General features: G+C 44.7%; 53 protein-coding genes, 2 riboswitches and 1 other annotated feature (2 of these 56 cut by a window edge). Of the genes, 26 read left to right on the top strand and 27 right to left on the bottom strand.

The window, feature by feature from the left end; all coding sequences use genetic code 11:
• On the top strand, positions 1 to 3 hold the end of the coding sequence (locus AACR75_RS15585) for a TIGR02647 family protein (protein WP_010318620.1). 231 nt of this gene lie to the left of the window's left edge; only the last 3 of its 234 coding nucleotides appear in the window; its start codon lies beyond the left edge, outside the window; its stop codon occupies positions 1 to 3.
• A gap of 64 nt (positions 4 to 67) precedes the next feature.
• On the opposite strand, the gene AACR75_RS15580 is transcribed toward AACR75_RS15585, so the two are convergent.
• Positions 68 to 511: a PACE efflux transporter gene (locus AACR75_RS15580; protein WP_013857051.1), complete on the bottom strand. Its 444-nt coding sequence runs from the start codon at positions 509 to 511 to the stop codon at positions 68 to 70.
• A 96-nt stretch (positions 512 to 607) separates the two neighbouring features.
• Between AACR75_RS15580 and AACR75_RS15575 the strand changes: the two genes are divergently transcribed.
• From AACR75_RS15575 to AACR75_RS15565, 3 genes are read left to right on the top strand one after another with little or no spacing between them, the layout of a single operon-like run.
• On the top strand, positions 608 to 1,498 hold the full coding sequence (locus AACR75_RS15575) for a LysR family transcriptional regulator (RefSeq protein WP_047690916.1): 891 nt from the start codon (positions 608 to 610) through the stop codon (positions 1,496 to 1,498).
• Between the two features lie 32 nt (positions 1,499 to 1,530).
• Positions 1,531 to 2,361, top strand: coding sequence for an NAD(P)H-binding protein (locus AACR75_RS15570; protein ID WP_047690913.1), 831 nt, complete (start codon positions 1,531 to 1,533; stop codon positions 2,359 to 2,361).
• Positions 2,354 to 2,986 (top strand): YdcF family protein, encoded by a 633-nt coding sequence (locus tag AACR75_RS15565; RefSeq protein WP_047690911.1) that lies wholly within the window; start codon positions 2,354 to 2,356, stop codon positions 2,984 to 2,986. Before AACR75_RS15570 ends, AACR75_RS15565 begins: the two co-directional genes overlap by 8 nt.
• Before the next feature lie 101 nt (positions 2,987 to 3,087).
• Here the strand turns inward: AACR75_RS15565 and AACR75_RS15560 are convergent, their stop codons facing one another.
• Positions 3,088 to 3,666 (bottom strand): thymidine kinase, encoded by a 579-nt coding sequence (locus tag AACR75_RS15560; protein WP_026027614.1) that lies wholly within the window; start codon positions 3,664 to 3,666, stop codon positions 3,088 to 3,090.
• A gap of 120 nt (positions 3,667 to 3,786) precedes the next feature.
• Positions 3,787 to 5,562: an aspartate--tRNA ligase gene (gene aspS, locus AACR75_RS15555; protein WP_047690909.1), complete on the bottom strand. Its 1,776-nt coding sequence runs from the start codon at positions 5,560 to 5,562 to the stop codon at positions 3,787 to 3,789.
• 276 nt (positions 5,563 to 5,838) lie between these two features.
• Between aspS and AACR75_RS15550 the strand changes: the two genes are divergently transcribed.
• The 6 genes from AACR75_RS15550 to AACR75_RS15525 all read left to right on the top strand — a co-directional run bounded on the left by AACR75_RS15550 (position 5,839) and on the right by AACR75_RS15525 (position 12,007).
• Positions 5,839 to 6,705 (top strand): DUF72 domain-containing protein, encoded by an 867-nt coding sequence (locus AACR75_RS15550; protein ID WP_017047720.1) that lies wholly within the window; start codon positions 5,839 to 5,841, stop codon positions 6,703 to 6,705.
• A gap of 100 nt (positions 6,706 to 6,805) precedes the next feature.
• Positions 6,806 to 7,549, top strand: coding sequence for a carboxy-S-adenosyl-L-methionine synthase CmoA (gene cmoA, locus AACR75_RS15545; RefSeq protein WP_047690907.1), 744 nt, complete (start codon positions 6,806 to 6,808; stop codon positions 7,547 to 7,549).
• Positions 7,550 to 7,643: 94 nt separating this feature from the next.
• Positions 7,644 to 8,615: a tRNA 5-methoxyuridine(34)/uridine 5-oxyacetic acid(34) synthase CmoB gene (cmoB, locus tag AACR75_RS15540; protein WP_047690904.1), complete on the top strand. Its 972-nt coding sequence runs from the start codon at positions 7,644 to 7,646 to the stop codon at positions 8,613 to 8,615.
• Positions 8,616 to 8,754: 139 nt separating this feature from the next.
• Entirely contained in the window at positions 8,755 to 9,507 is a 753-nt protein-coding gene (locus tag AACR75_RS15535; RefSeq protein WP_026028024.1) for an ATP-dependent zinc protease family protein, read from the top strand.
• A 14-nt stretch (positions 9,508 to 9,521) separates the two neighbouring features.
• Entirely contained in the window at positions 9,522 to 11,027 is a 1,506-nt protein-coding gene (locus AACR75_RS15530) for an inactive transglutaminase family protein (protein WP_017044665.1), read from the top strand.
• A gap of 2 nt (positions 11,028 to 11,029) precedes the next feature.
• Positions 11,030 to 12,007: an alpha-L-glutamate ligase-like protein gene (locus AACR75_RS15525; protein ID WP_019280854.1), complete on the top strand. Its 978-nt coding sequence runs from the start codon at positions 11,030 to 11,032 to the stop codon at positions 12,005 to 12,007.
• Between the two features lie 79 nt (positions 12,008 to 12,086).
• Here the strand turns inward: AACR75_RS15525 and mukB are convergent, their stop codons facing one another.
• From mukB to cmoM, 4 genes are read right to left on the bottom strand one after another with little or no spacing between them, the layout of a single operon-like run.
• Positions 12,087 to 16,544: a chromosome partition protein MukB gene (mukB, locus tag AACR75_RS15520; RefSeq protein WP_047690902.1), complete on the bottom strand. Its 4,458-nt coding sequence runs from the start codon at positions 16,542 to 16,544 to the stop codon at positions 12,087 to 12,089.
• A complete protein-coding gene (mukE, locus tag AACR75_RS15515; protein ID WP_017044662.1) occupies positions 16,541 to 17,272 on the bottom strand; it encodes a chromosome partition protein MukE in 732 nt (243 codons plus the stop codon). Before mukE ends, mukB begins: the two co-directional genes overlap by 4 nt.
• A complete protein-coding gene (mukF, locus tag AACR75_RS15510; RefSeq protein WP_013857067.1) occupies positions 17,253 to 18,590 on the bottom strand; it encodes a chromosome partition protein MukF in 1,338 nt (445 codons plus the stop codon). Before mukF ends, mukE begins: the two co-directional genes overlap by 20 nt.
• 2 nt (positions 18,591 to 18,592) lie before the next feature.
• A complete protein-coding gene (gene cmoM, locus AACR75_RS15505; protein ID WP_017044660.1) occupies positions 18,593 to 19,384 on the bottom strand; it encodes a tRNA uridine 5-oxyacetic acid(34) methyltransferase CmoM in 792 nt (263 codons plus the stop codon).
• An 88-nt stretch (positions 19,385 to 19,472) separates the two neighbouring features.
• Between cmoM and elyC the strand changes: the two genes are divergently transcribed.
• Positions 19,473 to 20,297, top strand: coding sequence for an envelope biogenesis factor ElyC (gene elyC, locus AACR75_RS15500; RefSeq protein WP_013857069.1), 825 nt, complete (start codon positions 19,473 to 19,475; stop codon positions 20,295 to 20,297).
• A 125-nt stretch (positions 20,298 to 20,422) separates the two neighbouring features.
• Here elyC and torR read toward each other — a convergent pair whose 3' ends face one another.
• The gene (gene torR / locus AACR75_RS15495) at positions 20,423 to 21,136 is read right to left on the bottom strand and encodes a two-component system response regulator TorR (protein ID WP_013857070.1); all 714 of its coding nucleotides are present in this window, start codon (positions 21,134 to 21,136) and stop codon (positions 20,423 to 20,425) included.
• 288 nt (positions 21,137 to 21,424) lie between these two features.
• On the opposite strand from torR, the gene torD reads away from it, so the two are divergent.
• The 5 genes from torD (at position 21,425) to AACR75_RS15470 (ending at position 25,454) form a co-directional block, all read left to right on the top strand.
• Entirely contained in the window at positions 21,425 to 22,069 is a 645-nt protein-coding gene (gene torD / locus AACR75_RS15490) for a molecular chaperone TorD (protein WP_017044658.1), read from the top strand.
• A 272-nt stretch (positions 22,070 to 22,341) separates the two neighbouring features.
• Positions 22,342 to 23,349: an HTH-type transcriptional repressor PurR gene (gene purR / locus AACR75_RS15485; RefSeq protein ID WP_047690899.1), complete on the top strand. Its 1,008-nt coding sequence runs from the start codon at positions 22,342 to 22,344 to the stop codon at positions 23,347 to 23,349.
• A gap of 161 nt (positions 23,350 to 23,510) precedes the next feature.
• Positions 23,511 to 23,596: riboswitch (cyclic di-GMP riboswitch) on the top strand.
• 114 nt (positions 23,597 to 23,710) lie between these two features.
• Positions 23,711 to 24,298: a TfoX/Sxy family DNA transformation protein gene (locus AACR75_RS15480; protein ID WP_013857073.1), complete on the top strand. Its 588-nt coding sequence runs from the start codon at positions 23,711 to 23,713 to the stop codon at positions 24,296 to 24,298.
• A gap of 149 nt (positions 24,299 to 24,447) precedes the next feature.
• Positions 24,448 to 25,128, top strand: a complete 681-nt coding sequence (locus AACR75_RS15475) for a TVP38/TMEM64 family protein (RefSeq protein ID WP_047690896.1) — start codon at positions 24,448 to 24,450, stop codon at positions 25,126 to 25,128.
• An 8-nt stretch (positions 25,129 to 25,136) separates the two neighbouring features.
• The gene (locus AACR75_RS15470; RefSeq protein WP_052190351.1) at positions 25,137 to 25,454 is read left to right on the top strand and encodes a hypothetical protein; all 318 of its coding nucleotides are present in this window, start codon (positions 25,137 to 25,139) and stop codon (positions 25,452 to 25,454) included.
• Here the strand turns inward: AACR75_RS15470 and AACR75_RS15465 are convergent.
• The 4 genes from AACR75_RS15465 to topA all read right to left on the bottom strand — a co-directional run bounded on the left by AACR75_RS15465 (position 25,451) and on the right by topA (position 32,346).
• On the bottom strand, positions 25,451 to 26,251 hold the full coding sequence (locus AACR75_RS15465) for an alpha/beta fold hydrolase (protein WP_017049877.1): 801 nt from the start codon (positions 26,249 to 26,251) through the stop codon (positions 25,451 to 25,453). The two genes, AACR75_RS15470 and AACR75_RS15465, sit on opposite strands and share 4 nt — an antisense overlap.
• A 133-nt stretch (positions 26,252 to 26,384) precedes the next feature.
• On the bottom strand, positions 26,385 to 27,839 hold the full coding sequence (glgA, locus tag AACR75_RS15460) for a glycogen synthase GlgA (RefSeq protein WP_013857077.1): 1,455 nt from the start codon (positions 27,837 to 27,839) through the stop codon (positions 26,385 to 26,387).
• 1 nt (position 27,840) lies between these two features.
• On the bottom strand, positions 27,841 to 29,058 hold the full coding sequence (gene glgC, locus AACR75_RS15455; RefSeq protein ID WP_013857078.1) for a glucose-1-phosphate adenylyltransferase: 1,218 nt from the start codon (positions 29,056 to 29,058) through the stop codon (positions 27,841 to 27,843).
• 657 nt (positions 29,059 to 29,715) lie between these two features.
• Positions 29,716 to 32,346 carry a type I DNA topoisomerase gene (topA, locus tag AACR75_RS15450; protein WP_047690891.1) on the bottom strand — a complete coding sequence of 877 codons (2,631 nt, stop codon included), beginning with the start codon at positions 32,344 to 32,346 and terminating at the stop codon, positions 29,716 to 29,718.
• Positions 32,347 to 32,866: 520 nt separating this feature from the next.
• On the opposite strand from topA, the gene AACR75_RS15445 reads away from it, so the two are divergent.
• Positions 32,867 to 33,118: a YciN family protein gene (locus tag AACR75_RS15445; RefSeq protein ID WP_013857082.1), complete on the top strand. Its 252-nt coding sequence runs from the start codon at positions 32,867 to 32,869 to the stop codon at positions 33,116 to 33,118.
• 60 nt (positions 33,119 to 33,178) lie between these two features.
• On the opposite strand, the gene aroA is transcribed toward AACR75_RS15445, so the two are convergent.
• The gene (aroA, locus tag AACR75_RS15440) at positions 33,179 to 34,459 is read right to left on the bottom strand and encodes a 3-phosphoshikimate 1-carboxyvinyltransferase (RefSeq protein ID WP_047690889.1); all 1,281 of its coding nucleotides are present in this window, start codon (positions 34,457 to 34,459) and stop codon (positions 33,179 to 33,181) included.
• Positions 34,460 to 34,664: 205 nt separating this feature from the next.
• Here aroA and aat point away from each other — a divergent pair, with 205 nt between their 5' ends.
• The 3 genes from aat (at position 34,665) to infA (ending at position 36,382) form a co-directional block, all read left to right on the top strand.
• Positions 34,665 to 35,381, top strand: a complete 717-nt coding sequence (gene aat, locus AACR75_RS15435; protein ID WP_047690886.1) for a leucyl/phenylalanyl-tRNA--protein transferase — start codon at positions 34,665 to 34,667, stop codon at positions 35,379 to 35,381.
• A 2-nt stretch (positions 35,382 to 35,383) separates the two neighbouring features.
• Positions 35,384 to 36,082 (top strand): arginyltransferase, encoded by a 699-nt coding sequence (locus AACR75_RS15430; RefSeq protein WP_013857085.1) that lies wholly within the window; start codon positions 35,384 to 35,386, stop codon positions 36,080 to 36,082.
• 81 nt (positions 36,083 to 36,163) lie between these two features.
• Positions 36,164 to 36,382, top strand: a complete 219-nt coding sequence (gene infA, locus AACR75_RS15425; RefSeq protein ID WP_006075347.1) for a translation initiation factor IF-1 — start codon at positions 36,164 to 36,166, stop codon at positions 36,380 to 36,382.
• A gap of 141 nt (positions 36,383 to 36,523) precedes the next feature.
• Here infA and clpA read toward each other — a convergent pair whose 3' ends face one another.
• Together clpA and clpS are read right to left on the bottom strand one after the other, a co-directional pair.
• The gene (gene clpA, locus AACR75_RS15420; protein WP_047690881.1) at positions 36,524 to 38,794 is read right to left on the bottom strand and encodes an ATP-dependent Clp protease ATP-binding subunit ClpA; all 2,271 of its coding nucleotides are present in this window, start codon (positions 38,792 to 38,794) and stop codon (positions 36,524 to 36,526) included.
• 42 nt (positions 38,795 to 38,836) lie between these two features.
• Positions 38,837 to 39,157: an ATP-dependent Clp protease adapter ClpS gene (clpS, locus tag AACR75_RS15415; RefSeq protein WP_010319243.1), complete on the bottom strand. Its 321-nt coding sequence runs from the start codon at positions 39,155 to 39,157 to the stop codon at positions 38,837 to 38,839.
• Positions 39,158 to 39,630: 473 nt separating this feature from the next.
• Here clpS and cspD point away from each other — a divergent pair, with 473 nt between their 5' ends.
• Positions 39,631 to 39,852 (top strand): cold shock domain-containing protein CspD, encoded by a 222-nt coding sequence (cspD, locus tag AACR75_RS15410; protein WP_013857087.1) that lies wholly within the window; start codon positions 39,631 to 39,633, stop codon positions 39,850 to 39,852.
• Positions 39,853 to 39,930: 78 nt separating this feature from the next.
• Here cspD and AACR75_RS15405 read toward each other — a convergent pair whose 3' ends face one another.
• The gene (locus AACR75_RS15405) at positions 39,931 to 42,156 is read right to left on the bottom strand and encodes an NADP-dependent isocitrate dehydrogenase (protein WP_047690878.1); all 2,226 of its coding nucleotides are present in this window, start codon (positions 42,154 to 42,156) and stop codon (positions 39,931 to 39,933) included.
• 361 nt (positions 42,157 to 42,517) lie between these two features.
• Between AACR75_RS15405 and AACR75_RS15400 the strand changes: the two genes are divergently transcribed.
• Positions 42,518 to 43,201, top strand: coding sequence for a pseudouridine synthase (locus AACR75_RS15400; RefSeq protein ID WP_206208096.1), 684 nt, complete (start codon positions 42,518 to 42,520; stop codon positions 43,199 to 43,201).
• Between the two features lie 50 nt (positions 43,202 to 43,251).
• Here the strand turns inward: AACR75_RS15400 and hisIE are convergent, their stop codons facing one another.
• The 9 genes from hisIE to AACR75_RS15355 all read right to left on the bottom strand — a co-directional run bounded on the left by hisIE (position 43,252) and on the right by AACR75_RS15355 (position 52,446).
• Positions 43,252 to 43,887: a bifunctional phosphoribosyl-AMP cyclohydrolase/phosphoribosyl-ATP diphosphatase HisIE gene (gene hisIE, locus AACR75_RS15395; protein WP_017043909.1), complete on the bottom strand. Its 636-nt coding sequence runs from the start codon at positions 43,885 to 43,887 to the stop codon at positions 43,252 to 43,254.
• A complete protein-coding gene (gene hisF / locus AACR75_RS15390) occupies positions 43,884 to 44,657 on the bottom strand; it encodes an imidazole glycerol phosphate synthase subunit HisF (protein ID WP_047690876.1) in 774 nt (257 codons plus the stop codon). The genes hisIE and hisF overlap by 4 nt, the downstream gene beginning before the upstream one ends.
• Positions 44,639 to 45,376 (bottom strand): 1-(5-phosphoribosyl)-5-[(5-phosphoribosylamino)methylideneamino]imidazole-4-carboxamide isomerase, encoded by a 738-nt coding sequence (gene hisA, locus AACR75_RS15385; protein WP_047690874.1) that lies wholly within the window; start codon positions 45,374 to 45,376, stop codon positions 44,639 to 44,641. The genes hisF and hisA overlap by 19 nt, the downstream gene beginning before the upstream one ends.
• 13 nt (positions 45,377 to 45,389) lie before the next feature.
• On the bottom strand, positions 45,390 to 46,067 hold the full coding sequence (gene hisH / locus AACR75_RS15380) for an imidazole glycerol phosphate synthase subunit HisH (RefSeq protein ID WP_017049883.1): 678 nt from the start codon (positions 46,065 to 46,067) through the stop codon (positions 45,390 to 45,392).
• Positions 46,067 to 47,140, bottom strand: a complete 1,074-nt coding sequence (hisB, locus tag AACR75_RS15375; RefSeq protein WP_047690872.1) for a bifunctional histidinol-phosphatase/imidazoleglycerol-phosphate dehydratase HisB — start codon at positions 47,138 to 47,140, stop codon at positions 46,067 to 46,069. The genes hisH and hisB overlap by 1 nt, the downstream gene beginning before the upstream one ends.
• 80 nt (positions 47,141 to 47,220) lie before the next feature.
• Positions 47,221 to 48,261: a histidinol-phosphate transaminase gene (gene hisC / locus AACR75_RS15370; protein ID WP_047690870.1), complete on the bottom strand. Its 1,041-nt coding sequence runs from the start codon at positions 48,259 to 48,261 to the stop codon at positions 47,221 to 47,223.
• A complete protein-coding gene (gene hisD, locus AACR75_RS15365; protein WP_047690868.1) occupies positions 48,261 to 49,559 on the bottom strand; it encodes a histidinol dehydrogenase in 1,299 nt (432 codons plus the stop codon). Before hisD ends, hisC begins: the two co-directional genes overlap by 1 nt.
• 5 nt (positions 49,560 to 49,564) lie before the next feature.
• Positions 49,565 to 50,461, bottom strand: coding sequence for an ATP phosphoribosyltransferase (hisG, locus tag AACR75_RS15360; RefSeq protein WP_026027608.1), 897 nt, complete (start codon positions 50,459 to 50,461; stop codon positions 49,565 to 49,567).
• Positions 50,462 to 50,514: 53 nt separating this feature from the next.
• Positions 50,515 to 50,651, bottom strand: a sequence feature (His leader region).
• 193 nt (positions 50,652 to 50,844) lie between these two features.
• Positions 50,845 to 52,446: a Na+/H+ antiporter NhaC family protein gene (locus AACR75_RS15355; RefSeq protein WP_047690865.1), complete on the bottom strand. Its 1,602-nt coding sequence runs from the start codon at positions 52,444 to 52,446 to the stop codon at positions 50,845 to 50,847.
• A gap of 116 nt (positions 52,447 to 52,562) precedes the next feature.
• Positions 52,563 to 52,746, bottom strand: a riboswitch (Lysine riboswitch).
• A gap of 418 nt (positions 52,747 to 53,164) precedes the next feature.
• On the opposite strand from AACR75_RS15355, the gene AACR75_RS15350 reads away from it, so the two are divergent.
• The gene (locus AACR75_RS15350) at positions 53,165 to 53,578 is read left to right on the top strand and encodes an H-NS histone family protein (RefSeq protein WP_017043902.1); all 414 of its coding nucleotides are present in this window, start codon (positions 53,165 to 53,167) and stop codon (positions 53,576 to 53,578) included.
• Positions 53,579 to 53,634: 56 nt separating this feature from the next.
• Here the strand turns inward: AACR75_RS15350 and AACR75_RS15345 are convergent, their stop codons facing one another.
• Together AACR75_RS15345 and AACR75_RS15340 are read right to left on the bottom strand one after the other, a co-directional pair.
• Entirely contained in the window at positions 53,635 to 54,939 is a 1,305-nt protein-coding gene (locus AACR75_RS15345; RefSeq protein ID WP_013857102.1) for an inosine/guanosine kinase, read from the bottom strand.
• Positions 54,940 to 55,041: 102 nt separating this feature from the next.
• Positions 55,042 to 55,311, bottom strand: a complete 270-nt coding sequence (locus tag AACR75_RS15340; RefSeq protein WP_013857103.1) for a hypothetical protein — start codon at positions 55,309 to 55,311, stop codon at positions 55,042 to 55,044.
• 199 nt (positions 55,312 to 55,510) lie between these two features.
• Here AACR75_RS15340 and mnmA point away from each other — a divergent pair, with 199 nt between their 5' ends.
• The 3 genes in view from mnmA to purB are tightly spaced (at most 54 nt apart) and all read left to right on the top strand, a layout consistent with a single transcriptional unit that may run on beyond the window.
• Positions 55,511 to 56,632, top strand: coding sequence for a tRNA 2-thiouridine(34) synthase MnmA (gene mnmA / locus AACR75_RS15335; RefSeq protein WP_017043901.1), 1,122 nt, complete (start codon positions 55,511 to 55,513; stop codon positions 56,630 to 56,632).
• 20 nt (positions 56,633 to 56,652) lie between these two features.
• The gene (gene hflD / locus AACR75_RS15330; RefSeq protein ID WP_013857105.1) at positions 56,653 to 57,270 is read left to right on the top strand and encodes a high frequency lysogenization protein HflD; all 618 of its coding nucleotides are present in this window, start codon (positions 56,653 to 56,655) and stop codon (positions 57,268 to 57,270) included.
• 54 nt (positions 57,271 to 57,324) lie between these two features.
• Positions 57,325 to 57,671, top strand: the 5' portion of a protein-coding gene (gene purB / locus AACR75_RS15325) for an adenylosuccinate lyase (RefSeq protein ID WP_019281972.1). The gene runs 1,024 nt beyond the window's last position; only the first 347 of its 1,371 coding nucleotides appear in the window; it begins with the start codon at positions 57,325 to 57,327; the stop codon falls past the right edge of the window.

Raw genomic sequence — 57,671 nt, 5'->3', positions numbered from 1 at the left:
TAATCTAGCCTGCAAAGGCAGCCGAGACTCTGCTGGCTGCCTTGCCCCTTTAAAAAACCGCCCTTCTTTATTTGGCCATTCGCTCAATCCAACGTTGATAGGGCTGAATTCGATCATATCCCCAGTTAAACAGTGTGGTGTAGATAAAGAAAAAGGTCAGAAACCCAGCTTCCAAAATCAATGCATCCCACATCGATACGTCTAAAACCCAAGCGATCACCGGAATAGAAATAAAGACGAGCCCACCTTCAAAACCGGTCGTGTGTAACAAACGTAAGCTAACCGTACGCGCTAATCGGTTGGTACCAAACACTCGGTCGAACAAAACGTTGTATAGATAGTTCCACGCTACGGCAAATAGGCTCAAACCAATACCTATCATGGCTAAATCCCCCGTTCCCTGCCCTGTCACCAATGCGGAGATTGGAATAATTAACGCTAATGCGGTCACTTCAAACGTTATTGCATGGAAAAGGCGCTCTTTCATCGACAGCTCTCTCATTGACATCATTTTTCTCCTCTTTATTCTTCGTCTGAGGTGTTGAATGGACTCATTTTCATCTATATTAAAGATACTAAAAAGTTAGATAGTATCGGTAAATGAGATATGTTGAGTATTGATCAGTTGCAAGCCTTCACCGCAACCGTTGAGAGTGGCTCTTTCTCCGGCGCGGCAAGACAGTTGGGCAAAGTTCAATCGGCCGTTAGCCAACACATCATCAATTTAGAAATTGATTGCGGTGTAGAACTGTTTGATCGCTCCGGCCGTTATCCACGATTAACCGCGCAAGGCGAACGACTTCTACCGTATGCGCAAGCGACGTTGCAGCAACATCAACGCTTAGCGCAACAAGCACAACTGCTTGCTTCATCACCCAATCAACAGCTTTCGCTCGCGATGGATGAAGGGATCCCGTTACAAGGGTTAACCCATTTATTCAAACAGTTAGCCACACAGTTTCCACACATTGAAATTGAATGTTTAAGTGCATCAAGTACCGATGTGATTGAGATGGTGGAACAAGGTCGCGCTAGCTGTGGGATCATCTTCAGTGAATTGGCCTTACCGAATAACCTTGATTTTGAAAATGTCGGTTCAATCCGTTTTGATGTTTATGTGGCCGCAGAGCATGAATTGGCTCAGCATCAAGCGCCCCATATCGATATGCTAAGATTGCATCGCCAACTCGTTATCCGCTCACGCAGCCATAAAACCAGCAGTTTCCATCAAGCCTTTAGCCCCGAGATATGGTACGCCGATAACTACTATCTATTATTAGAGATGGCGTTAAGCGGTTTAGGATGGTGTTTGCTGCCAAGTTATTTAGCCGAAAGTGAACAAGCGATGGGGAAATTAGTGCCTGTCCCTGTTGAGTTTGAACAGCTGGCTTGGTATACCAACATTGATGTCATTCAGCACCAGCGCATGAGCGCCGATCCTATCCATAAAATGGTCAGGCAGTTGTTGCGCCAGCTTAGTCCACTCACCGATGCCTGATCGGCATACAATCAATACAGGATGTACATTTTATGAGCACCATTACCCTCATTGGCGCAGGTTGGCTAGGCCTTCCTCTAGCGCAAGCTCTTACCGAAAACCACCAAGTCTACGCCAGCCGCACCCAAACGGCAGGAATGCTTGAGTTAACGCAACATGGCATCACAGGCTTTGTATGCGATCTTTCTCTGCGCGACCAAAGCTTATCGCAGCATTTTATTGCTCAAAAAAGTGAGATTGTGATAGGCAGCTTTCCACCCGGTTTTCGCAAAGGAAGAGGGCAAGAGTATGCGCAGCAGTGGCAGCATTTAGTCGCACAAGCAAAGCTGGCTAATGTGCGTAAAATCGTCATGGTCAGCTCAACCAGCGTCTATCCTGACATTGCACAGCCAATGAGTGAACAGCATGCCTCCTTGTCACTGGCGCAAAATGACTCAAACTTCAGTGAAGGAGCACGAATTATGTTGCAAGCCGAGCAACACGTTATCGATTCAGGGCTAGATTATGTCATTGTACGCTGTAGTGGCTTGATCGGACCAAACCGTCATCCCTCACGATTTGCAGCGCGTTTGGCGCAAGTCAGCCGGCTTGCACCAGCTAATATGTTGCATCAAAAAGACGCCATTGGTGCACTGATTTTTGCCAGCGAAAAACTCTCCAAACAGGTCGTTAACGCCACCACACCACAAACCGTGAGTAAAGCTGAGTTTTATCAAGCCGCGTTGGCGGCCGCCGAGCTAGACTCACCATTGCCGCCAATTGTCGATATTGCAGACAAGCGTATCTTAAGCGACAAGCTGAGCCAATTGGGCTATCAATTTCATTATTCACACACGTTAGAGGCACTGGCACTGAATGAGTAAACATCTCTACCAACACATTGAAACCTTGTGGCAGTACATGCAGATGAAGCATGAGCTCGTCGCGGCCGACATCATTATGGTGTTTTGCAGCAATGATTTGCGCGTGGCTGAGTATGCTGCACATTTGTACCAACAAAATCTGGCTCCCTACCTTCTTTTCTCTGGCGGACAAGGGCGTTTTACTGAGGGTAAATTTGCTAAAAGCGAAGCAGAAACCTTTGCTGACATAGCCAAAGATTGTGGCGTACCAACCCACGCGATTTTACTGGAAAAAGAGGCGACTCACTCTGGAGAAAATGTACGATTTAGTCATCATCTATTGGCAGAAAAATCGATCACTGCGCAACGTATTATTGTGGTTCAAAAACCCTTCATGGAACGTCGTGCCTACGCCACATTTGTTCAGCAGTGGCCCGCCCCATTTGAGTCATTGATGGTGACCTCTAGCGGAGAGGCATTTTTCGATTATCTTGATGAGGATTTCACCGTTGATGTTGTACTGAGTGCGCTATTAGACGATTTTGTGCGAGTCCGCGACTACCCAGCACAAGGATTTCAGATTGAGCAACCGATCCCAGACGATGTGACACTTGCTTACCAAGTTCTGAGTCAATTTGAGTGGTAACACAAGTTGTGGGGCATACAAAGTTGTGGAGCATACAAAATAGATAGGGAGGCTTAAACCTCCCTATCGAATAATTTGTTCAAGGCGCAGAAGTAATGAATTTACTTACCCAAGGCTTCTTTATAGTGCTGACGACATACCGACACGTATTTATCGTTACCACCAATAGAGACTTGATCACCTTCGGCAATCGCCACTCCATGTTCATCGGTGCGAATGACCATGTTCGCTTTACGGCCACAATGACAAATTGTTTTCAATTCCACCAGCTTATCGGCCCAAGAAAGTAGATATTTACTCCCTTCAAATAGCTCACCTAAGAAATCGGTACGCAAGCCATAGCACAGTACCGGAATGCCGATTTTATCGACCACTTCAGTCAATTGATAGACTTGCTCTTTGGTTAAGAATTGGCACTCATCAACCAAAATACAGTGACGCTTTTGTTGCTCGTGCAGTGCGTTGATCTCATCATACAAATTCGTTTCAGCGGTAAAAAGCTGGGCGTCTGATTCCAATCCTATTCTTGAACTTACTTTACCAACACCATAACGGTCGTCGATGGCGGCGGTATAGATCACGGGCGTCATACCACGCTCTTGATAGTTGAAAGAAGATTGTAGAAGAGTGGTTGATTTACCTGCATTCATCGCAGAGTAATAGAAATACATTTGAGCCAAAAGAGAGATTCCTGTCACTAAGTCAATTGGCGAGAGAACAAGGTTCACTCAAATAAAAAAGGATAACCCTACGCGGGGGCAAAAAAGAGGGTGACTTTCGCCACCCTGTTACCGTTGCGTTTATTGCGCTTTTTCTTTTGCGACCGTCACCGCAATCGCCAACTCTTCGAGCGACGCTGGGTTAGCCAGACTCGGTGCATCCGTTAGCAAACAAGCGGCTGCGGTTGTTTTAGGGAAGGCAATCACGTCGCGAATATTTTCCGTACCACACAACAGCATCACCAAACGGTCAAGACCGAATGCAAGACCTGCGTGTGGTGGTGTACCAAATTTCAGCGCATCCAATAGGAAGCCAAATTTCAGTTGTTGCTCTTGCGCATCGATACCTAAAATATCAAACACCACAGATTGCATTTCAGCATTGTGAATACGCACCGAGCCACCGCCCACTTCATAGCCGTTTAATACCATGTCGTAAGCATTTGAATTTGCAACCGCGGGGTTGGCTTGCAGCTCTTGCGCGGTTAAGTTAAGTGGCGCGGTAAATGGGTGATGCATAGCATGCAAGTTACCTTCGTCATCTTCCTCAAACATCGGGAAATCAACAACCCATAGTGGAGCCCATGAATTTTCATTGGTGATCGCCAGATCTTTACCCAATTTCAAACGCAGCGCACCCAAGGCTTCAGTCACCACTTTTATTTTATCGGCACCAAACAAAATGATGTCGCCAGACTCAGCGTGAGTGCGTTGTAAAATACCTTCCACAATGTCAGCCGAAAGGAATTTCGCGACCGGAGATTGAACGCCCTCTAAGCCAGCAGCGCGGTCATTGACTTTCATCCACGCCAAACCTTTCGCGCCATAAATACCAACAAACTCAGCGTAGCTATCAATTTGCTTACGAGTTAATGCCGCGCCACCCGGTACACGAATAACCGCCACGCGTCCTTTAGCATCATTAGCTGGGCCAGAGAAAACATTGAAATCCACATCTTTTACAAGGTCTGCAACATCAACCAATTCCAGTGGGTTACGCAGATCCGGCTTGTCGCTACCATAGCGACGCATCGCTTCGCTGTATGGCATCACAGGGAAATCGCCTAGATCAACGTTTAGTAGTTCTAGCCACATGTTGCGAACCATTTTTTCGGTCACTTCACGCACTTGGTCGGCCGTCATAAATGACGTTTCAATATCGATTTGAGTAAATTCTGGTTGACGGTCAGCACGTAAATCTTCATCACGAAAACATTTTACGATTTGATAGTAACGGTCAAAACCTGACATCATCAGCAACTGTTTAAACAGTTGTGGCGATTGAGGAAGTGCATAGAAACTGCCTTTGTGCACACGACTTGGCACTAAGTAATCACGCGCCCCTTCCGGCGTTGCTTTCGTCAAAACTGGCGTTTCAATATCGAGGAAACCGTGTTCGTCAAGGAAGCGGCGTACAAAGCTAGACGCTTTAGCGCGCAGCTTAATACGATCACTCATTTCTGGACGGCGTAGATCTAAGTAACGATATTTTAGACGTTGCTCTTCTGAGTTCTTTTGGTTGAAATCCAGTGGCAAAACATCACTGCGGTTGATAATCGAAATCCCACTCGCGAGAATTTCCACTTCGCCAGTCGCCATCTCTTTATTGATTTGACTTTCTGGACGCGCGCGTACTTCACCAGTTAGCTTAATGCAGAATTCATTACGCAGTTGATTAGCTACTGCAAATACATCCGCCATATCTGGATCAACCACCACCTGAACGATGCCTTCACGATCTCGCATATCAATAAAGATAAGACCGCCTAAATCACGACGGCGATTAACCCAGCCGCACAACTCCACAGTTTGTCCTGCAAGGGACTTGTTCAGGTGACCACAATAATGGCTACGCATAATGAATTTCCCAATCTCTAATTAGTTATCAATTCTAAGCCGCTCAGCGTCATTATCTGAGCAGCGCAAAGTTCCATTTATACGCTGAAAGATGTGCAAAATCGACCTTCCAGAATACAATTTGTTGTGTTTTATCAAGGGTTGCTGCTTTTTAAATCAATAATCAACCAAAATAGCAACACCGCTGAGAAATTGCGGCTGATTATAGCGTTAAAATACCAAAATCATCAAAACTCTCGTAGAGTATTTATTTTTAGTAATGGATGAAAGGTCAGTATGATGAATTTACCACTGCGACTCGGCCTTACCATGTGGTCACACGCGGGCTGGCAAAGTACGTTTTACGGCGCGGGAACGCCTGCTGCGCAGCGTCTTGAAAAGTATGCGAGGGTTTTTCATACCGTAGAAGGCAACACTACTTTCTATGCGTCACCTTCCATGAACACAGTGCAGAACTGGCGCGCCGCCACTCATGATGATTTTCGGTTTACGTTCAAACTGCCCAAAGCTATTACCCACGAACATAAGCTCACTGGCTGCCAAGATCAGTTAAAAGATTTTATGATGCTCATGGAGCCTCTGCACTCTCGTGTTGGATTATGGACCATCCAACTGCCAGCTACTTTTGGCCCACAGCACTTAGAGCAGTTGAAAAAATTCTGCGCCTATTTTCCCGCAGGTTTTCCACTGAGTGTTGAAGTGCGGCACCTTGAGTTTTTTGCTAAGGGAGAAGCTGAAAAAGCGCTTAATCAATGGTTAGTTGAATCGTCGGTTGACCGAATCATTATGGACAGTCGTCCTATCTTTTCGGCCAAACCGACAACTGACGTCATCATTGATGCTCAGAAAAAGAAACCTAAAGTCCCTGTTCACGCCATTGCCACGGCACAAACGCCGATGATCCGTTTTATCGGCCACCCAGAATTAGAGGCCAATTACCCCTTTTTTGAAGCGTGGATGACCAAACTGCCACATTGGATCGAACAAGGAAAACAACCTTATCTTATGGTCCACACGCCAGACAATATTGAAGCCCCATTATTAGCCGCCGAACTATACCAACAGCTGCAACAACGACTCACATTACCTACATTGACAACATTTCCAGCCCAAGATGACCAGCACCAAATCACCCTATTTTGATGATCGCGTGCGAGGTTAATGACACGCGCACACTTTTCTCTTAGAATGTGCGCCTTTTTTAAGGTAGCGCGACGGTCAGCATTGCTTTTTACGCATCGCCATGAGGTACATTATGAGCCATCATAAAGACATCATTTTTTCTGCTCCAATCGATAAAATTGGTGATTTTACGTTTGATGAACGAGTTGCTGAAGTCTTCCCTGATATGATTCAGCGCTCTGTGCCGGGGTACAGCAATATTATCTCTGCAATCGGCATGTTAGCTGAGCGCTTTGTTAAGCCACACTCTACCATTTACGATCTGGGTTGCTCTTTAGGGGCGGCTACGCTTTCGATGCGTCGTCATATTCACCAAGAAGGTTGTAAAATTGTAGCGGTTGATAATTCGCCTGCTATGGTTGAGCGTTGTAAATTGCACATTAACGCCTATCGTTCGGATACGCCTGTCGAGGTGATTAAAGCCGACATCCGTGAGATTGAAATTCATGATGCCTCAGTGGTGGTGCTCAATTTTACGCTGCAATTTCTATCGCCAGAAGATAGGCTCGCGCTGCTTGAAAAAATCTACGCGGGCCTTCGCCCGGGTGGCATACTGATTTTATCTGAAAAGTACATTTTTGAAGATGAAACGGCGCATGAGCTGCTAATTGATCTCCACCATGACTTCAAGCGAGCCAATGGTTACAGCGAATTAGAGATCAGTCAAAAACGCAGTGCGATTGAAAATGTGATGTGCCCAGATTCCATCACAACACATAAAGCTCGCTTTAAACAAATTGGCTTTTCAAGCTATGAAGTGTGGTTCCAGTGTTTCAACTTTGGTTCAATGTTCGCCATTAAATAATAGAATGCAGTTTTGGCTTTTTTCCCTAGAAGGGCCAAAACCTGATGTGCCATTTGTCTAGGGTCTTTTTACCTAATCTAGGAATACGCTTTGCATGTTTAACTTTGCCAATTTTTATCAACTGATCGCTCAAGATACCCGTCTCCAACCTTGGCTAAACGTTTTGCCACAACAGTTGACGGACTGGCAAAATGCAGAGCATGGCGACTTTGACCGCTGGGTTCGTGCGCTAAATAAAATCCCCTCGGGTACACCTGATCTGATTGAGCTCAAACAGTCAGTCACTCTCTCAAATAGCACACCGCTGGCGTTAGGCGAACAGAAGAAATTGGAAAGTTTGCTTAAAACTTTTCATCCTTGGCGCAAAGGGCCCTATCACTTACACGGTATCCATATCGACACTGAATGGCGATCCGATTGGAAATGGGACCGCGTATTGCCCCACATTTCACCGCTGAAAGACCGTTCCGTGCTGGATGTTGGCTGTGGTAATGGTTATCACATGTGGCGTATGCTTGGCGAAGGTGCTCGCCTGTGTGTGGGTATCGACCCTTCGCACCTGTTTTTAGTGCAGTTTGAAGCGGTGCGTAAACTATTGGGTGATGACCAACGTGCTCATCTTCTGCCACTAGGTATTGAACAATTACCTGAATTGAACGCCTTTGACACCGTATTTAGCATGGGTGTCCTATACCATCGCCGCTCACCGCTAGATCATCTGATCCAATTGAAAAATCAGTTGGTCACAGGGGGCGAATTGATTCTTGAGACGCTGGTTATTGAAGGCGACGAAAATGCGGTGTTGGTCCCTGTCGACCGCTACGCACAAATGCGTAACGTCTACTTTTTCCCTTCCGCCAAAGCGCTCAAAGTGTGGCTTGAGAAATGTGGTTTTGGTGACGTGCGTATCGTTGATGAGAGCGTCACCTCCGTTGATGAACAACGGACAACTCAATGGATGACGCACAACTCATTACCCGACTATCTTGACCCAAACGACCCAAGCAAAACCGTAGAAGGGTATCCCGCACCACGACGCGCTATTTTGGTAGCAAAAAAACTATAATTGACACAGTTTTAACGCTTGGCTATGCGTATAATACTACCCTTGTCAAAGGATGCCGTACGCATCCTTTTTTATCAGCTAAATTTTGTTAGCTAAACTTCTGTTTATCCGTATTCATTACAAACACATAAGGTCGCAAATGTTTAAGTCTGTAGCCCCCGTCATTGCCATTGCCTTACTGTCAGGTTGCACTCTAACCAATGGTGAACAATACCACCAAGCTACCCTCGCAGCGATTCAAGCTTCCGAATCGAACCTCAGCAACACAATGACCAACCTTGAGCTTCAGCTAAGTAACCAGAATGATTACATTGAAAGCCTTGAAAACCAAATATCAAAACTCGATCGAAAACTAACAAAACTTAAGCAGATCACGACCAATACCCAACAAAAACGTGTAGAAGCAACCAGTAATGATGATGTGATAATTCCAGTCGCTACACCCTCTATTCAAAAATCACGCTATGACGTCATTTTAGGTGAAGTCGAAAAAGTCACGATTGATTCGATCAAACAAACCTTTGATGCTCGAGTTGATACAGGGGCCGCCACCTCTTCACTCAATGCGATTGATATTGAAGAGTTTGAACGTAATGGGAAAAACTGGGTGCGCTTTCATCTTTCCGATGGTGATAGAGCAACAGACGAGAGTAACTGGATTGAATCACCCATTATTCGCTACGTTAAAATTCGCCAATCGACCAACGATGAGATGGAACGCAGAGCCGTTGTTGAGCTGTGGGTAAAATTAGGAAGTATTCACGAAAAAGCACAGTTCACCTTGGCTGATCGCTCTCAAATGAGCCATCCTATTCTTCTAGGCCGCGAGTTTATTCGTGATATCGCGTTAGTCGATGTCAGTCGCAAGTATATCCAAACCGAAACTAAATAGTAGCAAGGACATTTATGACGTCACGAGTTCCATTTTATCTATCCGTTTTATTGCTGATAGTGGCAGGAATCACACTGAGTGTAGTTCGCCACCAAACTTACGGGGTGCCATGGACACCCGGGGAAACTCGCCAAATTTGGGATATTGAAGCACGTGTTGAATTCAATGCGTTAGGCAAAGAAGCCAAAGTCTCTTTAGCTGCGCCTCATACTCAAGATGGATATACTTTGATCAATGAATCGTCATCATCACCAGGTTATGGCGTAGCTTACGTTACCACTGATACGGGCAAACGTGTTGAGTGGTCAATCCGCAAAGCAACTGGCCCACAAACGATTTACTACAAAAGCCAATTTTTAGTCGATCCTCAAGCGAAAGCGGCCCCTATCCCCCCCATCGGTGATGTGGTCAAGCCAACCTTTGACGGCCCAGAAGAAGCAGCGGCTATCGCATTAATTGAACGAGCGAATCAACGCTCGGCGGATAACATCACTTTTACCCGCGAACTGATTAAAAACCTCAATGACGCCGATAGCCAAAACGCCTCTTTGCTGCTTAATAAAATGAGCAAAGTGGACGCCACACAAAAACTGCTGTCATACTCTCAAATTCCCAATAAAGTCGTTGGTGTTATTCAGCTCGAAGATGGTCGCCGCCGTCAAACGATTCAACACATGAACGAAATATGGAATGGCGATCAGTGGGTACTTTTTAACCCTGAAACGGGTACGCAGCCCAACCACCCTAACCTACTAGTTTGGGATGAATCCAACGTTTCACTGCTGGATGTCACGGGTGGGCAAAACAGCCAAGTTCACTTCACTATGCTGTCTCAAGATGTTTCACCTCAAACGGCAACCAATAATAAAATTGAGGCCGACAAACTCTTAAACTTCTCTATTCACAGTTTGCCGCTTGAAGAGCAAGCGATGTTCAAGACCATCATGTTGATTCCTATCGGTGCATTAATTGTGGTGTTCTTGCGGGTGATTATTGGGCTAAAGACTTCGGGAACCTTCATGCCGGTACTGATCGCCGTGGCGTTTGTTCAAACTCAATTACTGACAGGTATCGTGGGCTTTCTGCTTATCGTCGGAACAGGTTTGATCATTCGTAGCTATTTATCGAAATTGAACCTGCTACTGGTAGCACGGATATCGGCGGTCATCATTGCGGTAATACTCATCATTTCTGTCTTTACCGTCGTTGCCTTTAAGATCGGGCTGACCGAAGGGTTATCCATTACCTTCTTCCCGATGATCATTCTCTCTTGGACCATCGAACGTATGTCGATTCTGTGGGAAGAAGAAGGAGCAAAAGAGGTGATTTTACAAGGTGGCGGCTCGCTCTTTACTTCCATCTTAATCTACTTAGCAATGACTAACTCTTATGTCCAACACCTAACCTTTAATTTTATTGGCTTACAGCTGATCGTATTAGCTGCCATTCTGCTATTGGGAACCTATACTGGATACCGTTTAACTGAACTTCGCCGTTTTAAACCGTTAGCCGAGGAGTAAAGATGTTTTCATTATCCGAATACACTTCTCCATTTAAGCTACGCCGTAAAGGCATTATGGGCATGAACAAGCGCAACCATAGCTACATTGGTCGCTATAACGATCGCTCAAAATACCCATTGGTTGATGATAAGTTACAAACCAAATTGATTGCGCAGCGTGCGGGTTGTACTGTGCCAAAACTGATTGGTGTGATCAGTAATCAAGCGGATGTGAAGTCGATCCATGCCATGGTTAAAGAGTGGCCGGGCTTTGTGATAAAACCTGCACGCGGAAGCGGTGGTAAAGGAATTTTAGTGATTATGTCGCACAAGGATGGCGTGTACACTAAACCTTCTGGTGCGACCATCAACCAGCAAGATGTTGAGCGCCACATCAGTAATGCCTTGGCCGGACTATTTTCACTAGGCGGTAAAAATGATGTTGCTGTGGTTGAAAACCTAATTAAGTTTGACGATTGTTTCGAAGGCTTTAGCTATGAAGGTGTGCCTGATGTACGCATTATTGTCTTCAAAGGTTACCCCGTCATGGCGATGATGCGCCTTTCGACTTCGGCTTCTGATGGTAAAGCCAACTTACACCAAGGCGCTGTTGGCGTAGGTCTTGATATTGCGACAGGAAAAGCAGTACGAGCCGTGCAGTTTAATTTACCCATCACTGAGCACCCAGATACCGGCAAAGAGCTCTCAACGCTGCAAGTACCACATTGGAAAAAGCTACTCACCTTAGCCTCTAGCGCTTGGGAAATGACCGGCCTTGGTTATATGGGAACCGACATGGTGTTGGATAAAGAAGAAGGACCAATGGTACTTGAACTGAACGCTCGCCCAGGGCTTGCTATCCAGATAGCGAATGGCGCAGGGCTGTTGCCACGCTTGCAGCATATTGAAAGTTTAGGTACGCAACTTATCTATCCCAGCCCCGAAGAACGCGTGGCTTATGCCGCAAAGCAATTCGGTTCAGGTGAGGTAAGCGAGTAACTCTCACCAAATTTAATCACTAAAAAGCCCAATCTCTATCAGGAGTATTGGGCTTTTTTATTAGCGATGGAGGCGATGCTTACAGCATTTCGGCCATCTGCTGTGCTTCTGATTTTGGTTTTTCAGTTTGACCAAAACCCCGTAGACCGACCACATGAACGTGTTCGTGATCTTTAAACACTTTGCGCACTAATTTATAAGTCGTGCCTTTCTCAGGGCTAATGTTCTCTGGCGCAGCAATTAAAAGTTGCATATCCAGACGCTCGCACAGTTCAAACAAGGTTGAAATGGATTTAGCATCCAAACGCGCCGCTTCATCTAAAAACAGTAAACGACATGGAACGATGTCTTTACTGCGTAGACGACGAGATTCCTCTTCCCAACTTTGAATCACCATCAATAAAATAGACTGCCCAGTACCAATCGCTTCACCAGTCGATAACGCGCCCGATTCCGCTTGCAACCAGCCATCGGATCCGCGATTTACTTCAACACTCAACTCTAAGTAGTTACGGTAATCCAATAGCTCTTCACCCAATACTTGCGGTGAACGTTGCCCCATATCGATATGCGGGTTAACACGCTGGAACAATTTCGCCATCGCTTCAGAGAAGGTATAACGAGTACTCTCAAACAGATCTTTATGCTGACTCTGTTTTTCAGATAATCCCGCGAGTAGGATTTCATGGCTCTCGCGTACTTTCACGTTAAGGCGAACGCCTTTCACTTGACCAAAGTTAATGTTAGACAAACCTTGGTTGAGCATCCGAATACGATTTTGCTCACGTTGAATGGTTTTTTTGATGATGCTGGCCACCGATTCAGAGCTGATCGCTAAACGGTTTTCACGTTGAGTCAGCTCTTCTGTTAAGCGCGCAAGCTCCACTTCCATCTCTTCAATCGCTTCAACAGGATCATCAGTGCGAATGATGTCTTGGCGAATACGCTCACGCAGATGTTGATACACGGCGATATAGAACAAAACTTTGCGTTCTGGATGTGCGTTATCTTCCGACAAACGCAGTGCATCGCGTAGGTCGTCATTGCTTGCGACTGCTAAACGCAGCGCGCCCAACGATTTATCCGACATGGAACGCAGTTCATCGGCCGATAAATACGCCAGCTCACGTTTATGCAAGCGGCGCTCAACATCGTGATCACGCGCCAAACGTAATACAGAGCACCACCCTGCTTTTGCATTCACCACAAATGTGCGCAGATCTTGATAATCTTTCTGCACCTTTTTCAACCGTTTAACTAATGCTTTCATTTCAAGATCAGTTGCGGTTAGTGTACGTTCATACTCGCTCTTACGGGTACGTGAGGCATGCAGACGCTGTTGCAATTCATCACGACGACGTTCAGCACGCTCTTGCGCACCTTCATCGGCATGCACACCAAACTCTTGTAGCTCCTGCTTGAACTCTTGAACCGTTTCCAACTTAGCTTGATGCGAGCTTTTTAAGGCCGCTAACACTTGGTTATATTGGTTCATTTGGCTTTGAGCCTGTTTGAGCTCATCACGAGTACAGGTACGGGCGCTTTCTGCCTCAACCAATTTGTTTTTGAGCTGCTCACTTAGCTCGCTGCTTTTACTGAGCAAAGCAACCGAATCGGAATAGCTAAAATAGTGGCGGCGTTCAATCACATCTGAAAGTGCAAAGATCTGCACTTTCAATGTCTGAAGAGCTTGATCCGCTTGCTGATATTGTGCAGTGAGTGCATCAAATTGCTGCGGGTCAACCTCAAGCGCTGAAGCAAGCTGCTCTAACTCCGCGATGGCTTTACCGTGCGAGCTTAAAAACGCTTTCGCTTCCGCCAGTTGATTAATGTTCAGCTCAGCTTCATCGAAACGTGCTTGCAATGCCTCATCTTCAATGAGCAACATGTTAGGAGCCAGCTTATCGAGCATCGTTAACGCGTGTTTGCTCAGCTGTAACTGGTTGCGCTGCTGCTGTTCTTTTGCGTCCAATTCAGCCAATACACGGACCAGTTGATTGCGTTGCTCACGTGCAGCTTGCAACGCTTGTTCTGGATCGGCTTCAAAAGCAACTTGGATGTGTGAAGCAACAAATTGGTTAAAGCTGTGGTATAGACGTTGCAGTTTTTGTGAATCAAACGCCGCTTTTGCGTGCTCTTCCACCACTTCTTCGCGCTCGTTACGCAGTAACTCTAAACGTTGTTCGCGCGCAGCTCGGCCAAAGAGTGGGATCTCAGGTAAACGAGAATAACGCATTTGGCGGTTATTGAGCTGTACACATACTGCTCCTTCCAATTCGTCAGCATTGAACGAGCTGTCATCAAAGGCATCGACATCCCCTTCAATGATGTACAGATCTTCTGGGCAGTCATCAAGCTCGACCAGCTTCTCTTTGATGCCAGATAAATCCGAAACTACAATCGCATGGCGAGCTGGGCCGTACATGGCACTGAAATAAGGTGCATCGTCAATCGTGATGTCATCGTAAATTTCAGACAGTAAAACGCCGCCTAAGCTATCCGCTAATCCTTTCAAGCGAGGATCATTTGAACCACCAGGAGACGCCAAGCGCTCGATTTCATTTTCAAGCTGCGCGCGACGTTCTGCCAGTTTATCTTTAGCGATTGATTGTGCTTTTTCTTGCTCAAGCACTTGTTGCATCTGCGCCATCACAGCTTGGCTATTTTCTAATGTTGCACCACTTTGTTCGCGTAAGGTATGCAATGCATCGTTGGCAGCAATCCAAGTCGGAGCGATCGATTCCAGTCGTTGAATTTCAGCCTGTTTATCTTGCTCGGTACGGCGCTGCTCACTGCGCTGTTCACGTAGCGCTTCTTGTTCATATTCCAGCGATTCAATCAGAGCGGCGTGGCGCTCGCGCTCTTGCTCTAGTGCTAGCTCATCGTGCAAGTCAATATGGTGTTGCTTTTGGTATTCAGCCACGGACTGACGCGCCACTTGCTGCTGATTTAAGCGACGTTCCAGATCTCGCTGCTGCGCATACCACTGTGCTTCATTTTGGCTAATTTGCTGGGCGTTACGCGCTTGCTGCATGATGGCTTTTGCATGCTGAGCGGCATCGTGACGAGACACTTCACCCACCACACTGCGCACCAGTTTCAGTGCCTGCTCAAACTGTTCGACCGCTGCCGAAGACATGTCCAATTTATGCTTTAACGCTAATAAGGTGGTGGTGTTAGCGTCTTGCTGATGCTTGAGATCAGAAACCTGCGCTTGGGCACGCTCTGGTGTTAACTGATCATCATCTAGCAACTGTTTGGCTTTATCAAGCGCCTGTACGGCTTGTTGATATTGCAATGCTCGCGTTTGTTGAACATCTAATGCTTGTTGGTAATCGGCCAATTGACTCTTTAAGCTATCGACCTCATCTTCAGAGATAATCGCTTGCTCTTCAGCCATCATGACGCGATCTTGCGCCTCTTCCACCACCATCATCTGCTCTTCAAGGCGAATAGTGAGCTCTTGCAAATCCTCTTGATAGCGTTCAATTTTCTCTTGCTGACGCAGTGCGTTTTGCACCAGTTGCAAGTGATCAGAAGCGGCTTGGTGATCTTGCTCTAAGGTAGATTCTTGCTCTAACAGCAGTTCAAGCTCTTCTTGAACTTGATTGAGTAATCGATTTTGCTCAATCAATGTATGGCGAGAGCCGAACAACTCGTTACGCAACGCGAGCGTTTGCTCTAGCTTATTGTTGCGATCGTTGGCGTGGCGCATGTAATCCGCGGCCACGTAATTTGTCGATTCGGTAATCAGGTGCTTGAAGAGATCGCGATCCGCTTGCGTGGTTTTGATCGCTTCTAATGTCATGCGGTTTTCACGTAACGCCGATTCCATATCTTGGAATGCTTTCTTCACACCACCATTTTGTGGCAACAGATAATCACGCAACGAGCGAGTAATGGCACTGGAAATACCGCCGTATAAAGAAGCCTCAATCAAGCGATAGAATTTTGAACGGTCACTACTGTTACGCAGTTTTTTCGGCACCACGCCAAATTCAAACATTTGCGCGTGATAATCGACAATGGAGCTAAACGCTTTAAAATGCGCCCCTTCAATTTTCGCGACAATCTCTTTCACTTCATTGAGTTGACGCACGCGCGCGTGGTTGTCTGAGACGTTTTCAATCAGCACATCGGTTGGTTTGACATGGCTTGGCAAGCCTTGAATCACAAACGGTTTGATATCCACTTTTTTATCGCGCCCCGCCACCTGTTGTAGCTTAACGCCAAACAGTAAACGCTGTTTGCGTGAATTCACTACATCCAACGCGGCGTAACATGCGCCCGCTTGCAGTTTACCGTATAAGCCTTTATCGCGAGACGCTTGTGAGCTGCCCGCTTCGGTGGTGTTTCTAAAATGGAGCAAACTTTGATCTGGGATCAAGGTGGTGATAAATGCCGCCATGGTGGTCGATTTGCCCGCACCGTTACCGCCTGACAAGGTGGTAACTAATCCATCAATATCAAAAGTACGAGCAAAAAAACCGTTCCAATTGATCATGGTTAGCGATTGATATTTACCTCTCTCAATCATGCTTCACCTTCCCATTCTGTTTGCTCGTTAACATTTTGTTCTTCAATCTCGTCTTCGTTATCCAGCAAGCTGCCTTGATTCGGCTCTTGGGCGTGGACAACCGCTTCACCATCACGGATCAAACGCAGTTGTGCTTCACGCATGTCGTCACCAATACGCACATCGGCACCAAAACGAAATACGGCTTCGCTAATGCGGAATTTATTGGTATCACCTAAATGGATGATCATCCCCAAACGACGTAAACGACGCAATGAGGTACGCACTTTTTCAAACAGCTTTTCTTTGTCTAAGTCTGAACCGCTGGCTCGGTTGGTGACGAGCTTCATCAGTTTTTTTTCATCGGCCAGAGACAGTAGCTCTTCGTACAATTCTTGATTAGTAAAGATGCCTTCGTGCGCAAGGCGTTCAGGACTCAAATAAAGAAAACAGAGCACTTTGCCGACCAGCATATCCAACTCAGACAGCACGCTACGATTGATTAAAGCAGTAGAGCGAGGACGCAGGTAAAAAAAGCCTTCCGGCGCTTTGACTAATTCGGTGTTATAGCGTTGGTAAAACAGCGCTAAATCGGGCTCAAAATCCAATAAAAAGGTGTGATTATCCAAATCATCACTAGAAACATGACGCCCAGCTCGAAGCTGGCTATCTAGCGCAGGAAATAAAGGATTTGAAATCGCTTTAGCCAGATTTTCTGGCATGTATTCATTAATATCTGTCGATGACATTTGCTTGTACCTTTGCACCAAAATCGTTGATCGCTTGCCAGTCAGGTTGGATGGCTTGGTAATCTTGCTCTGAGTAGCCAAGCCTCACCGCTTGATCAACAATAATTCGGGCTAAATCAAAATGATGTGTATGGGGATGAGTGGCGAGGTAGTCTCTCAGTACTCGTCCTAAATCAATTGGCATCCCTTGATCTTTATGACCTTTGAGCATGCTGCCGATACGCAAGGAGAGCTCATCATTGACTTGCTGGAACTCTTCGTACTCCACTTCTGGAGGCACTTGCCCCATCACCTCATCATCTCTTAACACGAGAGCTTCATCACGCAGGTCGGTTAAACGCTCAGCATCGGCATAAGTGAGATACCAAGGGGCGTCAAAATAGTCGCTCAGTGATTGACGTAAACGCTGGCTAAACGCTCGGTTTTGGTCCATATCAATGGCGGTACGAATGAATTTATGGACATGGCGGTCGTAGCCAATCCAGAGATCGATCGCCTGTTGTCCCCAACTGGTGATGCGATCAAGTTTCATCTGTAATCCAAACAGGATTTCTTCAATGAATTCGAGTTCGGCTTCGCCATAAACCAATTCTTGAATATCCAAAATTTGCGTTTGCAGCTCATCCCCCGCCGCTTGTAAAGTATCTTGCAGTTCACGCAGCGTTGAAGAGGTTTCAGACAATAACGATTCACAGTTGTTGATCGCTTCACGCCAATCTTTATTCAGCAACTCTGCGATTTGCAGTTTGACCGATTGCTGCTGCTCGTCCATCACACGTTGGTTTAAATCGATACGATCAAAAATTTCCCCTACCGAGTATTTTAATACGCCGTAGACGTTCTTTTTCCAATGCCCGGGAGTACCACCTTTATTCGCGGCTTCAATCGCCTTGGCCATTTCATCGGCGACCATAGAAAGCTGAATTGAGAGCTTCAGCTTGGAAAACTCTCTATGGCGGACGTAATAGTCCGTAATACCAATAGCCAACGGTGACAAACGGTAAATGCTAACGCCATCACTCATCTCGCTGGTGAAGCGGCTCATTAAGCGCTGTTTCACCAACTCATTGATCGCATTATTAGCACGAAACGCGGAGGCTTCACCGGTTTCTTCAAATAAGCGAGTTACGATGGCAAACGCATCGTGTAACTCACCTTCACCTAATTCTTCATCAAACCTTTCGTTACTCAATACTGCAATGGCAATAAGGAACGCCAGTCGTTCTGTCGTCAGGTTCAATGAGAAATCATGCTGCTTTACCCAACCAACCAATTCATCAATAGGTTGCTGTGCAGCGTTCTGAGTCATCTCACTCATTGTTATTCCTGCTCTATTTTCTTTTTCGCCCATACATGAATGTATCGACCTAGCGAGAGGTACGGCTCTTGTCTACATAATTGTTGTTCGAGTGCCAGTACATCTTCATATTGGTAGTCACCCATATTTTTCACATTCCCAATATAGTCACTGAATGATCGGATGCCCGATTTTCCACAAATCTCAAATCCTGATTCTTCGATCCATTGATACACTTCTTCAGGTTTTAGCCCTTGCTGAGGCTGGAGCTTAAACCGCTTGCGATGCGGCATGCCCTCCAATACATGGGGAATGTTGCCACAGACAACGTTTTTGTACACCAAGCCATGATGGTTATAGAACATGATTGATGCCATACCACCTGGCCTAACTTGCTCTAACAAATTCTGCAATGCGGGTTTTGGCTCGGCTAACCATTCCATCACCGCGTGAAACAACAACACATCCACTGGCGCACTAAGGTGCGATTGGATGGATTGCACGGGGGAATGTACCAACCGATACTGCTCAAGCAGACCATTTTTGCGGATCTCTTGTTCGGCTAGCTGGAGCATTTCCGAGGATAAATCACACAGCGTGATTTGGTGTCCAAGCTTGGCTATTTTTTGTGACATTTGTGCCAAACCGCCGCCGGCATCAAGCACTTGCAAAGGTTTTGGGTGGTTGCTCAACAAAGCGAGCAGTTGCTCAAGATCTTGCCAAACAATGACTTGACGAATTTCACCTTTGTCAGAGCCGTATATGTTTTTTGCAAATTTGTGGGCAATATCGTCGAAATTCCGGTCTTCAGTCACAGTGGCTTGAGTTATGATAGCGAATCGTGCTGCTATTCTGTCATAGGAATGGCAGGAATAAAGGGGCTTTGTTCCTTTTTATTATCAAGTGGTGTTTTTTCGGACTATTTTGTATATGTTTGAGCTGAAAAAAGTTATTTCCTCATTATTAATGCCTCTTCCGGCAATGCTAATCCTCGGTTTTGTCGGATTAATGCTCATAATGTTCACCGTCAGACGTAAGACTGGCTGTATGTTTGTCCTCTTCTCTTTAGTGGGGATATTTCTTATCTCTTTCCAACCCTTTGCAACGCGCATGTTAATGCCTTTGGAAAGACAATACTCGGCTTTTCTCCCCGTTGATGGCACCATCGATTATGTGATGGTTTTAGGTAGCGGCCACGTAGTGGATGACCAAATCCCGCCGACCTCGGAACTCAGCCGCACTGCGTTGGTACGCTTAAACGAAGGCATACGTGTCATGCGTATGTACCCCGGCTCAAAGTTGATTTTATCAGGCTACTCTGGCGGGTCGGAATTTAGCCATGCGCGCATGCTAGCCGTGGTGGCACTCGCGCTTGGAGTGAATAAATCCGATATTATTTTGCTAGAAACAGCTAAAGATACTTGGGAAGAAGCACGACAAGCCGCCGCCTTTGTTCAACAGCGTAGGCTGGTTTTGGTAACGTCAGCCAGTCATATGGAAAGAGCGTTAAAAGAGTTTAATTCTGCAGGTATTGACCCAATACCTGCGCCAACCAATTTCTTAGCACAAACGAATATTGAGCAACCTTGGGAAAAATACGCTCCTCGAGCGCGTTATTTAGAACAAACCGAGCGTTACTGGTATGAAACGTTAGGGCTGCTGTGGCAAGACTTACGTGATTGGGCCTCCGGGCATGGCGATACAGAATTGGACATCAATAGCAATTAGCAATTGTATTCAACCCAAAACGGAGCCACTTATGTGCTCCGTTTTTCTTGATAATCGCGGCTACAAAAAATCATGGGAATAAAAAGGCACGGCCCAACGCCAATTTTACACACGCGACCACTCAGCTAATCACCAGCGAACATATAACCTTCACCGTGCACAGTCACAAAGATTTGCGGATTCTTGGGATCAAACTCCATCTTCGCCCTCATGCGTCGAATCAGTACATCAATCGTTCGATCGTTAGGTGCATCCACACGATGGCTGATCATATTTAAAATACGTTCACGGCTAAGGACTTGATTCGGATATGACGACAAGGCAACTAATAGCTCATATTCCGCTTTGGTCAGTTTTACGGGCTCACCATTACGGCTCAGCGCTCGGCGCTGGATATCAAAGGTCCACTCGCTAAAGCGCACTAAATTCGCATTGTGAGATACACCGCTCTCTTCGTTCAGTTTGTTTTTTGCGGTCGAGATCCGCCACAGCAAGTTTTTCACTCTCACCAGCAACTCGCGCAATTCAAAAGGTTTCGTTACATAATCATCGGCCCCCATTTCAAGACCAACAATCTTATCAATGCTATCCGTGCGCCCTGTCACTAATATGATGCCAATATCAGATTGGCTGCGTAGCTCACGCGTTAACATTAAACCATCTTCACCGGGTAAATTAATGTCTAGCATAATCAGATCTATCGCGCTGTTTTTCAAAGCATCTCTCATCTGAGTACCGCTTTCCGCTTGCGTTACCATATAACCTTCGCTTTGAAAGTATCCAGCTAGCTTGCTGCGAGTGACTGCATCATCTTCAACTACTAATACGTGATAGCTCATTTACACCACTTTACTCTATAGAAATGTTCAAACCTCGGCTCGAGATTCTGTACAAAGCCATTCTATTCATAAATAGTCATAATTCTAGTCGTATCACTTTTAAAATTAAGAAAGATGAGAGTTTATTGATTCAAAACAACCTTCCAGACATCCATTAACTTAATGAAAAAATCACTCATATTTTTTCATTTTCTTAGCGACTGCTATTCATTTTTATTAGTTACACTTAGATCAATTACTTTTTAAAAACGATTTTCCCCCCCCCCCCCCCCTTGGAGAGCCAATACCATGCAAGACATCAAAGCTTTTAATGAACAGCGTGCCGAGATTTATTGGTGGCTTTCGAGTTTATTTGTGAAAGAACTTTCGGAGCATGAATTAGAGCAATACTATACGCCCGCTATTCGCACATTTCTTTCAGGATTAGCAGAAAACGCGACACTTAAACCTGCCATTGATAAATTAGTTGATGCACTGAACCGATTGCAAGACAAAGAAGACGCACAGCTTGAGCTCGCAGCCGATTTCTGTGATCTTTTTTTAAAATCCAATAAGGAGTCCGCGCTACCCTATGCCTCAATTTACATTGGAAAATCAGGGTTGCTCAATGACGAACCAGCCAGAGCAATGTCGGATTTGATGGCAGCCCATCACATTGCAGTCAACGATACACTCAACGAACCCGCCGACCACATTGCGATTGAACTGGATTTCTTAGGTAACTTGATCATTCGCTCCAATGAGCTTGAACAAGAGACACACCTTGAACAAGCCTTTACGCAGCAGTGTGATTTTATTGAACAACATTTGCTCTCTTGGATCCCACAATTCCATCTTCGCTGCCAACAAATTGATCAATTTGGTTTTTACGGTGCCGCAAGCGAATTGTTGGTCGCGTTTCTTCACTTAGACCGCGACTATTTATCAAACTAATGAGATAACCTAGTTAATACCTATTACTAAATCGGTCAATTGTGACTGTTGACCGATTTATTCGGTGGATTTTTCGTTGCTTGATGGACATTTGCGGACTAGAATCTTGACCGCAAACGATAAAAAATGAATTTAAGATGCAACCGCTGATTAGAGGCGGTTTTTGTGTTTTTACTACTTTTAGGCTTCAATATAACACCGATAGGCCTAATACCGCTGAATTGCTCTTCGTGACTATCACTTTCAGCAGTTATCGACAGGACAGAGAATTTATGGCTACGATTAAAGACGTTGCACGCTTAGCGGGCGTATCAACCACCACGGTATCGCATGTAATCAATAAAACTCGCTTTGTGGCTGAAGCAACCCAAGAACGAGTGATGGAAGCGGTATCAGAGCTTAACTATGCACCAAGTGCAGTCGCTCGCAGCTTAAAATGCAACACCACCCGTACCATTGGTATGTTAGTGACCCAATCGACAAACTTATTTTTTTCTGAGGTTATCGATGGTGTTGAAAGTTACTGCTACCGCCAAGGCTACACACTTATTTTGTGCAATACCGGCGGTATTTACGAGAAGCAACGCGACTACATCCGCATGCTAGCGGAAAAACGTGTCGATGGTATGTTGGTCATGTGCTCGGACCTCACCCAAGAACTGCTTGAGATGCTTGATCGTCATTCAGACATTCCGAAAGTTATCATGGACTGGGGCCCTGAAAGTTCTCAAGCCGATAAAATTATTGATAACTCAGAGGAAGGCGGATATCTCGCCACCAAATACCTTATTGATCATGGCCATACTGACATTGCTTGCTTAAGTGGACACTTCGAAAAAGCGGCGTGCCAAGAGCGTATTCAAGGGTTTAAGCGTGCTCTTGCCGAAGCAAGCCTAACCGTTCATGAAGATTGGATTTTGGAAGGTAACTTCGAGTGTGATACTGCGGTGCTCGCCGCCGACAAAATTGTCGCCATGGACAAGCGGCCAACGGCTGTTTTCTGCTTTAACGATACAATGGCTCTCGGTTTAATGAGTCGCTTGCAACAAAAAGGCATCCGTATTCCTGATGACATGTCTGTTATTGGTTATGACAATATTGAACTTGCTGAGTATTTCTCGCCACCGTTAACCACGGTTCACCAGCCAAAACGACGAGTAGGGAAAAACGCCTTTGAAATCCTATTGGAACGCATTAAAGACAAAGAGCATGAACGTCGTGTGTTTGAGATGCATCCCGAGATTGTTGAACGCAACACAGTAAAAAACATAACAAAATAGTGTCATTATTTAAAGCAAGCGACAAATGTCAATTTTAGGGATTTTCCTATATTCGAGACAGAACGCCGTATTAAATAATAGTAAATTTGGAATGAGCATCACGCAAATAATAAATAAACGTGATGCTCATCCAAAAATTTATATATTCTTACTATTAGAAGTCACGCACAGGGCAAACCATTTGAAAAGATGGGACGCAAAGCCTCCGGCCTAAACCGACTATTCGGTAGGTAGCGGGGTTGCCGATGGCAAATATGCAAACGTTAAGTTTACCCCTTACTGACACTCTTTCTGCATAAGTTTGCTAATCTCTCGGACCTGATTTTGGTGGCGTTTTTCCCATACACCGAGAATTTACAGCATGGATAAACCAGTACTTAAAGATTCAATGCGACTCTTCGAACAACTTGGACGCGTTAAGTCTCGTTCAATGTTTGGCGGCTTCGGCATTTTTGTCGATGACACCATGTTTGCTTTGGTCGTAAACGATAAACTTCATATTCGCGCAGACGATCTATCAACCTCTCGCTTTAAAGAGCAAGGCTATGAGCCCTATATCTATAAAAAACGTGGGTTCCCTGTCGTCACAAAATACTTCGCATTACCTGACAATTGTTGGGAAAACCCTTCGCTTATTTTACGAGATGCTGCTGTCGCACTCGAAATCGCCAAACAAGAACGAGAAGTTCAAGCCCAAACGAAGCCAGAACGCCTAAAAGATCTCCCGAACCTTCGACTCGCCACCGAACGTATGCTTAAGAAAGCAGGGATAGAATCAGTAACGGATTTGCATACAAAGGGGGCTTTGGAAGCCTATAAAGCGATTCAGCAAACCCATTCTTCTTCAATCAGTCTTGAATTGCTATGGGCCCTTGAAGGTGCGATTGAAGGCAAGCATTGGTCGGTTATCCCACAATCTCGACGCGATGAATTAGCGAAAAGCCTTTAACCTCCGAGTAAATAAATATCTCGATTAAATAATCAAATACGCTCGTATCACCATGCGAGCGTTTTTTTTCATCCCGTTTTGAAATATAAATTCGACTTCCTCTGTCTTCTTCACTATATCTAGTAAAATATGTCGTTTTGAGGAATACCATGAATAAAAAACTTCTCTTAGGCTTGGCTTTATTTGCCTTTATTGTCTTTTTGATTGTAAATTTTGGCCAATATCTAACGTTAGATAATGCCAAAGCACAGCAAATGCTATTAAACGAATACATTAGCCAAAACGTGATCAGCGCTGCTTTGATCTATTTTTCACTCTATATTGTGCTCACGGCTTTCTCTATCCCAGGAGCGGCGGTCGTCACGTTACTGGGTGCTGCGCTGTTTGGTTTTTGGACTAGCTTACTGCTTGTCTCCTTTGCCAGCACCATAGGCGCAACTATCGCCTTTTTGAGTAGCCGTTTCTTACTGCGTGAATGGATTCAAACAAAATTTGGTCAAAAGCTGCAAACGATTAATCAAGGCGTTGCAAAAGATGGGGCATTTTATCTATTCTCACTGCGCTTAATTCCGGTTTTCCCTTTTTTCTTGATTAATTTATTAATGGGCCTAACACCCATATCAACCGCTCGCTTTTACCTGATTAGCCAACTCGGTATGTTGCCCGGCACTGCCGTTTATCTGAATGCCGGTACTCAACTAGCTGAAATTGAAAGCTTATCCGGTATTGTATCTCCTTCGGTTTTGCTTTCATTTGCTCTATTAGGTCTTTTCCCTATTCTCACCAAGTGGATTATGGCCAGATTGAACAAAAACCCAACTTCCGCCTGAAGTGAATAATGATGAAAATTTGTGTTTCAAACCACCCGATAGAGGCATATATAGTTTGTCAGTATTTACAGCAATTCAATATTCGCTGTGAAGTGAGAGGCGATAACTTATACGGCTTAGGTGGAGAGCTCCCTTTTTCAGAAGAAACCTTGCCTTATATATGGCTGTTGGATGAAGCTCAAATCACCGAGGCTCAAGCACAATTATTGGCCTATCAGATAGAAGAGATAAACGAAGAACCTAACTGGGTTTGTGGACAGTGCAACGAGGAAAATGGGCCGCAGTTTGCAGCCTGCTGGTACTGCGGTTGTTTAGATTCAGACTAACGAGTCTGATGCTGGCGGATGAACTCAATTGAGTGGTGGTTAAACATCTCAGATTGTTCAACATTACACACGTGGCCGCAATCTGGGATTTCTAATAACACACTTTGTCTATGCATTGCCACCATGTCTTTAACGGGTTGAATGAACATATAGTCTCTCTCTCCCATAAGATAAAGAGTGGGAATGGGTAGCTCTTTCTCTTTGAAGCATTTCATCAGAGGATTGACTTCGGAAGTCAGCATAAACCAGCGTTTAAACTCTTTTTGGCACAGCTTCTTCGCTTCTCGAATAAAAAGATGCCGTGACTCTTTTTGGTTGCGTTGTGGCATCACAATGTAAGCAAACAGACGATAAAGCCACATGTAAGGAATGATGTGTTTACTCAAATTACCCAACTTTACGAGCACTTGAGAGCGCACATTCAAACGGGTTATCGCTCCCCCCAAAACCATAGAGCAAACTCGCCCAGTCGCCATTTCAGCAAGATTACGCACAATAATGGTGCCGAGTGACATTCCAACAAAATGAGCAGACTGAATTTTCAAATGATCGAGCACTTTGAGAATATCAAGAGTGACGGATTTAAACGTGTAACGATTTGCCATCAACTCTTTAAACAGTTGGTTTGACTTGCCATGACCTCGTAAATCAACTAATAACAGGTTGAAATGCTCACGGTACGCTTTGATTTGCTTAAACCAGATGGATGAACTTCCACCTGCACCATGCACAAAAACAACCCATTCATCACTGGTGGGATGCAGGTAGGTCTTATGGAAAAGTAGGCTATGAGACATACAAAACCGTTAATCAGCTTCAATTTGAGAAACGCAAGACTACCACAAAACGGGGGCTGAATAGCAAAAAATCATGCGGGCTCGTTCGGCTAAACAAGTAAGGCGCCAAAGCGCCTTACTTGTTATAAAAACATCAGTCATGAAACGCGAGATGATACATCTTGATGTACTCTTTCGCTGAATCCTGCCAGCTAAAATTTTGTCGCATCGCCCTCTGCTGAACCTCCAACATAGTTTCGGGATGTTGAAGATAAAACAGCATCGCTCGCTGCATTGCAATAAGCAGTGCTTCTGGAGAAGGATCATGAAAACCAAAGCCGGTCGCTTCTTCAGGAAACTTATCATAATCACGCACGGTGTCTTTTAAACCACCAACTTCACGAACGATGGGCAGCGTGCCATAAGCCATGCTGTAGATCTGATTCAAACCGCAAGCTTCAAATTCTGAAGGCATTAAGAAGAAATCAGAACCGGCTTCAACCAAATGTGCAAAACGATTGCTATAAGCTTCAACAAACGCAAATTTATCAGCATGCTTCGCCGCCATTTTATGTAGCTGAACAGCAACTTCAGGCTCTCCTGTGCCAACAATAATGAGCTGAGCATCATTGCGTAAGAACGACTCTAGTATAGGTAAAATGTAGTGGAAACCTTTTTGGTGGGTGAGTCGACAAACCATCCCAAACAAAGGCAAGTCACGCTGAGGTAATTGCAGCTCCTCTTGCAACATACGCTTACTCGCCCGTTTTCCCGCTTGAAGTGATTCAGCTTCATCACAGTAGCCAAGAGGAAGAAATTCATCGTTTTGTGGATCCCACTCGCTATAATCACACCCATTAACGATACCGTGCAAATCTCTAGCTCGGTGAACAAAATCATCTACCAACCCATGAGAGCCAAGCGGTGTTAGCAGCTCGGAAGCATAATTAGGGCTAACAGCATTGATTTTGTCAGCAAAGGCAATCCCTGCTCTTAGCATACTGACGTGATCGTGTCCGTAGCGTAAAAATTCCATGCCAGATAAGTTCAATTCTGGGATGATCTCTAATTGATGATAAGAAAAAATACCTTTAAAAATCGCGTTGTGAACGGTCAATACGCTTTTCATATCAGAAAAATAAGCGTCATGCTGGTAACGCGTTTTCAACAAAAATGGAACTAACCCTGTATGCCAATCATTTGCATGGATAATCTGTGGTTTTTTACCGAGCTTAGGTAAAACATCTAGGCTAGCCGCTGAAAAGAAACCAAAACGCTCGCCATTATCAGCATACGCTTGGTTATTCTCGCCATACATTTGTGCTCGGCCAAAATATTGTTCACATTCAATTAAGTACACGGCCACTCCATCTAGCTCCATCTGGCGGACCAGATATGAAGTATGAGGCCAATGGGTAAGCTCAGTTTCTAGCACAACAGGAGCATCTGAAATGCCCAATATAGAACGATAAGCAGGTAGCACAATAGCTACCTGATGACCTAACTCTTGCAGTGCTTTAGGCAGTGCTTTGGCCACATCGGCCAAACCACCACTTTTGATCAAACCTTGAGCTTCTGAAACGGTAAACCAAACATCGATTTTTTCCATTCTAGAATCCAACTTTTGTTCCTTTTGCGATAACAACGATGCCCTCATCAGAAACATGGAAACGTTGTCTATCGAGTTCTAAATCTTCACCAATGATAGTACCTGGCGCTATTTCGACATTTTTATCAATAATCGTACGCTTAATTGTACATCCTTCGCCAATTTTAACATCACCGAGGATCACGGATTCACTCACTAAAGTGTTGGCTCCAATGTTACTGCGGTAGCCTAGTACCGATTTATAAATCTTCGCACCTTGAATGTAGCTTCCGCCGGAGATCAAGCTGTCGGTGATCTGCACTTTACGATCGTGTGAATCAACAAAGGTTGCAGGTGGCAACGGTGGATAATAAGTGTGGAGAGGCCAGCTACGGTTATACAACGAGAAATCGGCATCATGCTCTAATAGATCCATGTGCGCTGCCCAGTAGGCCTCAATCGTACCAACATCACGCCAGTAAGTTGTGTCTTTTTCGCCTTTGATTTTATTGGTTGAAAAATCATAGACATAAACCTCTCCTTCTGGGAAAAGTTTAGGAATAATATCTTTGCCAAAATCATGGCTGGAGTGATTATCTTCAGCATCACGACGCAATTCTGCGCAGAGTTTATCTGTATCGAATATGTAGTTACCCATAGAAACAAGTGCAAGGTCTGGGTGCCCAGGGATCGCTTTAGGATTGCAAGGTTTTTCTTCAAAACCGACCATTTTTCCGGCTTCATCAACTTCAATCACACCAAACTGAGACGCTTCTTTCAGCGGCATTCTCAGCGCAGAAACGGTCAGTTTTGCGTCTACACGTTTATGGAAATCGAGCATCTGGCGGATATCCATTTTATAGATATGATCAGAGCCAAAAATACATACTTGGTCTGGGGTAGAGAGTTCAATAAAACGAATATTCTGGTAGATAGCATCCGCAGTACCTTCGTACCAGCGCTTGCCATCACGCATCTGTGCGGGGATTGAATCGATAAACCGATCAGTGATGCCCGAAAGGTTCCAGCCTTTCTTCATATGTAAATACAACGATTGTGATTTAAATTGTGTAAGCACGTAGATACGCATCAAATCCGCGTTTACAAAATTATTCAAAGCAAAATCGATTAAACGATAACTGCCACCAAATGGCACTGCAGGTTTACTACGAGATTCCGTTAAAGGCATCAAGCGCGAGCCTTCGCCACCAGCAAGGATCATTCCTAAAACACCAGCCATTTTAATTCTCCTTATTTCATTCTTATATTTGCATTCCATACCTTAATTTACAGGGGATGTATGGATGCTATCCTTATTGACCACTTGCAGTGGGCTGTATGAAACTCCCTCACCACCCTAAATGCAATCGGTTGTTTATACGTTATCGAATTAAAGAAATAATACAATTTTAAATACGCTGTTCTGACTTGTCTGAACCCTTTAGTTTGCTAACTCCTAACCTAGCTCACATTTACAGCTCGGTGTAACATATAAACATAACAATGTATTAACTAATCATTTTTATTCACTTTATTGATGCATTCTTAATTTTATATACACTCTCTTTTTATTAAAAATACAACGAATTTATGACGCTATGTTTACTAGGTTAAAGACATAAATATTAATTACACCAAATAGCTCCATTTTAATTGTTGAACCGACTGAACAATTCACAACATGCTGGTGCAATAGGGCTATCTCCTGTGTACAAGACTCTGAACATCCGACACTCCGCCCGCTCACGGATAGTTAATCAATACTGCCTTACACATGGAATGTCAAAATATTGGCGACACATTTTCCATGAATAGTATGAATAGTTGAACTTGCTCAAACTCCAGCCAAAAAAAAGGTAGCCCGAAGGCTACCTTTTCGCATTGATCACATTAAAGGCTATTTTTTAGCGTTTTTACGCTTATCGGTAATTTCCCACCGCCCATTATCGTACAACGCCGTCCAACCTGAGGGTTTACCATCTATCTCAGTGCGTACATAGTGTTCTTTTGACTTACGACTAAAGCGTACAACCGCCGCCACACCATCAGGATCATGTGTAGGCGCATCCGCTAAGTATTGATACTTTGGTGCTAGGCGCTCTTTAAAACGAGCCAATTCTTCAACCAATGGCGCACGTGTCTCGCGAGATTTCGGGAAATTGCTCGCTACAAGAAACAGACCTGAAGCGCCATCACGCAGTACAAAATACGCATCCGAGTTTTCACAAGGCAATTCTGGGAAATGGATAGGATCTTCTTTTGGCGGAGCAACTTCGCCGCTTCTTAAGATCTTACGCGTATTTTTACAGTCATCGCTGGTGCAATCCATGTACTTACCAAAACGGCCATTTTTCAGCACCATGTTTGACCCACACTTGTCACACTCGACAACTGGGCCATCATAGCCTTTAACTTTAAACTCACCGAATTCTACAACGTAACCTTCGCAGTTCGGATTGTTCCCGCACACATGCATTTTACGTGTGTCATCGATTAGGTACGCATCCATCGCCGTTTCACAGATAGGACAACGCTTTTTAGCGCGCAGTGCAGCCGTTTCAACATCTTCTTCCAAGACATTGATGACGCCTTCTTCGTCACCTAGGTTAATGGTGGTTTTACAACGCTCTTTAGGCGGCAGTGCATAACCAGAACAACCGAGGAACACCCCTGTAGAGGCTGTACGAATTCCCATTGGACGTGAACATGTCGGACATTGAATGTCGGTCATCACGATGTGGTTGGGTTTCATACCACCTTGTTCTTCATCCAGTTCAGCCGTTTCTAAATCTGCAGTGAAATCTTTAAAGAAATCGTCCAAGACTCCTTTCCAATTTGCAGATCCTGCTGCAATTTGGTCCAGCTTTTCTTCCATTCGCGCGGTGAAGTCATAGTTCATCAAGTCATTGAAACTGTCATCCAGACGATCGGTGACGATTTCACCCATTTTCTCAGCATAAAAACGTCGCTGATCCACTTTCACATAGCCGCGATCTTGAATCGTAGAGATGATAGAAGCATACGTCGATGGTCGGCCTATACCACGCTTTTCAAGCTCTTTTACCAGCGCAGCTTCCGTATAACGTGCCGGTGGCTTAGTGAAATGTTGTTTTGGATCTAACGTTTGCAATAACAACGTTTCGCCCACTTTCACTGGAGGTAAAATTTGGTCTTCATTCTTACCCATTGGACGTTGAACTCGTGTCCAACCATCAAATTTAAGGATGCGACCTTTCGCCTTAAGGGTGAATTCTGCCGCTTTCACGCTCACAGTGGTCGAATCGTATTGAGCTGGCGTCATTTGGCAAGCAACAAACTGATTCCAGATTAGTGCGTATAGCTTATGAGCATCCGCTTCCATACCTTGTAAATCATCGGCTTTAACATCCACACTGGATGGACGAATCGCTTCGTGCGCTTCTTGAGCGCCCTGCTTACTTCCATAAGCCAACGGATTCTCAGGTAAGTAGGCTTGTCCAAACTCACTACCAATATAGCTGCGAACCGCTTCAACCGCTTCAGCACTTAAGTTGGTTGAATCGGTACGCATATAAGTGATGTAACCCGCCTCATACAAGCGCTGAGCTAGCATCATCGTTTTCTTCACTCCGTAACCCAAGCGAGTACTGGCTGCTTGCTGTAACGTCGAGGTGATAAAAGGAGCGGAAGGTTTACTGCTGGTTGGGCGGTCTTCACGTTTACACACTTCGTAAGAAGCTTTTTCTAAAATCGAAACCGCTGATTTAGCTTCCGCTTCGTTGACAGGCTTAAACGCTACATCATTTTTTTGCGCAACCAACAGACGGAAATCCGTTTTATCTTGCGTTTTCGTATCAGCATGGATATCCCAGAACTCTTCAGGGACAAACGCGTTAATTTCACGCTCACGCTCAACAAGTAATTTCACCGCCACCGATTGGACGCGACCCGCAGACAAGCCACGCGCCACTTTTTTCCAAAGTAATGGAGAGACCATAAAACCCACCACACGGTCCATGAAACGACGCGCTTGTTGGGCGTTTACACCGTCGATATTCAATTCACCCGGTGTTTGGAAGGCTTGTTGGATTGCATTTTTAGTAATTTCGTTAAATACAACTCGTTTGTATCGCTGTTCATCGCCACCGATGATCTCACGAAGGTGCCAAGCGATGGCCTCTCCTTCGCGGTCCAAATCGGTTGCGAGATAAATGCAGTCGGCATCTTTGGCAAGCTTTTGCAATTCCGCCACTACTTTTTCTTTACCCGGCAAAATTTGGTAATTCGCTTCCCAGCCGTGATAAGGGTCGATGCCCATCTTCTTAATTAACGAACTGCGGTCTTTCTCGCTTTTCAAGCGTGCTTTCTCTTCAGCGCTAAGGTTCTTTGAAGAAGAACTAGGCGTTGCTTTTTTAGCGGTACTTTGACCTGCGGTTGGAAGGTCACGAACATGCCCTACGCTCGACTTAACAATAAAATCTTTACCAAGATATTTATTGATCGTTTTAGCCTTGGCTGGCGATTCCACTATAACGAGTGATTTACCCATAATTGACTCAAATGCCCTTAATCATTACGCGAAAGTAAATCGCATGACGTTCTAAATTATTGCTTCTTTTTTTACTATCGAGCCAGTTAACAAGAAGATCAACATGTTTTTTAAAAATAAAATTCAACCACTCAATAATTGGTCAAAATGCAACCAGAGCTCAGTGGCCTATTCTCCGCCGGCCTTCCAGCCTAAATTGAGAAGTTTAAAATCGAATCCTGTGGTACTTGTGAGCTTGACTTTCATTGCTGCAGCACTCTACTAAACGTGCTTTGGCGCTCATACTAAAGTGAGTATTATCAGTTCGCGAAATAAATCCAATGAAATATGCCGTAAGTCACACATTCTCATTGCATAAAAAATCGGCTTTCTTGATTAAGCTTAGACGTGACTTCTCTCTTTGGTCAAAGCTTGAGAATCCACTCCATCGAATTTTGCGCCGAATTCTATTTGAAATCATTGAAATTACCTACCCTTTTACGGCACTATCCTCGCACATCTACTCATAGGACCGTAAAAGATGAGCGAAAAACAATCTATTACTGAATTTGATTTGTTACTTATTGCAAACCAAATCATTCAAGAACATGACGCTTATATCGTTGGCATGCGCGCCGATAGCGTTGAAGAAAAAGAGGATGTATTAGTTTTTAAAGGCAACTACTTTTTAGACGACAAGGGGCTGCCAACACCTAATACCACTGCGGTATTTAACATGTTCAAGTACCTTGCCTTGCATTTATCAAAGCAATTCACTCTCGTTCAATCGTAATTCTTGATGAAAAAAAGCCTCATTCGAGGCTTTTCATTATTGGGTTTAAAGGCTCAATACCTAGTGGCTTAGTTGCGCAAGCTGTTCAAAATAATCAGGAAACGTTTTCGAAGTACATTTAGGATCATTAATCGTCACTGCGGTATCGCTCAGTGCAACCAGCGAAAAACACATCGCCATTCGATGATCGTCATAAGTGTCGATTGCCGCATGCTGTAATGACGTTGGTGGTGTGATGATAATGTAATCATCCCCTTCCTCAACCTCTGCACCCACTTTACGCAGCTCCGTCGCCATTGCGGCTAAACGATCAGTTTCTTTAACACGCCAATTATATACGTTGCGAATGGCTGTGGTGCCTTTGGCAAATAATGCGGTCGTCGCAATGGTCATAGCCGCATCAGGAATGTGATTAAAATCGAGATCAACCGCATTAAGCTCTCCACGACGAGCGATGACATAATCATTCCCCCATTCGATGACTGCGCCCATTTTTTCTAGCGCATCGGCAAATTGAATATCTCCTTGGATACTGTTTTTACCAATACCAGTAACTTTTACTTCGCCACCTTTGATAGCCGCCGCCGCGAGGAAGTAAGAAGCAGAGGATGCATCTCCTTCCACCAAAAACTGCCCAGGAGAAACATACGATTGCCCAGCTGGGATCACAAATTGAGTGTAGTTATGGTTGATCACTTTTACACCGAACTGCGCCATGATGTGTAACGTGATATCAATGTAGGGCTTTGAGACCAAGTCACCGACGATGTTGATCGTCATTTCACCATCAGACAGTGGCGCTGCCATTAAAAAGGCGGTCAAAAATTGACTCGAGATTGAACCGTCAATCGCCACGATTCCAGCTTTAAGGCCGGTTGCCGTAATTTTTAACGGCGGGAAGTCTTCGTTTTCAAGATACTCAATATCAGCGCCCGCTTCACGTAACGCCGTAACGAGATGACCGATTGGACGCTCTTTCATCCTCGGCTCACCAGTCAAAATGAACTCACCCTGTCCAAGGACTAATGCTGCCGCAAGTGGACGCATTGCCGTCCCTGCATTACCTAAAAACAGCTCAACAGATTGCTCTATGCTAAAAGGCCGACCCAAGCCTTTTATCTCACACACCGTTTTGTCGTCTGACAAACGATACTCCACGCCAAGTTTTGCTAGTGCGTTGAGCATGTGGCGAATATCGTCACTATCTAACAAGTTCGTTAGCTTAGTCGTACCACTTGCCAGAGCGGCAAGCAGTAGCGCTCGGTTTGAGACACTTTTGGAACCGGGTAAATTGACTTGCCCATTAATTTTTTTTATTGGTTGTAACGTGAGGCTTTCCATTCGAGTTGTGTTTCCTTGCATCTTCCAAAGAGCTCCTGTTTGCTCTGGGAAAATGAAAATTCTTCGTACTTGCAGCCTATCTAAAAATAAAAGCGAACTCCAGTACAAATATGGCCTGATAGTAATGATTGGCAAACTATTGAAAAATCCCTACTATCCTCATTCCGTGGCCTTATCTTGATGGTTAACCCAGATCGGATCGAACATGACTATTTACCTTCCTCAACTTGCGCTTGATGATTTCTCTTTTCCTTCCGCTGATGAGGCGCTAGAAGAGCCAAATGGACTGCTCGCGTTTGGTGGAGATTTACAACCAGAACGTATTTATAATGCTTATCGACACGGAATTTTTCCTTGGTATGGCCCACAAGAGCCTATTCTTTGGTGGAGCCCCGCTCCGCGAGCTGTGTTTAACCCACAAACTTTTTCTCCAGCTAAAAGCGTTAAAAAATTCCAGCGAAAACATCAATATAAAATAAGCCTTAACCATGCAACTAAAGAGGTAATTACAAGTTGCGCCAACGTAAGACCCGCAGATCAAACTTGGCTAAATGAAGAGATGCGCAGCGCCTACCTCGCCCTTGCGGCTTCTGGCCGTTGTCATTCGGTTGAGGTGTGGCAGGAGGATAAATTGATCGGCGGGCTCTATGGCATACAAATGGGCCAAATGTTTTGCGGTGAGTCGATGTTTAGTATCGAAGCCAATGCATCAAAAATTGCGCTTTGGTATTTTTGCCAGCATTTTCAATCACACGGTGGACAGTTGATTGATTGTCAGGTGATGAATCCGCATCTGGCATCATTGGGAGCTTTCGAATTAGAGCGCGACGATTTTCTCAAATCCTTGCTATCTTTTAGAGATAGCTCTGTCGATGAGCGCTGCTTTACCCCCCAGTGGATCACCTTGCCTAATGAAGGATAACCATGAGCTCAGATTTACAGCAAATACGCATCGGTTTAACCAATAACCACCCTTGTAGCTATTTAAAAGATAGGCAAGAACGTGTCGCTGTGACTTTAGACTCCGCCATGCAATCGCCTGAGAATTATGAAATTCTACTCGCAAATGGTTTTCGGCGCAGTGGAGATACCATTTACAAACCTCACTGTGACAATTGTAACTCCTGCCAAGCATTGCGTGTTTTTGTTGACCAAGTCAAGCTATCAACCAGTCAAAAGCGGTTACTCAAAAAGGCACACGCTTTTCAGTGGCAGTTGAAACCAACCATGGATTCGGGTTGGTTTGCACTCTATGCCCGCTATATTGAAGCGCGACATAAAGAGGGCAGCATGTACCCTCCCAACGAGCAGGAGTTTGAAACCTTTTCCGCTTGTCGTTGGCTAGATACTCAATACCTGCATATTTATCAAAATGGACAACTGGTCGCGATTGCGGTGACGGATATTTTACAAAACAGTGCCAGCGCCTTTTATACCTTTTATGATCCAGAGTCAGATCTGTCACTCGGAACACTTGGCGTTTTATTTCAACTGCAATATTGCCAAGCCACACAGAAACAATGGTTATATTTGGGTTATCAAATTGATGAATGCCCAGCAATGAACTACAAAGTACGCTTTGAGCGCCATCAAAAGCTAGTAAATCAACGTTGGCAAGGGTAGAATACGCCCCAACTTTACATATTTATCTTTTAGCGGCAGAATGCGTCCGTTAAAAATCGCCAAGTTTCTAAAGAGGATTAAATGGCTAAAGAAGACGTAATTGAGATGCAAGGCACTGTCCTTGATACTCTTCCAAACACAATGTTCCGTGTTGAGCTAGAAAACGGCCACGTAGTAACAGCTCACATCTCTGGTAAAATGCGTAAGAACTACATTCGTATTCTTACTGGTGACAAAGTAACTGTAGAGATGACTCCATACGACCTAACTAAAGGCCGCATCGTCTTCCGTGCTCGTTAATCTCTGATTTTCGAACGCAACAAAAAACGGAGCTAAATGCTCCGTTTTTTGTTACTTATAGAACTGGATTAAATGCAATGCATAGAAGAAAGCACGCCTCAGCGTGCTTTTGTTATTAGGTGATAAGCATCGGATTACCGATTAGTGAACCGCTTCTTCACGAGAGCCAATGTACTTAAACTTAAGCTCTTCGCCATCTAAATCCACTTTCACTGTGCCACCATCGACCAACGAGCCAAACAACAACTCATTCGCTAATGGCTTTTTCAGCTTATCCTGAATCACGCGGCCCATCGGACGAGCGCCCATCTCAATATCGTAGCCTTTCACAGCAAGCCAATGACGAGCATCCTCAGAAACCTCTAACGATACACCTCTCGCATCGAGTTGAGCTTGTAGTTCAACAATAAACTTATCAACCACTTGATGGATTACACGCTCATCCAAACGATTAAACCAGATGATGTTATCTAAACGGTTACGAAATTCGGGTGTGAATACTTTCTTAATCTCTGACATCGCATCAAAACTATTGTCTTGTTGGATAAGACCAATCGATTTTTTCACTGTCTCTGCAACACCTGCGTTGGTTGTCATCACCAAAATGATGTTACGGAAATCCGCTTTTCGTCCATTGTTATCCGTTAAAGTGCCGTTATCCATGACTTGAAGTAACAAGTTAAAAATATCAGGGTGCGCTTTCTCAATCTCATCAAGTAGCACCACTGAATGTGGATGTTTAATCACAGCATCAGTTAGCAAGCCACCTTGGTCATACCCAACATAACCAGGAGGAGCACCAATTAAACGACTCACTGAGTGACGTTCACCATACTCAGACATATCAAAACGCAGCAGCTCAATGCCAAGTAGCTTCGATAACTGCACTGTCACTTCTGTTTTACCCACGCCTGTTGGCCCTGCAAACAAGAATGAACCCACCGGTTTATTGTCGGCACCTAAGCCAGCGCGTGAGAGTTTGATCGCCTCACTCAATACATCGATAGCGTCATCTTGTCCGAACACCAACATTTTCATTTTTCTATCAAGGTGCTGCAAAATGTCTTTATCGGAAGAAGATACCGATTTTTCTGGAATACGCGCCATTTTAGCAACCATAGCTTCAATATCGGCCACTCCAACGGTTTTCTTGCGGCGACTTGCAGGTGCCAACCTTGAACGTGCACCCGCTTCATCAATCACATCAATCGCTTTATCTGGCAAATGACGTTCATTGATGTATTTTGCAGAAAGCTCTACGGCCGCACGTAACGCTTTATTGGTGTAACGTACATCATGGTGCGCCTCGTATTTTGTTTTCAGACCCATGAGTATTTTAGTGGTGTCATCCAACGATGGCTCGACCACATCGATTTTTTGAAAACGGCGAGCCAGCGCACGCTCTTTTTCAAAGATGTTGTTGTACTCTTGATAAGTCGTTGAGCCGATGCAGCGCAATTTACCGCTGCTAAGCAGAGGTTTGATTAAGTTAGCCGCATCCACCTGACCACCAGAAGCGGCACCCGCACCGATGATGGTATGAATTTCATCAATAAATAGAATCGCGTCCTGCTCTTTTTCAAGCTGTTTCAAAATGGTTTTAAAACGCTTTTCAAAATCGCCACGATACTTAGTTCCAGCGAGTAATGAGCCAATATCCAGTGAATAAATAATGCTATTTTGAATGATTTCAGGCACTTGGCCTTCCACTATACGCCACGCCAGCCCTTCCGCAATCGCCGTTTTACCGACTCCCGCTTCTCCCACTAACAGCGGATTATTTTTACGGCGACGACACAACACTTGAATGGTTCGTTCTAGTTCTTTATCACGCCCAATTAGCGGGTCAATCAACCCTTGCTTTGCCAATTGGTTGAGGTTGCTGGCAAAGCTTTCCAAACGTTCATCAGAACTGACTTCATCAGCTGATTCGCTGCTAAAAGAGTCGGAAGAGGCTGAATTATCACTTGCGCTGGAAGCTTTAGTGATGCCGTGTGAAATGTAGTTGACGATATCTAAGCGACTGATGTCATTTTTTTTCAGTAGGTAAGCCGCATGTGACTCCTGCTCACTAAAGATTGCAACCAGTACATTCGCCCCTGTGACTTCATTGCGGCCAGAGGATTGCACATGAAATACAGCACGTTGCAGCACACGTTGAAAACTCAATGTAGGTTGCGTTTCACGTGTTTCGTCACTTTCAGGAATAAGAGGTGTGGTTTGATCAATAAAAATATCAAGCTCTTGGCGTAAGGCATCCAAATCCGCTTGGCAGGCTAATAAGGCCTCTCTGGCTGCATCATTTTCTAATAACGCAAGTAGGAGGTGCTCGACGGTCATGAATTCATGTCTTTTGTCTCGCGCTCGAGCGAACGCGCCGTTTAGACTCGACTCTAGTTCTTTATTAAGCATAAGTACCTCCTTAAGGAACCACTTTGTTGCTCCAGCAAGCGACTACGCTTGCTCCATAGTACAAAGCAGTGGATGCTCATTTTCCCTTGAGTACAAAGTAACTTGAGCTACTTTGGTCTCTGCAATCTCGGCACTGAACGTGCCACAAATTGCTTTCCCTTCATAATGCACCTTGAGCATTATCTGTGTTGCTTTGTCGATATCCATCGAGAAGAATCGCTCAAGGATTTCAATCACAAACTCCATCGGCGTGTAGTCATCGTTATTGAGAACTACGTTGTACATCGCTGGTGGTTTAATTGCTGTCTTCTCTTTCTCCAGAAGATCTGAGTCTGGAGTCACCCATTCAAAATGTTTACTCATGATGACCGTATTTAGAGTGCTTCTCTACCTAGTGGAACCGTGTGCCTCTCAGTAACCATTGTGTCGTTCGAATCTATTAATGTTATTAGTGCTACCGACACAGTTGAAAAACAACCCTTACTTAGAGACTAATGCAGCAATTGTATCGCTGCAAATAAAACATTGCTATTCCGAACTATCAACGGCGTAGTTGATTAAAAAGAAAACAAAAGCAACTGCTTTCTTTAACTATTTCATTCTTAACGCCCTATTTAATCGTTGCAACAATGTAAACCTTAAAAGTGATTTATTTGCAAATATGTCGAGTATCATACCTTTTGCCTATTGACTGCGCCGAATCATTGACTACATTGGTCAATTAGTGACTAAAAATTTGGCAGCGGCTGAATTGATATTCACATTCGGGTAACGTTTTTAGGATAAGTTTCTCGATAACAACATCAGTAACTAAAATGCAATGAGGGATGTAAAGCATGGCTACAGGTACAGTAAAATGGTTTAACAACGCCAAAGGATTTGGGTTTATTTGTCCAGAAGGTGAGGATACCGATATTTTTGCTCACTATTCAACCATTCAAATGGAAGGCTACCGCACACTCAAAGCGGGCCAACAAGTTTCCTATGAGATTGAACAGGGGCCGAAAGGTTATCACGCTAGCGCTGTTGTTCCAATCGAAGGTCAACTTGCAAAATAATCGCTGCCAAACGTGTATTTAATAAAAAACCCGCCGAACTGGCGGGTTTTTTATTACTTAGATGTGAATAACTGAAGGTTAAGCGCCAATGATCGCGTTCAAGGTTTGGCTTGGACGCATTAATGCCGATGCTTTTTCAAACACTGGCGCATAGTAACCACCCAAATCACCCGGAGTACCTTGTGCCTGATTCAGCTCAGAGACGATAACCTGTTCATTTTCTTGCAGCTGTTTCGCAATCGGTGCGAATTCCGCCGCTAAATCAGCATCCGCCGTCTGCTCTGCTAAGGCCTCAGCCCAATAGGTTGCAAGATAGTAGTGACTGCCACGGTTATCAAGCTCACCAACTCTGCGCGATGGTGATTTATTGAGATCAAGGAACTTACCAGTGGCTTTATCAAGCGCATCGGCTAGTACTTTCGCTTTCGCATTTCCAGTGACAACACTCAAATGTTCCAAAGACGCCGCCAGCGCCAAAAACTCGCCTAACGAATCCCAACGCAAGTGGTTTTCTTTCTCAACCTGCTGAACGTGTTTTGGCGCAGAGCCACCAGCACCTGTTTCAAACAAGCCACCGCCATTCATCAAGGGAACAATCGACAACATTTTAGCCGAAGTACCGAGCTCAAGAATGGGGAATAGATCCGTGAGGTAATCACGCAGTACGTTACCCGTAACTGAGATGGTATCTTTACCCGCTTTGAGACGCTCAAGTGTGAACAGAGTCGCTTCAACGGGTGATAGGATCTGAATATCTAAGCCAGCCGTATCATGATCAGCAAGGTAGACGTTGACTTTTTTGATCAATTCACGGTCATGCGCACGCTGATCGTCTAACCAGAAAATCGCAGGAACGCCAGTAGCTCTGGCGCGAGTCACGGCCAGTTTCACCCAGTCTTGGATCGGTGCATCTTTCACTTGGCACATGCGGAAAATATCACCAGCTTCAACAGCTTGCTCTAGCAATACTTTGCCGGAGGTATCCACAACACGTACCGAACCCGCTGCATCGAGGATAAAGGTTTTATCGTGCGATCCATATTCTTCAGCTTTTTGCGCCATAAGGCCCACGTTTGGCACACTGCCCATCGTGGTGGGATCAAATGCGCCGTGCTTTTTACAAAAATCAATCACCGCTTGATAAACGCCAGCGTAGCAGCGATCGGGGATCAGTGCTTTGGTGTCTTGTTGCTTGCCATCTGGCCCCCACATTTGACCAGAAGCGCGCAGCATTGCTGGCATTGACGCATCAACAATGATATCGCTTGGGACATGTAGGTTAGTAATACCTCGGTCAGAATCGACCATAGCAAGCGGTGGCTGCGTGTTATAAACCGCTTGAATCGCGGCTTCAATTTCTTCTTTCTGTGCTTGTGGCAATGCTTGTATTTTCGCGTAAACATCGCCTAGGCCATTGTTGACATCAACACCTAATGAGTCAAACAACGCGCCATACTTCGCAAATACGTCCTTGTAGTACACTTTAACGGCATGGCCGAAAATGACTGGGTCAGACACTTTCATCATGGTTGCTTTCATGTGCAAGGAAAGCAGCACATCTTGCTGTTTCGCTGCTGCGATTTGTTGCTCGAAAAACTCAACTAACGCTTTTTTGCTTAGAACTGAAGCATCGATAATTTCTTTATCAAGCAGCGCAAACTCTTTCTTTAAGACTTTAGTCGAGCCATCATGGCCGACAAACTCAATTTTGACCTTAGTGTCACCTTCAATGGTGACTGACTTTTCTGTTCCATAGAAATCTTTGTCTTGCATGCTGGCAACATGTGAACGGGATTGCGGTGACCATGCGCCCATTGAATGTGGGTTTTTCTTCGCATAATTCTTGACTGATAGTGGTGCGCGGCGATCGGAGTTTCCTTCACGCAACACTGGGTTAACCGCACTACCTTTGATTTTATCGTAAGTCGCTTTAATCGCTTCTTCTTCGTAGGTACTTGGTTCTTCAGGATAATTTGGTAGGTCGTAACCTTTTTCCTGCAACTCTTTAATCGCGGCTTTCAATTGTGGGACCGATGCCGAAACGTTAGGCAGTTTAATAATATTCGCTTCTGGTTTGGTCGCCAGTTCACCTAATTCGGCAAGCGCATCACTTACACGTTGATTTTCTTTTAAATGTTCTGGGAAGCTGGCAAGCATACGCGCAGCCAGTGAAATATCGCGGGTTTCAACGCTAATACCTGACGAGGCGGTAAAGGATTGGATAATCGGCAATAAAGAATAAGTGGCCAGTGCTGGTGCTTCGTCTGTGATGGTATAAATAATTGTAGGTTTTTCTGTAGGCATGAAAAATTTCCCTATTTGTTCTAGCAGCACCATTGGATGAAACAGCGCTGTGTGATTGTCCGTGTCAAGTGGGTTAGCATCCTCGCGACTTGAACACGATAGCGTCACTCTTTCAAAAACTGAATCGAATGTCGTTGAGCGTTATCCGATTTTAGTCATTGAGTGAAAATACGTATACACCCAAACCCTTTATTGATACTGAATCCAAATAGCATGGGTTGAGTATAATTAAACAAAACTAGGATAATAGTCTATTATCTTGTGCGTCAATCCTGTTTCTGGGCGCGCAAATCATAGCTTAAATCCAAAGTTCAGAAAACTTTCAAACACACTTCATTTACATTTTTGCAAGGTAGTTAACATGTCATCCCGCTTGCGTCGTGATTCTTCATCAGTATCAAAACCCTCTGGCTCTTCTCATTTTAAACGGCGCGATCCACATCAGCGCTCAACCGCCCGCTCCTCTTCATCTGCAGAAGAGGTAAAAAAACGAGTATCACTTGCTGATCGAAAAGTCATCATCTTTAATAAGCCTTTTGATACGCTAAGCCAGTTTACCGATGGTGATGGGCGCAAAACTCTCGCTGATTTTATTCCCGTAAAAGAGGTGTATGCCGCAGGTCGCTTGGACAGAGACAGCGAAGGTTTGATGGTGCTCACCAATGACGGCATCTTGCAAGCGAGACTAACGCAGCCGCAGTCAAAATTACCAAAGACGTACTGGGTTCAAGTAGAAGGAGAACCCGCTCAAAACGATTTAGATAAATTGCGCCAAGGTGTAGAGCTAAAAGATGGCATGACGCTGCCTGCCAAGGTTGAGATTTTGCAACCGCCTACCTTGTGGGAACGTAATCCACCGGTTCGTTTTCGCGCACAAATCCCAACCACATGGCTTGCGATTACCATTACTGAAGGTAAAAACCGGCAAGTACGACGTATGACAGCGCATATTGGCTTTCCAACACTGCGCTTAGTGCGCTACGCGATGGGCGACATTGTTTTAGGCGATCTACAACCCGGTGAGTGGAAAGAAATTACCCTCTAACACCGCTCTCAAAAAACGGAAGCCTCTTTATTTAAGAGGCTTCACTGTGTTTATTTATGGCGTTCTTTAAGCTTATCAATCACATCACTCAACGCTAATCCTTGGTCTTGCAATAGCACCAATAAGTGATAAATCAAATCAGCAGACTCACACACTAACTCCGCCTTATCGCCCGACGTCGCCGCAAGCGCAACTTCAACGCCCTCTTCGCCCACTTTCTGCGAAATACGCTTTGTTCCACGGGCATAAAGGCTGGCGGTGTAAGAGGAATCAGGGTCGGCACTCTTGCGGGCAGCCAATAGCTGCTCAAGCTGATGAAGCCACACCATTTGAGACTCTTCTTGTGCATCGTTATCCCAACAGGTTGTGGTTCCAGTATGGCACGTTGGCCCAATGGGATTCACTTTGACCAATAAAGTGTCGTTATCACAATCGAGCGCCATGTTTTTCAACTGTAACACATGACCAGAGGTCTCTCCTTTGGTCCAAAGGCGCTGTTTGCTGCGAGAAAAGAACGTCACTTGGCCTGTTTGCGCGGTTTTTTGCAACGCATCTTGGTTCATGTAACCCATCATAAGCACTTGACTTGATTGAAAATCTTGCACTATCGCCGGAACAAGGCCATCAACTTTGTTCCAATCAATACGCTCAGAAAGTGCAACCGCACTCGATACTTGAAAACTCATCGTCTTACCTCTACACCTTCTGCTTGTAAATATTGTTTTAATTCGCCGATATTGATGATCTGCTTGTGAAAAACCGATGCCGCCAACGCGCCATCGGCATGAGCTTGTTGGTAAGCTTGCGCAAAGTGCTCCATCGTTCCCGCCCCGCCAGAAGCGATAAGTGGCACGCGACACACAGCACGTACCTTCTGGAGTTGCTGTAGATCATAACCATTACGCACGCCGTCTTGGTTCATCATATTCAATACGATTTCACCCGCACCACGTTTTTGTACCTCTTGTACCCAATCGCAAGTTTGCCACTGTGTTGCTTTAGTGCGCGTCTCATCGCCAGTAAATTGATAGACCTGATACTGACCCGTTTCTTGATCGAAGTAAGAGTCAATGCCGACCACAATACATTGCACGCCAAATTTATCCGCCAAGTCAGTAATCAACTGTGGGTTAGCGAGTGCTGGAGAGTTAATGGAGACTTTATCTGCACCAAATTCTAAAATTCGCGCAGCATCTTCGGCAGATTTAATACCGCCCGCGACGCAAAATGGAATATCAATCACTGCCGCGACACGCGCCACCCAACTTTTATCAACCACTCGGCCATCACTCGACGCGGTAATGTCGTAAAACACCAACTCATCCGCGCCCTCTTCGGCGTAGCGTTTTGCAAGCGGTACGATATCACCAATGATTTCGTGATTGCGAAACTGCACCCCTTTCACTACTTGTCCATCGCGGACATCCAAACAAGGAATTATGCGTTTTGCCAACATTCGAATGCCTCCTGAGCGGTGAACTTACCATCTAATAAGGCACGACCGACGATCACGCCAGCAACACCACTGCCTGTTAAGGCTTTGATGTCCGCTAAGCTACCGATACCACCTGAGGATTGAAACTGTACTTGTGGGTACTGTTTGCATAAATCGATATACAACTCAACGTTAGAACCGGCTAGTGTGCCATCGCGGGAAATATCAGTGCACAATACGTGTGTCAAACCGACCGTTAGGTAATCATCAATCAAGGCTTCTATCGTTACACCTGAATCTTCTTGCCAACCTGAAATGGCCACTTTACGTGTGCCGTCTTGATCAATGTTGATGTCGAGCGCTAGCACAATTTTTTCTGCGCCATACTTTTCCATCCATCCTTTGACTAATTCAGGCTGTTTTACGGCCGTAGAACCGACAACCACGCGCTGCGCACCCGCATTTAATAAATCCACCACATCTTGCTCACTACGAACACCGCCACCAATTTGAATCTTGGCAGGGGTACTGGCAAGCAGTTTGGCAATCAGATCAAGCTGTCGGGCTGAGGTATCTTTTGCACCCGTTAAATCGACAAGGTGCAACCAGTTAGCTCCAGCCTGATGATAGAGGCGAAACTGCTCTGCAGGGTCCACTTTGTATTCGGTAACTTGACCATAATCGCCTTGAAATAAGCGAACCACTTGGCCATCAATTAAATCTAATGCTGGAATAATCATTGCTAATTCCCTTTTATAATTCCAAGAAGTTCTTGATCAGTGCTGAGCCGGCTTTGGATGAGCGCTCTGGATGAAATTGGACACCATAGTAATTACCGCTTTGCAGCGCCGCGGTGAAAGGCTTACCGTATTCACATTCGGCAATCGTGTATTCACCGACGGGCATGGCGTAGCTATGGACAAAATAGAAATATTCACCCTGCTCAATGCCTTTAAACAGAGGATGGCCTCTTTCGGCATTGACCGTGTTCCAACCCATATGTGGCAGTGGTAAATCGCCTGTATCCATCAGGCGAACCTCGCCGTCACATAATCTCAAGCATTCAACAATATCATTATCAACAATGCCACTAGCTTGATCGTTAGCTTGCTGTCCTTTTTCTTCTGACAGCTGACCTAACAGTTGCATGCCTAAGCAGATGCCGAGCAGTGGCTTTTCAACCTGTTTCACCAAGGTGATTAAATCGCGCTGTTGCAGATTTTTCATCGCCTCACTTGCCGTACCGACACCGGGTAAAAACAGCTTATCTGCCGCCAACACCACATCAGGATCTTTTGAAATAGTGACTGGGTAACCCAAGCGTTCGATGGCAAATTTCACGGAAGACACATTAGCGCAGCCTGTATCAATGATGACGACCTTTTGCGGCTGGCTGCTGTTATCACTCATCGCTTCGCGGACTGACGACATTACAGTACTCCTTTGCTGCTAGGTAGTTCATTGCCTTCCACTTTAATGGCTTGGCGCAATGTGCGGCCAAAAGCCTTAAACAAACTTTCAATAATATGGTGATCATTCTCGCCACTGGATGAGAGATGTAGCGTACAGGCCAAAGTGTCGGTTAATGAACGGAAGAAGTGATATACCATTTCAGTGGAGAGATCGCCCACTTGCTCACGTGTAAAGGTGGCCTCAAATTTCAGATAAGGGCGACCCGATAGATCGAGCGCGCATTGTGCTAAACACTCGTCCATCGGCAACGAAAAACCAAAACGACCAATGCCACGCTTCTCGCCTAATGCCTCTTTTAAGGCTTGCCCGAGTGCTAATGCGGTATCTTCAATGGTGTGGTGATCATCAATGTGCAGATCACCATTGACGCTCAACTTCAATTGAAAACCACCATGGGTTGCGATTTGGTCAAGCATGTGGTCAAAAAAACCTAACCCCGTTGTAATCTGATTACCACCCATTTCATCCAAATTGACCGCTACTTTAATGTCGGTCTCTTTGGTGGTTCTTACCACTTCGGCGCTGCGCGTTTTCACGGTTAAGTCTTTAACTATTTCACGCCATCCCATACTTTTCGGATGATATTGAATACCACGGATCGCCATATTTTCAGCCAGTTGCAGGTCGGTCATTCGGTCGCCAATCACCACTGATTGCTGAAAATCGACTTTGCCTCCTTGCAGATACTCTTTAACCATCCCCAGTTTGGGTTTGCGGCAAGAGCAATTATCTTTTTCAAAGTGCGGGCAAATCAACACATCATCAAAGAGCACTCCTTGGGACTGAAAAATGTCCATCATCATCGCATGAGGGGCATCGAAATCCGCTTGAGGATAGCTATCCGTCCCCAGTCCATCTTGGTTGGTGACCATTACCAGCCGATAACCCGCAGCCTGCAAAGCCAGTAGGCTTGGGATCACATACGGCTCTAGTTTCAGTTTGTCTAAACGATCAACTTGGAAATCGACCGGAGGCTCAACAATTAAGGTTCCGTCACGATCAATAAAGAGAATTTTTTGCTGTTTGCTCACTGGAATATCCTTTTCTATTGGCCAGTAACGTCACTTAAACGACTGGCTCTTATTCATTTTGGGCTATTTATGGTGCTCGATTACTGATAATAATTGCGAATAAAAGCGAGTGTTTTTTCACACTCTTCACGATTACCGATACTGATCCTCACGCAATTTTCAATCGGAGAATTGCGTAAAATAATGCCGTGATCCCAAGCGGCTTTAAACAGCGCATCACCATCGGGAAATTTCACTAATAGGTAGTTTCCCCATCCTTCAAACACAGTTAAATTGGGCACCATATACAACCCTGCTTGTAAGTAAGCACGGTTTGCATTGAGATCCAACACTTGGAATTTGGTACGAGCAAGCCCAGCTTCCGATAACGCTTGCACGGCAATATCTGCTACCGGAATTGGCACGGGATAAGGTGCAATTACCTTCTGCAGCACATCAATCAGCTCTTTATTGGCCAAGGTAAAACCGCAGCGCAAACCTGCAAGCGCAAACGCTTTGGATAAGGTGCGTAAAATCGCCAAATTCGGGTATTGCGCTAATAAATCAACGGTTGAGGCTTCTGGACAGAAATCAATGTAGGCTTCATCCATCACAACAATAGCGCGGTCTTTAGTCATTTCCAGCAAAGCAATAATATCTTGGCGCTTAACCAAATTGCCGGTTGGATTATTAGGACTACAAACGAAGATCAACTTCACGCAGTCCAAATTGGCACGAATGGCTGACAGGTCGAGCTGCCAATCCGCTGTTAATGGCACAACTTTACGCTCGACACCGAACGTTTCAGCGCTAATCGCGTACATACCATAAGTCGGCGGACAGTATAAAATAGCGTCTTGATTGGGCTCACAAAATGCGCGGATCAAAAGTTCAATCCCTTCATCGGCACCACGTGAGGTCAACACCTGCTCTGGCTGTACCTTGGCATAAGCCGCATACGCATCGATCATAGCTTTGGGTTGGCAATCACTGTAACGGTTCAAACGCACAAAATCGGTTTTGTACTCATTATTGAATGGCGATTCGTTGGCATTGAGCCACACATCACCACTGCCGCCAATACGGCGAGCCGATAAGTAAGGTTTCAGTGCTTGAATTTGCTTACGAGCCAGTTTTTCCATTATTTTTTCGCCTTTTGCAATTTTTCGACTCGAATGGTGACCGCACGTTTGTGTGCATCCAATCCTTCAGCTTCTGCCATTGTGACCACTGTTGGCGCTAACCCTTGTAAGCCCTCTGCGCTGAGTTCTTGCACCGTCATGCGCTTACTAAAATCAGCTAAACCAAGGCTAGAATAAGTACGCGTGTAACCGTATGTTGGCAAAACGTGGTTGGTACCCGAAGCGTAGTCACCGGCTGATTCTGGTGACCACTCACCTAAGAAAATTGAGCCAGCGTTATCAAGTAACGGCAACAGCTCACGAGGGTTCCGCGTTTGCACAATTAAGTGCTCAGGACCGTAGTAGTTCGAGATAGAAACCGCTTGGGTCAAAGACTCAGCGATGATAATCAAACTAGAAGCCAAGGCTTTTTCTGCAATGGCGGCGCGAGATAAGCTTTTTAGCTGCTTTTGCACTGCATCTGTTACTTGATCGGCAATCACCGCTGAAGGGGTCACTAACACAACTTGTGAATCAGGTCCGTGCTCAGCTTGGCTAAGCAGATCTGCCGCGATAAAATCGGCATCAGCCGTATCATCAGCAATCACCAACACTTCCGAAGGACCCGCTGGCATATCAATCGCTGCACCGCGAAAATCATTGCTCACTTGACGTTTTGCTTCTGTCACGTAGGCATTACCGGGGCCGAAGATTTTGTCTACTTTAGCAACGGATTTAGTCCCATAAGCCATTGCTGCAATCGCTTGACCACCACCAATGTTGTACACCTCATCAATGTTACACAGCTTGGCCACGTAGAGGATTTCGTCCGCAATCGGTGGCGGTGAGCAGAGCACCACTTTACGACACCCTGCAATTTGTGCAGGAACACCCAACATTAATACGGTAGAAGGTAAAGGCGCACTGCCTCCGGGAATGTACAAGCCCACCGTATTAATTGGACGCGTGACTTGTTCACACACCACTCCCGGCTGCGTTTCCACTTTGATCGGTTGCAGCTTTTGTGCTTTATGGAACTTAGTAATGTTCTCATAAGCTTGTTGAAGCGCTTGTTTCATCTTGTCAGAAAGACGCTCGCACGCCGCATCAATCTCACCACTTGAAACGCGAATTGAATCCAGTTTCACGCGGTCAAATTTTTCAGTTAACTCAATTAAAGCTTGGTCACCTTGCGCTTTCACCTGCGCAATCACGGCGCTCACGGCAGCAGTGACATTGGCTCCTTCAGTAATGGCCGGGCGTTCTAAAATTGAATCTTGCTGAGTTTCACTCAACGATTGCCAAACGACAGTTCTCATCGCCGTTACTCCATCATTTTATCGATAGGTAAAACCAAAATAGAACTCGCCCCTAATGCTTTTAGGCGCTCCATGGTTTCCCAAAATAGGTTCTCGGTACTGACCACATGTACTGCAACACGATTTTTCTCCGCCGATAAAGGCAGCACTGTTGGGTCTTCCGCTCCCGGAAGTAAGTCTTTAATCGCTTCTAATTGATCAACCGGGGCATGCAGCATGATGTATTTGGACTCTTTGGCTTGAATCACGCCTTGCATACGCGTCAATAAACGAGCAATCAATGCTTGCTTATCTTCACTGAATTCACCTTGACGCTGAATGAGTGTTGCTTTGGATTGGAAGATAACTTCAGCCTCTTTGAGGCCATTCGCTTCTAATGTTGCGCCGGTAGAAACAAGGTCAGCAATCGCATCAGCTAAGCCAGCTCGTGGCGCAACCTCAACAGAACCTGTGAGCACACAAGTGCTAAAATCAATGCCCTTTTCATCCATGTACGCTTTGAGTAGCTGCGGATAAGTTGTGGCGATGCGTTTACCCGCCAAATCTTGAGGACCGTTGTATTGCTGATCTTTATTGATCGCGATGGATAAGCGGCAACCACCAAAATCAAGACGGCGCAGTGAAACAAACTCACTTTTCTTATTTTGCGACAAGCGTTCTAAACGCACCTCTTCCAGTTCATTCTCACCAATGAAACCGAGATCAACCACACCGTCCATCACCAGCCCGGGTATGTCGTCATCACGCACTAGCAGTAGGTCGATCGGCATATTGAGAGAGTGAACGACAAGACGCTCACCCATTATATTGAATTTCACGCCGCATTTTTTAAGTAAGTCTTGGCACTCTGAGCTCAAGCGGCCTTTCTTCTGGATGGCAATTCTTAGGCGTTGTGTTTGCATGACAATTTCCCTGTGCAATGTATTGAATGTATTTGGAATTGAGTTAAAGCAAAATGAAAAAACCCTCGGGAGATTTGCGTTCTCCCGAGGGTTTTAATCTAAATGCTTTGACTTAACCACCGGGAGTTTCCTGCCTCCCGGGTATGCGTACATCTCCCCGAAAGATTATTTAGGGTGATGGTGATGATGAATGTTCATTACAAAATTACGCATACTTATCAGCTCTTATTGGTTTGCTGTCTTGACTCCACACTAACCAAGCTGATGTTCTTTTTCAACTAAAAATTTGGCTTTTTTAAAATCTTTTTTCGCCGTCGTGCACCAGTAATAAAAAAGGGAAACTTTCGTTTCCCTTTTATCAACTCTATTTAACCAAAATACGGCTACAACGTCTCGCAATGTGTCATTTTTGATTTCGCCATAGCGGTCATAATCATGCACACAATGATAAATGCAACAGAAGCACAAGCCAACGAGATCAGCACTGACGCTGTCATGCCTAAAACAACAAAACCGACACTCGAAACCAAGGCCGTAGCCAGTGCATACGGCAATTGTGTCGCAACGTGATCGATATGGTTACAACGCGCGCCTGTCGACGATAAAATGGTGGTGTCAGAAATAGGAGAACAGTGGTCACCAAAAACGGAACCAGCGAGCACCGCGCTCAGCATAGGGAGTATTAGAGCGATATCGGTCGCCGCAGCCATATCTCCAGCAATGGGCAACATGATGCCAAACGTTCCCCAAGAAGTGCCGGTTGAAAACGCCATCACGCCCGATAGTAAGAATAAGATGACCGGTAGCCAATGCGGATCAATATTACCTTGAACCAAAGATGACATGTACGCACCGGTTTTCATGTCCCCAATAACAGAGCCAATTGTCCACGCAAAAATCAGGATCAAAATCGCACCAAACATCGATTTAGCACCGATCCACAATGTATTACTGATGTCATTCATTGGCAGCTTTTGCTTAAATACAGTAAACAGAGCCATCGCCAAGCCAACTAGCCCGCCGTAAATCAATGAAGCGCCGACATTGGTGTTTTCAAACGCACCCAGTAGATCAAATGCTTTACCGTCTGCGGCTAAAGATTGACCACCCGTAAATAACATGGCTGAAACCGTTGCAATGATGAGTAATACGATAGGCAGAACCAGATCCAACACTTTGCCATGTTCGCTCTCTTTGATATCAAGCTCTTCATTTAACTCATGTGCGTCTTGGCTATCGTTTTCATTTGCGTCGTCAAATCCACGGCCTTGGGAGGCATTAATTTCATGCTGGCGCATTTGACCAATATCTAATTGGAACCACACCACCGCAAACACCATCAGTAATGCAAAAATGGCATAAAAATTCATTGGTACTAAACGCATGTACGCGCCCAATGCCGAATATTCGGTAATCCCGTGAGAAACGAGAATACCGCCAATAATCGTCATAATGTACGCGCCCCAGCTAGAAGCTGGCATCACAACGCACATTGGTGCTGCAGTTGAATCAAGGATATAGGCAAGTTTAGCGCGAGATACATAAAAGCGGTCAGTCACAGGACGAGAAATAGAACCTACGGCTAAACTGTTAAAATAATCATCAACGAAAATAAACACACCCAAAAATGCCGCCAGCAGTTTTGAGCCACGTTTACTTTTTACGCGGACTTGTGCCCATTCGGCAAAAGCACGAGTACCGCCAGACAAAGTTAATAGCGCGGTCATCATACCTAATAAAAGCAAAAATCCGACGATACTCATATTCCAAGTATTAATGCCGCCATCAGCAACAAAGACGCTTGATACCTTAGTAGCAACATAACTGAATGCACTACCAAAAGAATAATCCGCGAGTAATACCGCGCCTAATACAATACCGACACCTAATGAAACAAGTACTCTGCGTGTAAGAACAGCCAAACTTAATGCTACCAGAGGCGGTAACAGCGACAGAGGAGATGATGCAAAATCGATTAAATTCATGATCTTCAAAAACCAGTAAGTAAATGGTTAGAGATCTACTGCAGACAAATTACAGGCTAAGGTAACCATGTAATTCATGTTGAACTAAGCGAAAGGGAAGCGAACACTTCACCCAACCCTACAGTAGCGCTCCATAGTTTAAAAAAAGAATAGACTATGGCAGTGTTGTTCCTATTCGAATACAACCCCAGCAAGCTGCTTTAATGTGCATACTTACTTCGGCGATAAAACCTTTCACTTTTGTTCATTGGCATTACCCCAACAGAAGTTACTATTTTCTACCGCACCTCTACGTCAAAGAAAGTACAATAAATCACCGTTATTAAGTCATTTTAACAATGATAAATGTCTTACTTCGCTTTAGGTAAATGACATTGTACTTAACAACGAATGCATTGCAACCGATCATGTCATCAAAGTACATCAATTATTGGTCACATTCATTAAGAAACATTGAGACTTCTTTCATAATGTGGTGCAATGAATATCACGAAGATTATAATAAAAAACATTAATTATAAGTCTATCTAAAAATCATTGATGATCTTCTTGATACTACTACTTATGTATGAAATTAGCTCATCATTAACAAGTTCATATTTTTTTGATTTTTATTTATCTATAAAATTTTCATTAATATTTGAATCTAATATTGTAAGTACCAATTCAGCAGTTTATTATTGCTGTGTCGACTAAATTAAATCAAATAGGAATAGTCATGTCTGAATTAACAAAAACTCTACTTAATATTCGTAGCCTACGCGCTTTTTCCCGTGAACTCACTCTAGAGCAGCTTGAAGAAGCACTAGATAAATTAACGATCGTTGTTCAAGAACGCAGAGAAGCGGAAGAAGAAGAACGCTCTGCTCGCGCAGAACAAGAAGCGAAGCTGGCTGCGATTGCAGAACAGATTGCCAAAGACGGTATTGATGTAAGCGCATTAATTTCTGCACTTTCTGGTGAAACTAAGAACAAAGTTAAAGTTCAAGGCAAACGCGCACCTCGTCCAGCAAAATACAAATATCTTGATGCCAATGGCCAAGAAAAAACATGGACAGGTCAAGGTCGCACACCTTCTGCAATTCAAGAGCAACTTGATGCAGGTAAATCTCTAGAAGAATTCGAGATTTAATAACTCTTTAGCAAATAAAAAGGCTCCTAACGGAGCCTTTTTATTATTTTAATCTTTTATCTTTCCCAATACGCTTCTTCTAAGCTGTCTTCACGTTCAGGTAAACCACGTGACAGACGAGGTGAATGCTGGGCTAGCACCTCATAACTGGCACGGTTGGAATATTTGCAAACTTGCGAGAAGGATGAATAGGTTAAAAAGTTATTCTGATGCTTGCTCGAATTAGGGACGTTCTCTTTATGATATTTATTGGCTGCCATATCATGCAGCAATGCCGACAACGCCGCATCTCCCGCACCATTAGTATTTTTAATTTTCTCAGGCCCACCCATATACGGTGAAATATGAGAATAAACACGTATCGGATTTTCACAACTTATTTTTGATGCTGGGCGACTAAATTCATAACGATTGAATTCAGCAATAGAACCAGGTAATAGTGGCAACGATGTTTCACGTTTCGCTGCATCTTCAGTATATCCTGCCATAAATAAACCGACTGGTCCTGCGGTGCATAATACAAGATCGACCCAATCTAAAGCTTTATTTGACGCTGCAAGAGGATCACTTTCCCCGGTTAATGCTTCGGCTTCATCTTCATTCATGGCAACAACAGTGACATGATCACGCAAAAAATTTTGCCAAAATTGAGGGTCATCTTGAATAACAAATTTAGTACCTAAGGTTAAAACAACAGGTACATCATATTTCTTAGCATATTCAATCGCTCTCATTGTTGCCTCTGGCATTGGATCACCAGTTTTGCAGCGAATTAAATAAGCAGTCAATACTAAGGCTGAAGCACTTTTAAATATTTTTTCTGGAACACTTTCTGCGCGAAGTTGGTTCATTTGCCCTTCACTAATAGCAAAGGTTCTTTCTCCATCCTCTGTGATCAAGGCAAAGCAGCGCCCAATCGCTCCATCGACCGCTTGTAAATAATTCAGATCCATCCGACTTGATGTATTACATAAATAACGATAACCGTAGCTACCAATTTTTATATCTTGACTCATCACACCTAACAACGTTGAGCGATCATCTGCCAGCACCGAATAATTGTGTAATGTGTTGCCAATCGTTCCCCCAGCATATTCGTTAGTAATCAGACCATTTTGTTTGAGCTCAGTGTACAACGCTTCGGCCTTCTGATCGTCAATCACTAACGAATGGCCTTTACTAAGCTCATATTTTTCGATGAGGTCAGTATTTACTTTCGCTTCTATATCCACCAAGGTCTGGTCAATACCAATAATATGTGTACGTGACATTTTTTTATTTTCTTGTGCTTGGATAACAAGTGGGTCACGTGCATGAACAGGAAAGTAATGCTTTGATTTGCGTTGGCCAGGAAATTTCATAACGTCAGTCTGAGTAGAGGAGAAAAAGATGCGCGATTCTACCGCGCACCCATTAGCGCGGCAACTAAGGCAATTATAGCAAACGTTTGCTCTTGATTATTTTTATTCACCTTCCATAAAGCTGAGATCAGGTAACCTATCTAAATGCTCTGAATAGCGTTTTAGGTCAAATTGCCCTTCGTTTTTCATCACATCAAAAATCTCAATTGCAAGCGCACAAGCAATAGAGGCAACGGCATCCTCCCTTGAGTGACCTGTCATCATCAAGCGCATCAAGGTTTCTTTGACCTTTAACGGATTTCCGTCCGCGAGTTGATTCTCTACTGTTTCAATGAGGAACGCGTCATCCATAATCTGATTGTCATCTTGCATTTTGTGGCCTTTTGTTACGCTTTAAAATGGCACGCACTATGCCATAAGCCATTGTAGAATTCTAAAACTAATTTCTGCTGACATTGACAGATACGACGCCAATTAAACCAGATAGAAGTGTGATTGCTGTCTCGGATCTGTCGCGACGAAAATCTTTCTGCTAGAATCTGCGACCAAGTCAATTGAGTGGTATTAAGTAATGTCAGACAACCGCAGCGCAAACAGCCAAAAGAAAGTCATCGTCGGCATGTCCGGTGGTGTTGACTCCTCCGTTTCGGCGTATCTTCTCAAAGAGCAAGGTTATCAAGTCGAAGGCCTGTTCATGAAGAACTGGGAAGAAGATGATAACGAGGAATATTGTACAGCGGCGGAAGATTTAGCCGATGCACAAGCCGTGTGCGATAAGTTAGACATCCCTCTTCATACCATTAATTTTGCCGCCGAATATTGGGACAACGTATTTGAATATTTCCTTGAGGAATATAAAGCAGGGCGAACTCCCAACCCAGACATTCTTTGTAACAAAGAAATCAAGTTTAAAGCCTTTTTAGAGTTTGCAGATGAAGTGCTAGATGCCGATTATATCGCCATGGGCCACTATGTTCGACGCACCTTCCCTGAAGGTAATGACAAACCAAAAATGCTGCGCGGCTTGGACAACAACAAAGACCAAAGCTACTTCCTCTATACATTAAGCCATGAACAAGTGGCTCGTAGCTTATTTCCTGTCGGTGATTTAGAAAAACCCGAAGTTCGACGCATTGCGGAAGAACAAGGTTTGGTGACGGCGAAGAAAAAAGATTCAACTGGTATCTGTTTCATCGGCGAGCGCAAATTTACCGACTTCTTGTCTCGCTATTTACCAGCACAACCGGGTAAAATTGAAACACCAGAAGGTCTCGTTATTGGTGAACATCAAGGCCTGATGTACCACACTTTAGGTCAACGCAAAGGGTTACACATTGGTGGCCAAAAAGGCGGTGGCGGTAACGAAGACCCATGGTATGTCGCTGATAAAGATCTTAAACGTAACGTTTTGATTGCAGTCCAAGGCGCTGATCACCCATTATTGAAATCTCATGGCTTGATCGCTTCCCAATTACACTGGGTTGATCGTACACCAATCCAAGCAACGCTAAGCTGCACGGTAAAAACACGTTACCGTCAAACGGATATAGCGTGTACCATCATCCCTATTGATGATGAAAACATTAAAGTCATTTTTGATGAGCCACAAGTGGCCGTCACGCCTGGTCAATCCGCGGTTTTCTATCAAGGCGATGTGTGTCTTGGCGGTGGAATTATTGAGCAGCGAATTTAAACAACTTAGGAGTAATAAACGTGGCTAACACCCTTTATGACCGTACCATCGCTTTTGCGGGTATCTGCCAAGCTGTCGCTTTAGTGCAACACGTAGCAAAAAATGGTCACTGTGATTCAGACGCGTTTGAAACTTCTCTAACGGCTATCTTAAGTACTAATCCAAACAATACACTTGATGTCTTCGGCTCTGAGGCCAACTTAAAAATTGGCCTCGAATGTTTGGTGAAAGGTATTGATAGCACGCCATCAGGGAGTGAAATCACTCGCTATATCATTAGCCTGATGGCATTAGAGCGTAAATTAAGCGCTCGTCGTGATGCGATGTCACAGCTGGGCGATCGTATTCAAACGATTGAACGTCAAGTCAACCATTTTGACTTGCTTGATGATCAGATGATCAGCAACCTTGCCAGTATCTACTTGGATGTTATCAGCCCTATTGGCCCGAGAATCCAAGTCACTGGAACCCCTACCATACTTCAACAAACTTCAACCCAGCACAAAGTGCGCGCCTTACTCCTTTCAGGAATTCGTTGCGCTGTCTTGTGGCGTCAGGTTGGAGGAAAGCGTCGCCATCTGATCTTCGGTCGTAAGAAAATGATCGAACAAGCTCAGATTTTATTAGCTCGAGTCTAATATTGACGCAAAGAATTCACTCTCACACTTAACCTCAAAATTCAGGAGAAAAACATGGAACTGTCAGCCTTGACTGCTGTTTCACCGGTAGACGGCCGCTACGGAAGTAAAACGATTGCGTTACGCAGTATCTTTAGTGAGTTTGGTCTCCTCAAGTATCGGACCATTGTTGAAATTCGTTGGTTACAGAAGCTTTCAGCCACTGCTGGAATTGCCGAAGTTCCAGCATTCAGTGATGAAGCCAATCAATTTCTTAATGCGATAGCAGACAATTTTAGCGAAGAAGATGCCGCTCGTATTAAAGAAATTGAACGCACAACGAACCATGATGTTAAGGCTGTAGAGTATTTCTTAAAAGAAAAAGTAGCGGGTGTTCCTGAGCTGCACGCCGTTAATGAATT

It is taken from the genome of Vibrio sp. ZOR0018, from assembly GCF_963865925.1.
GTDB classification, from domain to species: domain Bacteria; phylum Pseudomonadota; class Gammaproteobacteria; order Enterobacterales; family Vibrionaceae; genus Vibrio; species Vibrio anguillarum.
The sequence above is the reverse complement of the archived record's forward strand: the minus strand, read 5'-3'. Positions and strand labels throughout refer to the sequence as shown.

What these genes read in the sequence shown, in the direction of transcription:
- AACR75_RS15580 (WP_013857051.1), bottom strand. Translation starts at nt 511, where the DNA reads ATGATGTCAATGAGAGAGCTGTCGATGAAAGAGCGCCTTTTCCATGCA.
- AACR75_RS15575 (WP_047690916.1), top strand. Translation starts at nt 608, where the DNA reads ATGTTGAGTATTGATCAGTTGCAAGCCTTCACCGCAACCGTTGAGAGT.
- AACR75_RS15570 (WP_047690913.1), top strand. Translation starts at nt 1,531, where the DNA reads ATGAGCACCATTACCCTCATTGGCGCAGGTTGGCTAGGCCTTCCTCTA.
- AACR75_RS15565 (WP_047690911.1), top strand. Translation starts at nt 2,354, where the DNA reads ATGAGTAAACATCTCTACCAACACATTGAAACCTTGTGGCAGTACATG.
- aspS (WP_047690909.1), bottom strand. Translation starts at nt 5,562, where the DNA reads ATGCGTAGCCATTATTGTGGTCACCTGAACAAGTCCCTTGCAGGACAA.
- AACR75_RS15550 (WP_017047720.1), top strand. Translation starts at nt 5,839, where the DNA reads ATGATGAATTTACCACTGCGACTCGGCCTTACCATGTGGTCACACGCG.
- cmoA (WP_047690907.1), top strand. Translation starts at nt 6,806, where the DNA reads ATGAGGTACATTATGAGCCATCATAAAGACATCATTTTTTCTGCTCCA.
- cmoB (WP_047690904.1), top strand. Translation starts at nt 7,644, where the DNA reads ATGTTTAACTTTGCCAATTTTTATCAACTGATCGCTCAAGATACCCGT.
- AACR75_RS15535 (WP_026028024.1), top strand. Translation starts at nt 8,755, where the DNA reads ATGTTTAAGTCTGTAGCCCCCGTCATTGCCATTGCCTTACTGTCAGGT.
- AACR75_RS15530 (WP_017044665.1), top strand. Translation starts at nt 9,522, where the DNA reads ATGACGTCACGAGTTCCATTTTATCTATCCGTTTTATTGCTGATAGTG.
- AACR75_RS15525 (WP_019280854.1), top strand. Translation starts at nt 11,030, where the DNA reads ATGTTTTCATTATCCGAATACACTTCTCCATTTAAGCTACGCCGTAAA.
- mukB (WP_047690902.1), bottom strand. Translation starts at nt 16,544, where the DNA reads ATGATTGAGAGAGGTAAATATCAATCGCTAACCATGATCAATTGGAAC.
- mukE (WP_017044662.1), bottom strand. Translation starts at nt 17,272, where the DNA reads ATGTCATCGACAGATATTAATGAATACATGCCAGAAAATCTGGCTAAA.
- mukF (WP_013857067.1), bottom strand. Translation starts at nt 18,590, where the DNA reads ATGAGTGAGATGACTCAGAACGCTGCACAGCAACCTATTGATGAATTG.
- torR (WP_013857070.1), bottom strand. Translation starts at nt 21,136, where the DNA reads ATGAGCTATCACGTATTAGTAGTTGAAGATGATGCAGTCACTCGCAGC.
- torD (WP_017044658.1), top strand. Translation starts at nt 21,425, where the DNA reads ATGCAAGACATCAAAGCTTTTAATGAACAGCGTGCCGAGATTTATTGG.
- purR (WP_047690899.1), top strand. Translation starts at nt 22,342, where the DNA reads ATGGCTACGATTAAAGACGTTGCACGCTTAGCGGGCGTATCAACCACC.
- AACR75_RS15480 (WP_013857073.1), top strand. Translation starts at nt 23,711, where the DNA reads ATGGATAAACCAGTACTTAAAGATTCAATGCGACTCTTCGAACAACTT.
- AACR75_RS15475 (WP_047690896.1), top strand. Translation starts at nt 24,448, where the DNA reads ATGAATAAAAAACTTCTCTTAGGCTTGGCTTTATTTGCCTTTATTGTC.
- AACR75_RS15470 (WP_052190351.1), top strand. Translation starts at nt 25,137, where the DNA reads ATGATGAAAATTTGTGTTTCAAACCACCCGATAGAGGCATATATAGTT.
- AACR75_RS15465 (WP_017049877.1), bottom strand. Translation starts at nt 26,251, where the DNA reads ATGTCTCATAGCCTACTTTTCCATAAGACCTACCTGCATCCCACCAGT.
- glgA (WP_013857077.1), bottom strand. Translation starts at nt 27,839, where the DNA reads ATGGAAAAAATCGATGTTTGGTTTACCGTTTCAGAAGCTCAAGGTTTG.
- glgC (WP_013857078.1), bottom strand. Translation starts at nt 29,058, where the DNA reads ATGGCTGGTGTTTTAGGAATGATCCTTGCTGGTGGCGAAGGCTCGCGC.
- topA (WP_047690891.1), bottom strand. Translation starts at nt 32,346, where the DNA reads ATGGGTAAATCACTCGTTATAGTGGAATCGCCAGCCAAGGCTAAAACG.
- AACR75_RS15445 (WP_013857082.1), top strand. Translation starts at nt 32,867, where the DNA reads ATGAGCGAAAAACAATCTATTACTGAATTTGATTTGTTACTTATTGCA.
- aroA (WP_047690889.1), bottom strand. Translation starts at nt 34,459, where the DNA reads ATGGAAAGCCTCACGTTACAACCAATAAAAAAAATTAATGGGCAAGTC.
- aat (WP_047690886.1), top strand. Translation starts at nt 34,665, where the DNA reads ATGACTATTTACCTTCCTCAACTTGCGCTTGATGATTTCTCTTTTCCT.
- AACR75_RS15430 (WP_013857085.1), top strand. Translation starts at nt 35,384, where the DNA reads ATGAGCTCAGATTTACAGCAAATACGCATCGGTTTAACCAATAACCAC.
- infA (WP_006075347.1), top strand. Translation starts at nt 36,164, where the DNA reads ATGGCTAAAGAAGACGTAATTGAGATGCAAGGCACTGTCCTTGATACT.
- clpA (WP_047690881.1), bottom strand. Translation starts at nt 38,794, where the DNA reads ATGCTTAATAAAGAACTAGAGTCGAGTCTAAACGGCGCGTTCGCTCGA.
- clpS (WP_010319243.1), bottom strand. Translation starts at nt 39,157, where the DNA reads ATGAGTAAACATTTTGAATGGGTGACTCCAGACTCAGATCTTCTGGAG.
- cspD (WP_013857087.1), top strand. Translation starts at nt 39,631, where the DNA reads ATGGCTACAGGTACAGTAAAATGGTTTAACAACGCCAAAGGATTTGGG.
- AACR75_RS15405 (WP_047690878.1), bottom strand. Translation starts at nt 42,156, where the DNA reads ATGCCTACAGAAAAACCTACAATTATTTATACCATCACAGACGAAGCA.
- AACR75_RS15400 (WP_206208096.1), top strand. Translation starts at nt 42,518, where the DNA reads ATGTCATCCCGCTTGCGTCGTGATTCTTCATCAGTATCAAAACCCTCT.
- hisIE (WP_017043909.1), bottom strand. Translation starts at nt 43,887, where the DNA reads ATGAGTTTTCAAGTATCGAGTGCGGTTGCACTTTCTGAGCGTATTGAT.
- hisF (WP_047690876.1), bottom strand. Translation starts at nt 44,657, where the DNA reads ATGTTGGCAAAACGCATAATTCCTTGTTTGGATGTCCGCGATGGACAA.
- hisA (WP_047690874.1), bottom strand. Translation starts at nt 45,376, where the DNA reads ATGATTATTCCAGCATTAGATTTAATTGATGGCCAAGTGGTTCGCTTA.
- hisH (WP_017049883.1), bottom strand. Translation starts at nt 46,067, where the DNA reads ATGTCGTCAGTCCGCGAAGCGATGAGTGATAACAGCAGCCAGCCGCAA.
- hisC (WP_047690870.1), bottom strand. Translation starts at nt 48,261, where the DNA reads ATGGAAAAACTGGCTCGTAAGCAAATTCAAGCACTGAAACCTTACTTA.
- hisD (WP_047690868.1), bottom strand. Translation starts at nt 49,559, where the DNA reads ATGAGAACTGTCGTTTGGCAATCGTTGAGTGAAACTCAGCAAGATTCA.
- hisG (WP_026027608.1), bottom strand. Translation starts at nt 50,461, where the DNA reads ATGCAAACACAACGCCTAAGAATTGCCATCCAGAAGAAAGGCCGCTTG.
- AACR75_RS15355 (WP_047690865.1), bottom strand. Translation starts at nt 52,446, where the DNA reads ATGAATTTAATCGATTTTGCATCATCTCCTCTGTCGCTGTTACCGCCT.
- AACR75_RS15350 (WP_017043902.1), top strand. Translation starts at nt 53,165, where the DNA reads ATGTCTGAATTAACAAAAACTCTACTTAATATTCGTAGCCTACGCGCT.
- AACR75_RS15345 (WP_013857102.1), bottom strand. Translation starts at nt 54,939, where the DNA reads ATGAAATTTCCTGGCCAACGCAAATCAAAGCATTACTTTCCTGTTCAT.
- AACR75_RS15340 (WP_013857103.1), bottom strand. Translation starts at nt 55,311, where the DNA reads ATGCAAGATGACAATCAGATTATGGATGACGCGTTCCTCATTGAAACA.
- mnmA (WP_017043901.1), top strand. Translation starts at nt 55,511, where the DNA reads ATGTCAGACAACCGCAGCGCAAACAGCCAAAAGAAAGTCATCGTCGGC.